The organism is Geodermatophilus sp. SYSU D01045 (assembly GCF_054050295.1).
In genome coordinates this window covers 57,353-108,434 of the sequence record NZ_JBJGZB010000017.1, presented here as the reverse complement: position 1 = coordinate 108,434, position 51,082 = coordinate 57,353, and the positions used below count along the sequence as shown (strand labels likewise).

Sequence of the window (51,082 nt, the reverse complement as noted above, 5' to 3'; positions counted from 1 at the left end):
CGCGGCGGGGGCCCCCGCCCGCGCCTGACCGGAACCCGCCGCCCCGCGGCACCCGGCCCCCCCGGCGGGGGGGCACGGGACCCTCGTCGCGTGCGGGGCCGGGAGCCGGTCAGCGCTGCGTGAAGTCGCTGTGCGTGCTGTCGGTCCACCAGGCGTACAGCGTCCCCAGCCCGGCCTGGCCGCCGTTCTGGATGGCCACGATGCCCTCGGCGGCCAGGTCGTCCTGCGTCCAGTACAGGATCGCGTTGTTGTCGCCGTCGACGAAGCAGCCGAGCCGGCCGGCATCCACCCCGTTGATCGTGTACTCGTCGTAGCCCTGCCCGGTGGCACAGTCCGGCTGTCCGGTGAAGGCGCTGACGCCCTCGCGCGTCATGTCCGCGAGGAAGACGGAGTCGACGGTCGCGGCGTCCTCGTACAGGTAGAACGACGACGCCTCGGGGCCGGGCTGGGTCGCGGCGGCGCCGCAGTTGACCGCGGCGACGTCGCCGTCCCCGGCCGGGTCCGCGGCCTCGCAGGCCGCCGGGTCGAAGTCGCCCGGGATGATCGCCAGCAGCTGGTCCTGGGCGTCCGTGGAGGTCCCGCCGCCGGTGCTGCCGCCGGAGGTGTTCCCGTCCGACGTGTTCCCCGTCGACGTGTTCGCGTCGGAGGTGTTCCCCGTCGAGGTGTCGGTGTCGTCGGCCCGGACGTCGTCGCCGCCGCTGAAGCCGCCGGCCAGGGCGATGACCCCGACCACGACCGCGATCAGCGCCACCGCGGCACCCACGATCAGCAGCGGCAGCTTGCTCGAGCCCCTCCCGCCGCCCGAGGCCGAGGAGCCGGCCGGCGGCGGGAACCCGGGCCCCGCCGGCGGCGGGAAGCCGGTGGGCGGGCCGGGGTTCGACGGCGGGCCGTAGCCGGTCGGCGGGCCCGGGTTCGACGGGGGGCCGTAGCCGGTGGGCGGGCCGGGGTCGGACGGCGGGCCGTACAGCGCCGCGGGCGCGCCCGGGTGCGACGGCGCCCCGTAGCCGCCGGCGGGACCGGGGTTCGAGAAGCCCACGGTCTGCGGGTGGACCGGCAGCGGGGCGACCGACGTCGGCGGCGCGGCCTCGGACCGCACCGTCACGCCGGCCGAGCTCAGCGCCGCCCGCGCGGCCGCGGCGAACTCGCCGCACGTCGCGTACCGCTCGTCGGGCTCCTTGGCCAGGCCCTTGAGGACGACGTCGTCCAGGCCGCGGGGCAGGCCCGGCCGCAGCGCGGACGGCGGCTGCGGGGTCGTGTTGAGGTGCGCGTACATGAGCGTGGCCAGCCCGTCGCCGGTGAACGGACGCCGGCCGGTGAGGCACTCGAACAGCACGCACGCGAGGGCGTAGACGTCGACGCGCTGGTCGATCGGCTTCTCGAGGAACCGCTCGGGCGCCATGTAGTCGAAGGAGCCGAGCGCGGCGCCGGTCTGGGTCAGCGCCGGACCCTGTGCGTCCGACGTCGACCGGGCGATGCCGAAGTCCACCAGGTAGACGAACTCGTCGTCGCCACTGCCGGTCAGCAGGACGTTGGAGGGCTTGACGTCGCGGTGCACCAGGCCGTCGGCGTGCGCGGCGTCGAGGGCCCGGGCGGTCTGGCTGACGACGCCGACCGCCCGCTCGGGGCTCATCGGCCCCTCCTCGGCCAGGACCGCGGCGACGTCGCGGCCGGGCACCAGGCGCATGTCCAGGAACAGCCGGCCCTCGATCTCGCCGTAGCGGTGGATCGGGACGATGTGCGGCTCGTTCAGCCGCGCCGCCAGGTGCGCCTCGCGGCGGAAGCGCTCGCGGTAGCCGCGGTCCGCGGCCAGGTGCTCGGAGAGCACCTTGAGCGCGACCGTGCGGTCGTGCTCGGTGTCGAAGGCGCGGTACACCTCTCCCATCCCGCCGCGGCCGAGCAGCGCCTCGATGCGGTAGGGGCCGAACTGTTGCAACTCCACCGGTGATCCTCCGTGTGCCGCAGCCCGGGGCGCTCGTCGGAGCCGGGGCCGGGTGCGGGTCGACGGCGGAGTCTAGGGACGGGTCCGCGACCCGACCAGCGTCTCGGCCGTGGCTCGTCGGCCGGAGGGACGGGGCGGACGCCGGGCGGCGGACCGTGACCGGCGCGTGACCCGGCCGCGGAACTGCCGCGCGCGAACCTGTGGTCGGGACGGCGGAGTCTCCCTATCTTCCTCTCGCTCTCGGGCCCCCAGCGCCCGTCCCCACGAACGGAAGAAGCAGATGAGTCAGCCCCCCGGCCAGTACGGCGCGCCGAGTCAGTACGCGCAGCCCGGTCAGTACGGCGCGCCCGGTCAGTACGGCGCCCCCGGCGGCTACGGCGCGCCGGGCGGCTTCGGCCCGGGCGGCGGCCCCGGCTTCGGCCCCGGCGGCTACGGGCAGCCGCCGCAGAAGAAGAGCGTCCTGCCCTGGGTGATCACCGGGCTGGTCGTGGTGCTGGCCGGCGTCGGCGTGCTCCTCTTCTTCCTCCTCCGCGGCGACGACACCCCCGCCCCGGCGGCGCAGGAGTCCTCGACGTCGGCGGACGCCTCCGACGACGGCGGTGAGGACGGCGACGAGGGCGCGGACGGCGGCTCCGACACCGGCTCCGACACCGGTGCGGACACCGGCTCGGGCATGGGCATGGACATGGGCGGCCCGGTCGGTGTGCCGCCGGGCGCCGGCACCCCCGGCAACGGCGGGGGCGGCAGCACCGGCACCCCGATGGGCAACGACACCGGCGGCGCCGACGCCGGCCAGATCCCCGGCTCCTCCGACCTCGCGCTCGCGTGGGTCCAGGCGGTGTACGACTTCGACTACGCCACCGCCTACGGCCTGTCCTGCGCCGAGCTGCAGGCCGCGGCCCAGCAGGGCTCGGCCGGCACCGAGTACGCCCCCGACGAGTACCTGACGCTGTACTTCTACAGCCAGGTCCTGGGCGGCCACACGATCGCCGAGGGCGGCCTGGTCAGCATCGAGTACGACGCGGCCAACGCCGTCGACGTCGCGACCTTCGAGCTGACCCTCGACGACGGCACCACCCAGAGCGTGCAGGTGTGGGTCGGCCAGGACCTCACGGTCTGCAACTTCGGCTGACGCACCCCTCCGACGGCCGGTCCCCGCAGCGTGCGGGGGCCGGCCGTCGGCGCCCGTGCCGCCGGTCGTGCGGCACGATGGGCCGGTGTTCGCGGTGACCCGGCTGCGCGTGCCCGAGACCGAGGCGGCCCGCCTCGCCGACGCCGTCGACGGGCTGCTCGCGGCGCTGACCGCCCGGCCCGGCTGCCGCGGCGGGGAGGCCGGCCGCTGCGCCGACGACCCGACGCTGTGGGCGCTGGTCACCCGCTGGGAGGGCGTGGGCGCCTACCGCCGCGCGCTGTCGGCCCCGGAGGTCAAGGTCGCCGGCGCGCCGGTGTGGGTGCACGCCCTCGACGAGCCGGGCGCCTACCTGCCCGCCGACGGGCCCGGCGCGCGCCCGGCCGCGCAGGTCCCGGGTGCGTAGCCTGCGCGGGACAGTCCACACCGGGCCGGGAGGGGCGCGATGAGCCAGCCGCCGCAGGACGACGGGACGCCGCCGCCCGACCGCACCCGCGAGGTGCGCCTCCCCCCGCCGCCCCCGCTGCCGCGCCCGGACCAGCCCACCGGGCCGGTGTCCGGCGGTCCGGTGCCCGGCGGTCACGACCAGCGCGACCCCACCCTGCGGCTGGGCGCCCCCGGCCAGCAGATCCCGCAGCAGCAGACCCCGCAGCAGCAGACCCCGCAGCAGCCCCCCTACGGACAGCCGCCGTACGCCCCGCCCCCGTACGGACCGCCGCCCCAGGGCCGGCCCCAGCCCGGCTACGGCCAGCCGCCCCCGTTCGGACAGCCGCCCGCCGGTGCGCCGGGGTACGGGCCGCCGGGCTACGGGCCGCCCGGCTACGGACCACCCGGGTACGGCGCCCCGCCGCCGCCGCCGCGGAGGAGCCGGGGCCCGCTGGTCGCCCTGCTCGCCACGCTCGCCGTCCTCCTGGTCGGTGGCGGTGTGCTCGCCGCGGTCCTGCTCTCCCGGGACGACGACGGCGACGGCCCGGCCACGACGGCGACGTCGGCGAGCACGTCGGCGTCCACCCCGTCCTCGTCCACCTCGTCCTCGTCGTCGCCCTCGTCCTCCTCGCCGGGGTCGTCGTCCGGTGAGGGCGGCTTCGGCGGCGGCGCCGGCACCCCGACCGGAGGCGGCGGCGGGGGAGCGGGCGGGGACCTCAACGTCCCCGGCAGCCCGGAGTTCGCCGCCTCGTGGGTGCAGTCGGTGGTCGACCGCGACGCGGCCGCGGCCTACGACGGCCTGTGCGCCGACGGGCAGGGCCAGTTCCCCGACGGGCAGGCGGTGCTCGCCGACTTCGACACCTTCCTCGGCGGCCGGATCACCGAGGGCTCGGCCACCGGCGCGACGGCGGCCGACGACGTCGACGAGGTCACCTTCGAGGTGACCCTCGACAGCGGCCAGCCGGCCACGTTCGTCGTCACCGTGGTGGACGAGGGCGGGCCGGCCGTCTGCGGCTACACCTCCCCGTAGGCAGGGCGGCCGCCGCGGCCGGGGGCCGCTCAGGCCGGGCGTCTACCGTGGGCGGGTCAACCGCCGACCGCCAGCCGGATGGAGCACCGAGCTCGTGAGCGCCAGCAGCACCACGCACGACCCCGCCCGCCTCGACAAGGTGGTCAACCTCTGCAAGCGCCGGGGGTTCGTCTTCCCGTCGGGGGAGATCTACGGCGGCACCCGCTCCGCCTGGGACTACGGGCCCCTGGGCGTCGAGCTCAAGGAGAACATCAAGCGGCAGTGGTGGCGCACCGTCGTGCAGAGCCGGGACGACATCGTCGGCCTGGACTCCTCGGTGATCCTGCCGCGGCAGACCTGGGTCGCCTCCGGTCACGTCGGCGTCTTCACCGACCCGCTGACCGAGTGCCAGAACTGCCACAAGCGCTTCCGGGCCGACCACCTCGAGGAGGCCTTCGAGGCGAAGAAGGGGCGGCTCCCGGAGAACGGCCTCACCGAGGTCACCTGCCCCAACTGCGGTGTCACCGGCCAGTGGACCGAGCCGCGCGACTTCAACATGATGCTCAAGACCTTCCTCGGCCCGGTCGAGGACGAGTCGGGGCTGCACTACCTGCGCCCGGAGACCGCGCAGGGCATCTTCGTCAACTTCGCCAACGTCATGGGCGCGGCGCGGAAGAAGCCGCCGTTCGGCATCGGCCAGATCGGCAAGTCCTTCCGCAACGAGATCACCCCGGGCAACTTCATCTTCCGCACCCGCGAGTTCGAGCAGATGGAGATGGAGTTCTTCGTCGAGCCGGGCAGCGACGAGGAGTGGCACCAGTACTGGATCGACGAGCGGACCCGCTGGTACACCGACCTGGGCATCTCCCCGGACAACCTGCGGCACTTCGAGCACCCGAAGGAGAAGCTGTCGCACTACTCGAAGCGCACCGTCGACATCGAGTACCGCTTCGGCTTCCAGGGCTCGGAGTGGGGCGAGCTCGAGGGCATCGCCAACCGCACCGACTTCGACCTGTCCACGCACACCGAGCACTCGGGCGTGGACCTGTCCTACTTCGACCAGGCCAGCAACACCCGCTGGACGCCGTACGTCATCGAGCCGGCGGCCGGCCTCACCCGCTCGCTGATGGCCTTCCTCGTCGAGGCCTACACCGAGGACGAGGCGCCCAACGCCAAGGGCGGCGTCGACACCCGCACGGTGCTGCGGCTGGACCCGCGGCTGGCGCCGGTCAAGGCCGCCGTCCTGCCGCTGTCGCGCAACGCCGACCTCTCGCCCAAGGCGCGTGACCTGGCCGCGACGCTGCGCCGGAACTGGAACGTCGACTTCGACGACGCCGGCGCCATCGGCCGCCGCTACCGCCGCCAGGACGAGATCGGCACGCCGTTCTGCCTCACCGTCGACTTCGACACCCTCGACGACGACGCCGTGACCGTGCGGGAGCGCGACTCGATGGGCCAGGAGCGCATCGGCCTGGACCGGGTGGAGTCCTACCTGGCCGCCCGGCTCCCCGGCTGCTGAGCGCACACGTCCGCGGAGGTGCCCGGGGCACCTCCGCGGACGGGCGCGACGGAGGTACGCGGGCCGGCGCCGGCCCGGGCGGCAGCGCGCCCCCGCGGGTGACCCCGGCCACCGGGCGCGGCCACCTACCCTGGACGGCGTGACGAGCACCCTGGCGCCGGCGGTCGCCCCGCTGCGGCTGGGGCCGCTCACCGTGGACCCCGCGGTGGTCCTCGCGCCGATGGCCGGCATCACCAACCCCGCGTTCCGCACGCTGTGCCGCGAGTTCGGGGCCGGCCTCTACGTCTGCGAGATGATCACCACGCGGGCGCTGGTCGAGCGCAACGAGAAGACGCTGCGGATGATCCGGGCCACGCCCGAGGAGGCCGCCGCCGGCTTCTCCGTGCAGCTCTACGGCGTGGACCCGGCCACCGTCGGGCGCGCGGTGGAGATGCTCGTCGACGAGGAGGTCGCCGGCACCCGACCGGCGCACGTCGACCTGAACTTCGGCTGCCCGGTGCCCAAGGTGACCCGCAAGGGCGGCGGGTCGGCGCTGCCGTGGCGGCGGGTGCTGTTCCGCGACATCGTGCGGGCCGCCGTCCGCGCCGCCCGCGACGTGCCGGTGACGGTCAAGACCCGCATCGGCATCGACGCCGGCCACGTCACCTACCTCGACGCCGGCCGGATCGCGCAGGACGAGGGCGCCGCGGCGATCACCCTGCACGGGCGCACCGCCGACCAGCTCTACAGCGGCACCGCGGACTGGGCTCCGATCGCCCGGCTGGTGGAGACCGTGGACATCCCGGTGCTCGGCAACGGCGACGTCTGGGAGGCCGACGACGCGCTGCGCCTGGTGCGCGAGACCGGGTGCGCCGGCGTCGTCATCGGCCGCGGCTGCCTGGGCCGGCCCTGGCTGTTCGGCGACCTCGCCGCCGCCTTCGCCGGGGAGTCCCGGCGGGCGCTGCCGACGCTGCGCGAGGTGGCCGCGGTCATGGTCCGGCACGCGCAGCTGCTGTCGGAGGCGCAGGGCGAGCTGCACGGCTGCACCGACTTCCGCAAGCACGTCGCCTGGTACCTCAAGGGCTTCGCGGTGGGCTCCGACGTCCGCCGCGCCCTGGCGATGGTCAGCTCGCTGGACGAGCTGGCCGGCCTGCTCGACCGGATCCCCGACCAGCCCTACCCGACGGCCGTCCTCGGCGGCCCGCGCGGCCGCACGAGCAGCCCCCGGCCGGTGGCGCTGCCCGAGGGCTGGCTCGACGACCGCGACGACCCGCGCCCGCCGGCCGGCGCGGAGCTGGAGACGAGCGGCGGATGAGCGGCCCGTACCTGTACGACGAGGGCCCCGAGGCGCTGCACACCGGCACCCCGCGGCGCCGCAACGGCCTGCTGCTGGCCGTCTTCGGCGGCACGGCGGCACTCGCCGTCGCCATGGTCGTGGCCCTGCCGCTGGTGAAGGGCACGGGGGAGGAGCAGGCCCGCGAGGCGGTCGGGGTCTTCCTGGCCGCGCTCGAGGCCGGCGACACCGGGACCGCCGGCGACCTGCTGTGCCAGGCCGAGCGCGACCGCGGCGACGTCGGCGACGTCCTCGCCGGGTACGAGCACCCCGGCGACGCGGAGGTGGTCGGCGTCGCGGAGGGCCGGCTCGGGGACCAGGACAGCCAGGAGGTCCGGGTCCGCCGGGACGACGGCACGGAGGCCACGCTCACCGTGGTGCTGGAGGACGGCCCGCGCGTCTGCGGCACCTCCGGCTGAGCGCGCGGGCGCCGCGAGCGGATCCCTTCTCGGAGTGCCACCGGGCTGTCACCATGTGCGCCGCCCGGCTGGAGGTCCACCGGGCCAGCCCGAGAGGAACCGCGTTGACGCAGCCGCCCCACCCGCCCGTCGCCCCCGCCGCGCCGTACGCCCAGCCCGGGCCCTACGCCCCCGCCGCGCCCTACGCGGCCGCCGGTGCCGTCCCCGCCGGTGCCGTGCCGGCCGGTGTCGCGCCCGCCGCCGCCCCGGCCCCGCAGCCGGCCGCGCCCACGCAGGTGGCCTTCCCCGGCCAGGTCCAGCTGCCGCCGCAGCCGCAGTTCGCGCCCACCCCGCAGCAGGCCGCGCAGGTGCAGCGCGGCGCGCTGGCCAGCGGCTTCCCGCGCTACGTCCCGCCGCCGCCGTCGCCGGTCAACCGCACCGGCCTCTACGTCGGCACCCTCGTCGTCGTGCTGACGCTCCTGTTCGCGGTCCTCGGCTTCGTCCTCGTCTCCTGACTCCCGCCGCCTGCCCCCGGCCGGCCCGGCCCCCTCTCCCGCCGGGCCGGCCGTCCGCTGCGTGAGGCCGCTCACCTCCGTGTCCCACGACGAGACACGGGCTGGCGTGTCCCCGTCCGGTGAGTGACGATCGCTGCCTGGCTCCGGGTGGACGTATGAGACGTCTACCCCCGACCGGGGACCCGGGGCCGCGCTCGCCGGAGCGGCCGACGGGGACCCCGCGACGCCGCACCGGCAGCGGACGGGCGGCCGGCGAGACGAGCGCGGAGGTGCACGGTGGGCAGCGTCACGAGCACGACCACCTGGGTCTACGACTTCAGCGAGGGCAACAAGGACCAGAAGGACCTGCTCGGCGGCAAGGGCGCGAACCTCGCCGAGATGACCAACCTCGGGCTGCCCGTGCCGCCCGGGTTCACCATCACCACCGACGCCTGCCGCCACTACCTCGAGCACGGCAGCACCCCGCCCGACCTCGCCGACCAGGTGACCGAGCACCTGACGGCGCTGGAGAAGGCGATGGGCAAGACCCTCGGCGACCCCGCGGACCCGCTCCTGGTCTCGGTCCGGTCGGGGGCCGCGGCCTCGATGCCCGGGATGATGGAGACCGTCCTCAACGTCGGCCTCAACGACGAGTCGGTGCAGGGGCTGGCCGCGCAGTCCGGCAGCGAGCGCTTCGCCTGGGACTCCTACCGCCGGCTGATCCAGATGTTCGGCAAGACGGTCCTCGACATCGACGGCGAGCACTTCGAGGACGCCCTCGACGAGGCCAAGCGCGAGCAGGGCACCGACCTGGACCTGGACCTCGACGCCGAGCACCTGCGCGACGTCGTCGGCCGGTTCAAGGCCATCGTCCGCGAGCACACCGGCCGGGACTTCCCGCAGGACCCGCGCGAGCAGATGGACCTGGCGATCAACGCCGTCTTCGACTCGTGGAACAGCCCGCGCGCGATCCTCTACCGCCGCCGCGAGCGCATCCCCGGCGACGCGGGGACGGCGGTCAACGTCTGCTCGATGGTGTTCGGCAACCTCGGCGCCGACTCGGGTACCGGCGTCGCCTTCACCCGCGACCCGGGCAGCGGCGCGCAGGGCGTGTACGGCGACTACCTGCAGAACGCACAGGGCGAGGACGTCGTCGCCGGCATCCGCAACACCGTGCCGCTGACCGAGCTCGAGCGCATCGACCGCGGCGCCTACGACGAGCTCATGCAGACGATGGCCCGCCTGGAGTCGCACTACCGCGACCTGTGCGACATCGAGTTCACCGTCGAGCGCGGCAAGCTGTGGATGCTGCAGACCCGGGTGGGCAAGCGCACCGCCGCGGCCGCGTTCGTCATCGCCACCCAGCTGGTGGACGAGGGCCTCATCGACATGGACGAGGCGGTCCGGCGGGTCACCGGCGACCAGCTCGCCCAGCTGATGTTCCCGCGGTTCGTCTCCGGGGGGGACGCCACCCGGCTGACCCAGGGCATGAACGCCTCGCCGGGTGCGGCGGTCGGCCAGGCGGTGTTCTCCTCCGAGACCGCCGTCCAGTGGGCCGACCGGGGGGAGAAGGTCGTCCTCGTCCGGCGCGAGACCAACCCCGACGACCTCGCCGGGATGATCGCCGCCGAGGGCGTGCTCACCAGCCGCGGCGGCAAGACCTCGCACGCGGCCGTCGTCGCCCGCGGGATGGGCAAGACGTGCGTGTGCGGCGCCGAGGAGCTGCAGGTCGACACCGCGAACCGGCGGTTCACCGCGCCCGGCGGCGTCACCGTCGAGGAGGGCGACCTCATCTCCATCGACGGCTCCACCGGCCGCGTGTGGCTCGGCGAGGTGCCGGTGGAGGACTCCGCCGTCGTCCGCTACTTCGAGGGCGAGATCGGCCCGGACTCGCCCGAGGCCGACGACCTCGTGCGCAGCGTGCACCGGATCCTCACCCACGCCGACGAGGTGCGGCGGCTGGACGTGCGGACCAACGCCGACACCCCCGAGGACTCCGCCCGCGCCCGCCGCTTCGGCGCCCGCGGCATCGGCCTGTGCCGGACCGAGCACATGTTCCTCGGCGACCGCCGGCAGCTGGTGGAGAAGCTGATCCTCGCCGAGACCGACGAGGACAAGCAGGCGGCGCTCGACGCGCTGGCGCCGCTGCAGAAGCACGACTTCGTCGAGATCTTCGAGGCGATGGACGGGCTGCCGGTGACCGTGCGGCTGCTCGACCCGCCGCTGCACGAGTTCCTGCCCGACCTCACCGACCTCTCGGTGCGGGTGGCCGTCGCCGAGGCGCAGGGGCACCCCGACGAGGCCAACCTGCGGCTGCTGGCCGCCGTCCGCCGGCTGCACGAGCAGAACCCGATGCTCGGGCTGCGCGGCGTCCGGCTGGGCCTGGTCGTGCCGGGGCTGTTCGCCATGCAGGTGCGGGCCCTCGCCGAGGCCGCGTGCGAGCGCAAGTCGGCCGGCGGGGACCCGCGGCCGGAGATCATGATCCCGCTGGTCGGCGCGGTGCAGGAGCTCGAGGCGATCCGCGAGGAGTCCGAGCAGGTGCTCGCCGCGGTGTTCGAGGAGTGCGGCGTCGACCTCGACGTCCTCATCGGCACGATGATCGAGGTCCCCCGGGCGGCGCTGACCGCGGAGGAGATCGCGCAGTCGGCCGAGTTCTTCTCCTTCGGCACCAACGACCTCACCCAGATGACCTGGGGCTTCTCCCGCGACGACGTCGAGGCGGCGTTCTTCCACGCCTACCTGGACAAGGGCATCTTCGGCGTCTCCCCGTTCGAGTCGCTGGACCGCCCCGGCGTGGGCCGGCTGGTGGAGGTCGGCGTGCAGGGCGGCCGCGCGGCGCGGCCGGACCTCAAGCTCGGCGTCTGCGGCGAGCACGGCGGCGACCCCGACTCGGTGCACTTCTTCCACGAGGTCGGCCTGGACTACGTGTCCTGCTCGCCGTTCCGGGTGCCGGTGGCCCGGCTGGAGGCCGGCCGGGCGGCGCTCGGCGGGGAGCGCGCCGGGTCCTGACGGCGGCGCGGCACGCCCGTCCCACCAACCACACCCGGCGCACGGCCCGTGTCATCCTCGACCGGTGACGCGGGTCGGGGCACTGGTGACACGGGTGTTCGGCGCCGTCGTGCTCGCCGCCCTGCTGCTGGTCGCCTCCACCGCCGCCGCCATCTGGTGGACCGCGCGGCAGGACGCGCGGCCGGCCTCGGACGCGATCGTCGTGCTGGGCTCGGCCCAGTACAACGGCGTCCCGTCGTCGATCTTCGAGGCCCGGCTCGAGCACGCGCTGTCGCTGTGGGAGGACGGCGTCGCGCCGGTCGTCGTCACCGTCGGCGGCAAGGCGGCCGGCGACCAGTTCACCGAGGCCGAGGCCGGGCGCGACTACCTGCTGGGCCAGGGCATCCCCGAGGAGTCGCTGCTCGCGGTGCCCGAGGGCGTGGACACGCTGGAGAGCATGCGGGCGGTCGGGACGGCGTTCGGCGAGCGCGGGTGGACCAGCGCCGTCGTGGTCACCGACCCCTGGCACGCCATGCGCGCCGAGCGGATGGCCGAGGACGCCGGCATCAGCGCCGAGAGCTCGCCGACCCGGCAGGGCCCCGCCGTGCAGACCCGCAACACCCAGTTCCGGTACATCCTCCGCGAGACCGCCGCCTACCTGCTCTACCGCGTGACCGGGGAGAGCGTCGCCGGCGCGCCGGGCATCGGCTGAGGAGAGCGCGTGCTGGAGCCGGGGAGGGTGGGGGAGCGCGGGACGGCGAAGGGCGAGGTGCCCGTCCTGCGCGACGGCGCCGTCGCCCGGCTCCGCGTCAGCGGCTGGAAGGAGGCCGCCACCGCCGTCGTCGGGGACCGTGAGTGGGTCCTCGGCCGGCGCAGGGGCGGGGTGCTCGCCGGCCGGTGGGCGGCCGAGCCCGCGGACGCCGCCCGCTTCACCGCCCGGCAGGTGTCGGTGTGGCGCGGCACCTGGCGGGTCGACGCCGACGGCACCGCGGTCGACGTCGTCCCGGCGTCGTGGTGGCGGGGCACCTACCGGTTCGCGGTGGGGGAGCGGGTGGTGGCCGGGAGCGGCTCCACCAGCGGCTGGTCACCCCGGCCGACGCTGACCGCGGACGACGACCTGCCGCTCGACGTCCAGGTCCTGCTGCTGTGGCTGGTCCTGGTGCTGCAGCGGCGCACCTACGGCGCGGCGGTCGCCGTCGCCGCCGGCGGCGCCGCGGCCGCGGGCAGCGGCTGAGCCCACAGCGGGCGAGGGCCACCACTCGCCGTCGTCGCGACGGGGGATGATCGGTGCGGGACGCGCACGGGCGTCCCGGCAGCAGCACGACGGAGGAGGCCCATGGCCGGCCGGGGACGCATCCGAGCGGCGGACATCGCGCTGGTGCGCGAGCGCAGCCGGATCGACGAGGTGGTCGGCGAGCACCTGCAGCTCAAGCGCGCCGGGGGCGGCAGCCTCAAGGGCCTGTGCCCGTTCCACGACGAGAAGTCGCCGTCGTTCCACGTCACGCCCTCGAGGAACCTCTACCACTGTTTCGGCTGCGGGGCCGGGGGCGACGTCATCAGCTTCGTCCAGCAGATCGACCACCTGAGCTTCACCGAGGCGGTCGAGCGGCTGGCCGCCCGCGCCAACATCGACCTGACCTACGAGGACGACGGCGGCCGGCCCACCGGGGCGCCGGACCGGGCGCAGGCCGGGCAGCGCGCCCGGCTGGTCGCCGCGAACACCGAGGCGGCCAACTTCTACGCCGAGCAGCTGCGCAGCCCCGAGGCGTCGCCCGCCCGGCAGTTCCTCGCCGACCGCGCCTTCGACCGGCAGGTCGCCGTCGACTTCGGCTGCGGGTACGCCCCCGGCGGGTGGGACGCGCTGACCCGGCACCTGCGCGCGAAGGGCTACAGCCAGCAGGAGCTGGTGACGGCGGGGCTGGCCAAGGAGTCCTCGCGCGGCACGCTCATCGACCGGTTCCACCGCCGCCTGGTCTGGCCCATCCGCGACATCACCGGCGACGTCATCGGCTTCGGCGCCCGCAAGCTCATGGACGACGACCCGGGCCCCAAGTACCTCAACACCCCCGAGACGCCGCTGTACAAGAAGAGCAGCGTCCTCTACGGCATCGAGCGGGCCAAGCGGGACATCGCGAAGAAGCACCAGGCCGTCGTCGTCGAGGGCTACACCGACGTCATGGCCTGCCACCTGGCCGGGGTGACGACGGCGGTGGCGTCCTGCGGCACCGCGTTCGGCCCCGAGCACATCGGCGTGCTGCGCCGGCTGCTCATGGACCAGGACGAGTTCCGCGGGGAGGTCGTCTACACCTTCGACGGCGACGCCGCGGGCCAGGCCGCCGCGCTCAAGACGTTCAAGGAGGACCAGCGCTTCGTCGCGCAGACGTTCGTGGCCGTCGAGCCCGACGGGCGCGACCCCTGCGAGCTGCGCCAGGCGCACGGCGACGCCGCCGTCCGGGACCTCGTGGCCCGGCGGACCCCGCTGATCGAGTTCGTCCTGCGGACGACGCTCGCCGAGTACGACCTGGACACCGTCGAGGGTCGGGTCGCCGCGCTGGACCGGACGGCGCCGCTGATCGCCCAGGTCAAGGACCACGCGCTGCGCCCGGCCTACGCCCGCCGGCTGGCCGGGCTGATCGGCGACACCGACGAGGGCGAGGTGCTCGAGCGGGTGCGCCGGATCACCGGCGGGGAGGTGGCGTCCTCGCGGTCGCGGCCGCGGGTCCCCAAGCGCACCCCGGACGACGCCGCGCTGGCCGTCGAGCGGGAGGCGGTGAAGGCCGCGCTGCAGGTGCCCGAGATCGCCGGGCCCTCGTTCGACGCGATCCCGCCCGAGGCCTACACCGACCCGGACTACGCCGCCGTCGCCGCGGCCGTGATCCAGGCCGGGGGCGCGGCGGCCGCGCAGGTCACCGGGCCGGAGTGGCTGGACCTGGTGGCGGCGCACTGCGAGCGCGAGACCGCCCGCGCCCAGCTCACCGCGCTCGCCGTCGAGCCGCTGCGGTCGGTGGGGGAGGGCGACGCCGGCTACGTCTCGGCGGTGCTGGCCCGGCTGCAGGAGATGGCCATCGTCCGGCAGGTCACCGCGCTCAAGGCCAGGCTGCAGCGGATGAACCCGGTCGAGGAGGGTGACGCCTACATGCGCGCCTTCTCCAAGCTCATGGCGCTGGAGCAGGAGGCCATCTCGCTGCGGCAGCGGGCGATCGGCGGGCTCACGTGAGCCTCGCCTCCGCCCTGCGCCGCCGGTTCACCCGCCCACCGGAGCCGGTGCGCGCCGTCGTGCAGGCCTCGGCCGACCCCGACGAGCGGGTGCTGGCCTGGGGCGCGCTGGTCCGCGGGCAGGGCTGGCTGGTGGCCACCAGCCGCGGGCTGCGCGTCGTCCCCGCGGACCTGCCGCTGGACGCGGCCGGCGACGTCGGCGTGCTGCGCTGGCACGAGGTCGGCTCGGCCCGCTGGGCGGCCACCAACGACGGCGGTGGCAGCTTCACCGTCAGCGCGCTGACCGAGGTGGAGCCCGGCGTGCAGGCGCGTGAGCCCGCGCAGCGGCACGCGCTGAGCGACGCCGGCGACCTGCCCACCGTGGTGCGCCGCCGGGTGGACCAGACGGTGGTGGCCAGCCGCCGCTCGCCGCTGCCGAACGGCGGCGGGGTGGTGCTGGTGGCGCGCCGGGTGCCCGGTCAGGCGGCGCGGGAGTGGACCGTGGTGTTCGACGACGACGCCGACCGCAGCGACCCGCAGGCGCGCGAGGTGGCCCGCCGCAAGCTCGAGGAGGCGCTGGCCGCGGAGCAGCCGGGCTGAGGTCGGCTGCTCCGCGGCCGGTGGTCTCAGCCGACCGGCGGCGGGTCGACCGGCAGCGCGGTCAGGTCGGGCGACTCGGTGGCCGTGGTCGGCGGCGTCGTCGTGGTGCCGGTGCTGCGCGGGGACGCGCCGTTGGAGCCGGTGTCCCGGCCCATCCTGGCCTTCACCGAGCTGACGACGTCGTCGGCGCGGGCCTGTGCCATGCCGGCCAGGCCCTGCAGCTGGGGGTTGTCCTTGGCGTCGGACCACAGCCCGCGGATCTGCTCGTAGCGCTCGCGGCCGGCCCGGGCGCCGAGCACGTATCCGGCGCCGAAGCCGAGGAGGAAGGAGAACTTGGCCACGGGGACCTCCGGGGTCGCGGGGCGGACAGGCTTCGTGATCACGCTACGGGGGGACGCGATCGTCCGCGATCCGGAGGGCCTGCGCAGGGCGCCGGAGGGCGTGAGGTACATTCGTGAGGCGCGCGGGTCGCACCCGCCCATCCCCCGTAGCTCAATTGGCAGAGCATGCGACTGTTAATCGCAGGGTTATTGGTTCGAGTCCAATCGGGGGAGCAACACCGCAGGTCAGCGGGCTGGCAGGCGACCCGAGCCCCGGCCGACGACCAACAAACCACTGGGCGGCGTTCCCCCGTCGGCTCGGCCGCGGGCAGCCCCACGTCGCCGTGCCCTAGGGGACCCGGGACCTCGTCACGTCGGGTCATACCGGTACCGCAGGACGCGGTCGAGGGCTGAACGATCCGAGCACCGCGAGCGCTGGTGTCCCTGAAGGCGGCTCCAGAGACACATGGCGTGCGGACGGGACGGCTCACAGTGTGGCTGTCCTGGACCGACGGCGTGTCCTGGTGGGATGTCTGGGCCGCTCCGGGCTACGCGGCAGGGCCGCGCTCGCGATGGTCCCCTGCGGCGACGAGGCGGTCACTGCTCTGCGCGAGCAACGGCGCCGGCCGCTCGATGCGACCTGTCCCTCACACAGGCGCCGGCGCGCTGCCGGGCGCCTCGGCCCGGACGAGCTGCGCGCGCAGCGCGGCCATCGGGAAGTAGGCGCGCAGCGCGGTGATGAACCCGCCCGCGATGTCGTAGGCCATGGCGTAGGGGAGCCGGACATCGCGGCCGCTGGCCGGCACGCCCTCCCACGTGTCGACCTGCCGACCGATGAAGACGGCCTCGAGCATCGCCGCACCCTCGCCGGTCAGGAGGCTGACCAACTCTGGGTGGGCGTCGAAGGACCGGGTGTGCATCGCGACGATGTGTTCGCGGACGGCCTCCCGACCTCGGATCTGCACGCCGGTCTCCATGGTCGTCCAAACGACGTCCGAGGCGAAGGACTGGGCGAAATCCCTGCCGTTCCGCAGTGCGTCAAGGTAGCGGTCCATGACCTCGCTGGTCTCGGTCATCGCAGGTCCCCCTCCGTGAGGCTGCTCCGACCACTGCCATGATCCTCAGGGCGGTGACGGCCGACTAGAGTCCCGCGGCCCTCCCGGCGGTTCAGGCGAGACGTCGGCCCCGGCCGATCTCGTGGGCCGTGTCCCTTGGTGGGCCGCTCAGGGGCACAGGGCGGTCGCTCGCTGCGAGCCCCTGGCAACTGCTCACGGCAGGCATACGGGCTTAGAAGTCGTTGCATTGGTTCGTCGGGAGGCGTCGGGCGCAGATGAGCGTGACTGCGAGCCGGGCCAGGGCGGTGATGCTGACGGCGATGCGGTCGTGACGCAGGGCCAGGCGTTTGTTGGACAGCAGCCAGCCGAGGGCGCGTTCTACGACCCAGCGGTGCCGGCCGAGTCGGGCTCTGGGGTCCCGGCCGATGCGGGCGGCGATGCCGCGGCGGCGCAGGTAGCGGCGCACGCGCGGGTTGTCGTAGCCCCTGTCGCCGTGCAGCTCGACCGGCCGCCGCCGTGGGTGGCCGCGGCCGCCGCGGTGGATCGCCGGCATGCCGTCGAGGATCGGTTCGACGAAGAGGCTGTCGTGCCGGTTCGCGGCCGAGACCAGCACGTTGAGCGGCAGCCCGGCGGCGTCGACGAGCAGGTGGCACTTGCTGCCGGCCTTGCCCCGGTCGGTGGGGTTGGGCCCGGTCAGCGCACCCCCCTTTTCGCCCGGACGCTGACCGAGTCCGGGCTGGCCCGCGACCAGTCCAGCCGATCCTGCTCACCGAGCCGGTCGAGCACCGCCTGGTGCAGCCGGTCGAAGACGCCGGCCTCGGCCCACTCGTGCATCCGGCGCCAGCAGGTCCAGCCCAAGCCATAGCCGAGCTCGGCAGGGAGCTCGGCCCAGCCGATGCCGGTGGTGAGCACGAACGCGATGCCCTCGAGCACGTCCCGATCGGAGGCCCGGGGCCGGCCGGTGCGGCCGTGCACCGCCGGCGGCCGGGGCGGGATCAGCGGCTCGCCCAGTGCCCACAGCTCGTCACTGATCAGCCGCGGCGGCGGGGAAGACGCCGGCAAGGACATGCGCCGCAGCCTGCGGCGGCCCGTCACGACGGAACAGGACCCGACGACCTACTCTCGCAACGTCCTCTAGACCTCGTGTCGGAATGATCCCCTTCTCAACCGCGAGCGCATCCCCGCGCTGACAGGGCAGTGTGCTGACGCCGACCGCGAGGACGTGCACCGGCTGTTGCCACTGACCAACCTACGCGTGCCGGGCATCCTCATCTGTTGCCCTGCAGGGCACTTCTCGCCGCCGCTCCGTCCACCCACGCCGGACGGGGCGCAAATCGTCGTGGGCCCGCACGTCTCACGTGGGACTGAACGTCTCCGCCGACCCGGGAGGAGCCGACGGTGGCTCCATCGCCCCTCCACCAGCGAGCAGGACGCGTCCGTCGGCGAGCAGGGCCGTCGCAGGAGACCTGCGGGCGACGCGCATGTCGTTGGTCCGGGTCCACGTGCCCGTCACTTCGTCGTAGAGCTCGGCGTAGGCCACTGCGCCCCAGTCGTCGCGTCCACCAGCGATGAGGATCCTGCCGTCGAGTAGCGGCACCAGGTCGAATCCGCTGTCTCGGCCGAAGACCAGGTTCCCGGTCGCTGTCCATGTCCCGGTGGCCACCCGGTACACCTCGGCGCTGCTCAGCACGCTGCTCGGTGCGCCCGATGGGCTGGAGCCGCCGGCGATCAGGACGTCACCGCTGGGCAGCCGTGCGATGCCGGGGCAGCACACGTCGTCGTCCGATCGTCCGTCGCTCATCGGACCGGTGGTCGTCCAGGAGCCCGTAGTGGGGTCGTACAGCTCGGCGCTGGTGAATCCGTCTTGCCCGGCGTCTCCGCCGACGGCGAGGACGCGGCCGTCGAGGAGCCGGATGGCGCTGTGCTTGGTGCGGGCTGTGGCCAGTGAGCCGGTCGTCGACCACTGACCGGTCGCCGGGTCGTAGAGCTCGGCGGAGGCGAGTGTGGCCAACCCGGTCGACGTGCTCGTGACACCGCCGGCGACGAGAACCCGGCCGTCGGCGAGCAGCACGGCTGTGTGCCCGTACCGGGCGGTGCCCATCGCGACGGTCGGCGTCCACTGACCGGTCGTAGGCGAGAAGAGTTCCGTGGTCGCCAACGGTGTGGACGATGCAGTGAACCCGCCGGTACGCAACACCCGGCCATCGGGAAGCAACGTGAGCCCGAAGTGGGACGCAACGGCGCCGATGGCCTCCACCGACGTCCAGGTGGACGTCACCGTGTCGTAGACCTCGCAGACCGACAGGTCCGAGCCGCTCGCGCCCGGGGCGACTCCGCCGACGACGAGCACCCGGCCGTCGTGCAGCCGCACGCTGGTCGCCTGTTCGCGATCGGTCGGCATGGGAGTCGTCAGTGCCCACCGGTTCCCGAGGGTTGGCGCCTGAGGCGTGACGGGAACGGAGGGCGACGACGACGGGCCGGCCCCGGCGCCGTTCACCGCGGTGACGGTGAAGGAATAGCTCTGGCCGTTGACCAGGCCGGTCACGTCGATCCGTCCGTCAGGTCCCGCCGGGCGGATCTGGCCGTCAGACCCGACGACGACGTGGCTGGTCACCTGGGCGGCACCGTCGTCGTCCGACCACGTGAGGCGAACGCTCGCAGGACTGGCGATCGCGCGCAGCCCTGTCGGCGCCGACGGCACCGCCAGCACGTTGGCAGCGGGGACGTCGGCGCTGGGGGTGTCAGCCGCTGGGACATCGACACAACTGCCCGAGGTGCCCGAGGTCATCGGTCCTCCATGCTGCTTGTTCGAGCGGCGGTGCCGCTGTGTGGATTGTCATCGCGACTGTCGGTCGCCCTGGACTGTGCGAGGCTCTGCTGCCGCGCCGGATCACTGCCCGTGGTCGCGAGGCGATCGCCAACGGCGACGCCGTCGCCCACCGACGACTCTTCGCCCCATGCGTCACGGCGGCATCACGTCAATGTCACGGGCTGGGTGCCCACCTGGGGGGTGCCCCCTGTCCGCCCCGCCGCGGCAGGCCGCACCCCCTTGCTGGTGACCGCGCCGGCTTGAGCTGCGCCAGTAGTTGTGCTGACGGCCCCGTGCCGCCCTCGTCCGCACGAGGCCGGGCTCGCGACGGCGCAGGGCAGGAGCCTCGCGCCTGCCAGGCAGGATGTGCAGCACTGTGCGGCTAGCTCACGACGACGGTTCCGGGGACCCGGGGCGTCGGGCGGCCGGATCCGGCCCGCCTCATGACCATCCGTGGTCACCGAACACGGTCTGGCCACCGGAGCAGGCGGGCGCTCACCGCTTCCCCGCTGCGCACCGCGCCTTCCATGTAGCCGTTCCATTCGGGCGCACACTCAGCGCCCGCCCAGTGAATGCGGCCCACCGGCGCGCGCCACGCCTCGCCGTAGGACGTCCAGAACCCGGTCGTGAAGTGGGCGCCGTAGCAGCCGCGGGTGAACTCCTCGGCCATCCAGTCACGCTCCACATACCGCGTGGGATGTGCGGCCTGGGGACCGAAGTAGCGCGCGAAGCAGCCCAGGACCTGTCGTCGTTCAGCCTCGGGCAATCGCGCGGTCAGCCGCGCCCCCCTGCCCTCGAGAAAACCCATGAGCACTCCGGGACGCCCGGCGGGCGGGGAGTTGTCAAAAGTGATCTTGAGGAGCAGTACCGCAGGTCAGGGCTCTGTGGTCGGGATGCTTCACTGAGTCAGCCTTGACGAGCCCCTGACCTCGCGGGTCAGGCGCACGGCGAGCACGTGAGGCCCCTCCCGCGCTGCCCCCGCCGGTCGCCGGCTGAGGAACACCCCCGGTTCCGCTCCTGCGGCTGGGGTGTGGTGACGCGGTGGTGACGCCCCTGCCGCTACACCTCGACCCATGCCGCTGACCTCTCGGGTGGGCGTTCTCAGACTGCGACGGGCGACGACCGACGTGGCCACCGCCGAGGACCCTCTGCCGGTCGAGCCGGCCTTCCCGGTCGGTGCGGGCGAGGGCGCGCTGGCGAGTTCGGTCCCGTCGCGTGGGTTCGTCGCGGCGGCGGGGACGCCGACCCACGCCGAGCCTGACGCGCTGGTGGATCAGGTGCCGGTGCTCTCGGGGGACAGACGCGTCCCCCTGCCGCTGGGGTCGGCGATGCACGCGGTAACAGCACGCCCCGAGGCGTCGGGTCACCGTGCTGGCGGCCGGCCACGAGTGCGGCAACCACGGCCGGGGTGATCGCATGTCGAAGTCGCGTAGAGGGATCGTGTGCATGGCCGCGGCGGTGCTGGTGGCCGTCGCCGGTTGCGGCGGTGGCGGGGACGACGGCGACCCGGGTGCCGCTCCGGCCACGACGACGTCATCCGCGCCGGCTCCGACGACCGCGCCGACACCGACCGATCCGGGATCACCTCCGTCCGAACCCACAGCCGACCCGGACACCCCCGGCCCGGACACCCCCGAGCCGGAGACACCGGGGGAGTCGCCGACCGGACCGGGTGCTCCGGCGCCGGACTCCCCGCAGCAGCCGACCGAGCCGGGCTCGTCGGCGCCTCCGGCTCCCCAGACGACCACACCGTCATCACCCCCGCCGTCGTCGCCGTCGCCTCCGCCGCCGCCTCCGCCTCCGCCTCCGCCGCCTCCGCCGGCTGAACCCCCACCTGAGCCGGCAGCGCCTCCGCCTCCCCCCGAGCAGACGGGTCCGGAGGCCCCGGAGTCGCCGGCGGAGGAGGAGCCAGAGGCCCGGACGGTCGGACTGCCGATCGGGGGCCAGCCGGAGGAGGACGGCACGGAGGAGGACGGCACGTCGGATCTCTGTGTGCCCGTGAGCTACCTGGGCACGCAACTCCCGCCCGGCGTCCAGATCCAGGCCGGCACTCCGGTCGTCACCGACGAGTCGTTCACCGTGAAGGAGGGCGGGTGCTCGAACACAGGAGGCCCGCTGTGCGAGGGGTTCGTCTTCACCCCCGAGAACACGGACCCGAACGATCGGGAGACGTGCCTCGTCGCCGTCCGCTACGACGCCCCAGTAGTTGACGAGCCGGCAGAGCCGGCAGAGCCGGCAGAGCCGGCAGAGCCGGCCCCGGAACTGGACTCGGCGCTCCTCCGGCTGAGCGGTCGCCTGCACTGTCCGGCGGACCTGGATCCACCCTGCACGGCACTCGCCCTCAGCATCGATGGGGACGACCAGGACATCAGGCTCGAGCCGCCCGAGCCGCCGGAATGACCACCCCGTCCCCTGATCCGGCCTCGTCCCTCGGCCGGCTCGGGCAGGTCGCGGGGTCGGTCGCGCAGGTCGTCGCGCCGCTCAGCGTCCTCACCGCGCTGCTCTTCTACTTCGGCTACGCCTCCTCACGGGCGCGGTACCTGTACTTCGGCGTCGACGTCGACACGATCGGGCTCAGCACGCAGGACTACGTGATGCGCAGCCCGGAGCCGCTGCTGACCCCGCTGCTGGTCCTGGCGCTCCTGGCCGTCCTCGTCGCGGTCGTCCACGAGCGGGTGCACCGTCGCGTGCAGGCCGCGCTCGCAGAAGCGAAGGACGCCGACCCGAAGGTGGCCGCGCGCGGGCAGGACCGCGTGGACCGGGGGAGTGGGAGAGCACGCGCCGCCGTCGTCACCGGAGACGCCGTCCTGCTCGTGGGCGTGCTGCTCCTCCTCGCCTTCCCGCTGTTCGGTGACTGGGCGTACTACACGCTCGTCACGCCGCTGCTCATGGCGGCCGGCACCGGACTCGCGCTCTACGGACGGCGGATCACGCGGATGTTGGAGCCGGGGAGGGCGCCGTCGGGGCTGGTGACCGTCGTCCTGTCCGTGCTCCTGGTGATCAGCGTCTTCTGGGCGACGGCGACCTTCGCGGAGTGGTCCGGACGGGGCGCGGCGCGTGAGGTGGCGCGGCACATGGACCGCCTCCCGGCCGTCATCCTCGACACCACCGAGCGGCTGCACCTGTCCTCCAGCGGCGTCCGCGAGACGGCGCTGGATCCGGGCGAGGGGCAGACGTTCCGCTACCGGTACCGGGACCTGCGGCTGCTGATCCAGGGCGAGGACCGGGTGTTCCTCGTCCCCGAGACGTGGGACGCGAGCAACTCCACGCTGATGGTGCCCCTGGACGACTCGGTGCGGCTGCAGTTCCGCTTCCTCAACGACCCGCCGTGAAGACGGACCACTCGGAGCAGCGGTGCCGTCGCGTCGGCGGGGAACGGCGCCCGGACCCCTCCCAGCTGCACGGCGAACGGTGACGCTCCGGTGACGGAGGAGACGGATGCTTCTCCACCGCCGACCGGTGCCGGAGGGTCGGCGACCGGTGGCTGACATCGGTCGGTGCTTCGAGGAGGTGGCACCCCGATGAGCTCCCCGCCGAGCGACGGTGCCGGTCCTGGACCGGAGGACCCGCAGGAGGCACCCGCGCAGGAGGCTCCGGCACAGGGCTCGCCGGCGGAGGCGGGCCCGCCGGGTGGGGACGCCCCGCGGCCGGGACCCGAGGACGGGGAGGGCCCGGCCCCGACGCACGGGTGGACGCCGTTCTCCGCGGAGCTGACCACTCGGGCATGGCGGGAAGAGGCCCTCGCGCGGGCCACCGAGGTCGAGACCCTGTCGAGATGGATCTGCCACCTCCCGCGGAACCGGCGGGGGGTGTGCGACGACGAGGCCGATCGTCACCTCGCCGTGGCGATCGAGGCCCACGTCCGGACCGTGCGGTCGGCCGCTCGGTCCGGTGGCCCCCTGATGCGCAACGGGGCCCGCCTCGGACGGGTCGCGAGCAACCTCTCTGCCGCGGAGGTCGACCTGCTGCGTCGCGCGCCCTCGGAGTACGTGTGCGGGGAGGTGCCGAGCCTGGAGGCCCACGTCCGGCGGCACCTCCCGGTGGACGACCCGCGCCGTGTCCGCATGGAGGCGATCGCCCGTGAGGTCACGGACCGCAGGGCCACGGGACGGGGCGACGGGGGAGGACTGGACCAGGAGGACCGCGAGACCGTGATCGCTGCCACGCGGGCCGCGAGCTCGGCCGCCGAGCGCGAGCAGCAGCGGATCCGGAGCTTCCGCACCATCGTCGCCGTGGCGACCCTCTTCCTGCTCGTCATCGCCGGTCTCGTCGCGCTGCTGGGAGCACTCCGCCCGACGCTGATCTCGCTGTGCTTCACCCCGCAGCCCTCCGGGCCCGACCAGGTGCCGCTCCTGGTCTGCCCCACCGGGCAGACCCCGCTCGGCGGCCGCGACGTCGACGACGTCATCCGGGACACCGTCAGCTCGTGGGACGTCCTGCTGATCGAGATCGTCGGCGTGGTGGCGGCCGGGGTCACGGGCGCCGTCGCCCTGCGCCGGCTCCGAGGGTCCTCGACGCCGTTCGGCGTGCCCGTGGCGCTGATCGCCCTCAAGCTCCCCACGGGGGCCCTGACGGCCTTCCTCGGCCTGCTCCTCATGCGGGGTGGGTTCGTCCCCGGGCTGACGGCGCTGGACACGACACCGCAGATCATCGCCTGGGCGGTCGTCTTCGGTGGCAGCCAGCAGCTGTTCACCGGGCTCGTCGACCGGCAGGCGCAGACCGTCCTGAACTCGGTCGGTGGCAAGACCTACGCGCCCACCGGCGGAGGGTGATCGCGCTGCGAACCGGCCCGGCCGGCCCGCTGGTCGCGTCGGCCGCCCCGGATCCCGGGAGGCCGTGACCACGCGCCCGGCACCGCGGCCGCCGCTGGTCCTCCGCCCGGGTCCTGGGGCTCACCCGCCTCCGGCCGGCGCGAGCGTGACCAGCAGGTCCGGGGCCAGCGCGGGACGGTCGATGAAGGGGTTGCGGTTGCCCTGGCGGTCGAAGACGGCGGCGTTGCGGTGCCGCTCCCAGTCGGTGACCGGCTCCTGCTCGTGCCAGGCCAGCAGCACCCGCCGCCGCGGCAGTGGCATCTCGCCGGGCTCGACCTCCCCGGGATAGCGGAGCAGGAAGTAGAAGACGGCCCGCGCGGCCGCGCCCTTGCCGTGCGCCGGCTCGAACCCGCCGGCCTCGCTCTTGCCGCACTCGTCCCGCACCGCCCGCGGCGGCGCGCTCGGCGTGGTGGGCTCGGGGAAGTCCGCGAACTCGGCGAACGGGGTGTTGCCGCGGAAGCTGTTGCAGCGGGCCTCGCAGGCGAACAGGTGGTGCAGGTCGCCGCGCATCGGCTCCCGCTTGGCGAACCAGCTCTGCGGGACCACGTGCTCGCAGTTGAACGGCAACGCCGCCTCCACCGCGGCCGCCACCTCCGCATGCGTCGTGGCGTCGGCCGGCGTGCCCAGTTCGGCGAGCCGCGTGGCCAGCTCCCGGGCGCGGGCCCCGGCGACGGCCAGATCGGCGCGGATCAGCGCCTCCGGCTCCCACTCGTGGCCGGTGTACAGGCTGCGCAGCATCCCGGAGGGCTGCAGGTCCACCCACGGGTACAGCTCCCGCGCCGGCTTGTACGCGGGCCGGCGCGCGTGCGAACGCGTCACCAGGTCGGCGTACTCCCCGAGCGCGACCCCGCCGTAGTAGGCGTCGGCGGCCGCGGCGTCGGCCTCGGCGTCGTAGTAGACCCGGTCGCGGGCTCCCGCGAGCTCGGCCAGGGAGGCCTCCACGTCGGCCGCCGTCAGTCCCGACACCTCGACGCCCGCGTCCGTGCTCACCCGACACCACCTACACCCGGCCCGTCACCGCGGTGTCACCGCGCACCCCGCGACCGGGGACGTGCCGGCCGGGTGGGACCCGGTCGTGGTGACGCCGCGGTGACGCCCCTGCCGCTACACCTCGACCATGACGCAGACCTCCCGCGTGGCCGTCCTCCGACCGCGACAGGCGATGGACGACGTGGCTGCTGACGACGCCCTGCCGGTGGAGCTGACCATCCAGCTCGGTACGGGCGAGGCCGCGCTGGCGGGCTCGGTGCCGTTGCACGAGTTCATCGCGACGGCGGGGACGCTGACCCACGCCGAGCGCGTCGTGCTGGTCGACCAGGCGCTGGTGCTGATGGAGGACAACTACGTCCACCTGCCCCTGAAGTCGGCGATGCACGCGGTGGACCCGGTGCAGCGGTTGCGCCTGCTGCGGGCGCGGCTGGGGCAGCAGACGGACGCCACGATGGATCCCGAACGGGTCTTCCACGCCGAGCTCTCGGAGGTCTTCCACTCGGTCCGCGACCTGCACACCAACTACCTGCTGCCGGCGCCCTTCGCCGGCCAGATCGCCTACCTGCCCTTCCAGGTCGAGCGGTGCGTCGACGGGACGCGGCGGCAGTACGTCGTCAGCAAGCTGGCGGCGGGGATCAGCGACCCGACCTTCCGGGTCGGCGTGGAGGTCCTCCACTGGAACGGCGTCCCGATCGAGCGGGCGGTGGCGGTCGCCGCCGACCGCTTCGCCGGCAGCAACCGCGCCGCGCGCCTGGCCCGCGGCATCGAGTCGCTGACCATCCGGCCGCTGAAGCTGCACCTGCCGCCGGACGAGGAGTGGGTCACCGTCACCTACCTCGACGCCGGCGGCGGGCGCCGCGAACTGCGGGTGCCGTGGCTGGTGGCCCCCAACGTCCCGCCGATGGCCGACGCCGACGCCGTCACCCCGGCCGCCGCGTCCCTGGGCCTGGACCTGCTCACCGACGAGGTCGGCCGCGCGCAGGCGCTGCTCTACGCCCCCCGGGCGGTCGAGCAGCAGTTCGGTGCCGAGGGCGTCGACCTGTCGACCGAGCCGGCCGCGCCCGGGAGCGACGTCCCGACGTCCATGCCGCTGGTCTTCAAGGCCCGCAGCGTCGTCACCGGCTCCGGGACCTTCGGCCACCTGCGCGTCTTCCGGTTCAACGTCCCGGACCCGGACGCCTTCGTCGCCGAGTTCGTGCGCCTGGTGGAGCTGCTGCCGCAGGAGGGGCTGATCCTGGACGTGCGCGGCAACGGCGGCGGGCACATCTTCGCCAGCGAGTTCACCCTGCAGACCCTCACCCCCCGGCGGATCGCCCCCGAGCCGGTGCAGTTCATCTGCACGCCGCTGAACCTCGCGATCACCCGCCAGCACGCGACCAACCCCATCGGCATCGACCTGGGGCCGTGGGTCCGTTCCATGGAGCAGGCGGTGCAGACCGGCTCGATCTTCTCCGCGGGGTTCCCGATCACGCCCGAGGCCGGTGCCAACGCGATCGGGCAGCGCTACTTCGGGCCGGTGGTCCTGGTCACCGACGCCCGCTGCTACTCGGCGACCGACATCTTCGCCGCGGGCTTCCAGGACCACGGGATCGGGCCGGTCCTCGGGGTGGACGACAACACCGGCGCCGGCGGGGCGAACGTGTGGACCCACGGACTGCTCAAGCAGTTGCTCGACCTGCCGGCGCCGAACCCGGAGAGCCCGTACGTCGCGCTGCCGAAGCAGGCGGACATGCGCGTGTCGATGCGCCGCACGCTGCGGGTCGGGGCACTGGCGGGGACGCCGGTGGAGGACCTGGGCATCACGCCGGACGAGCGGCACGAGATGACCCGCCGCGACGTGCTGGAGGGCAACCCCGACCTGATGGAGCACGCCGCGGAGATCCTCGCCGGCCTGCCCCGTCGCCGGCTGGACGTCGCAGCGTCCCTCGCCGGCGGCACGCTCACGCTCGAGGTCGACGTGGTCGGCGCGGACCGGCTCGACGTCCACGTCGACGACCGGCCGCGGGCCAGCACCGACGTGTCCGACGGGCACCGGACGCTCACGGTGGACGGCGTCCCCGGCGCACGGGTCGTGCGGGTCGAGGGGTTCGCCGCCGGATCCCTGGTCGCCGCCCGGACGCTGCGCGCCTGAGGGACGACGTCGCCGGTGACCACCGGATCGTGAGGGTGGACGTGGACCAGCTGCTCGTCGTGCTCGAGTCGTCGGAGCCGGACCTGACGCGCGCCGTCACGGGTCTCGCCGTCGAGCTGGAGGGACGCGCGACGGTGTTCGTGCCGGTACCCGCCGTCCGGCCCGAGGCGCGGACGGCGCCGGTCTCGCCTCCCGTCGCCGTCGTCGCGCTCGACGACCGCGGCGCGGGCGCCGACCTGGGGGAGTGGGTCGGCCGCTACCTCGACCGGACGCCCGCGGCGACCCTGACGTGCTCGGCGGGCGGGAGGTCCGTGCGGCTGGACGGCGCCACGCGGTCCTCCGCACGCGACGCCGTCACCGACCTGCTCGGCACCTGACCCACCGGGGGGCGACATGGAGCACCTGATCACCGCCGCGGCGGCCCACCCCGTGCCGCCCGGCCGCCGTGGTGTGCACCGGACCGTGTTCGGCGACCGCGTGCTGTGGTGGGGACCCGACGGGGCGCTGGGCGCGGCGGCACAGCGGGCGGCCGGGGAGCTGCGGCTGGTCACCCAGCTCGGCACCCTGTTCCTCGACGACCACCCGGACGTGCCGGTGGTGCTCGACGCCGGCCGCCACCTCGTCGTCGACGTGCCCGTGGCGTGGCCCGATCGGCCCGACCCCACCTGCGGCTACCGCGTACAGCCCCTGCCGGTCGACGCCGCGGTCGTCGCCCGGCCCGCGGCCCCCGCCGCACGGCGCGCCCCGCTGCCGTGGGTCGCCGACCTCGTGCAGCGCGTCCACCCGGGCGCCCTCGGGGCCGACATCCGGACGCTCGCGGCCCTCCCCACCCGGCACTCGACGAGCCCGGGCCTCGCCGAGGCGACCCGTTGGGCGCGGGCGCGTCTCGACGCCCTGGGCTACCGCACCGCCGTCGTCCCCGTGCCGCTGCCCGGCGGGAGCGACACCGTCTCGCTCGTCGCCGACCGCGACGGGACGGGCCCGGCACCGCGGCGGGCCGTGCTCGCCACCGCGCACCTCGACTCGGTCAACACCCGCGGCGGCCCCGCCGCGCCGGCGCCGGGAGCCGACGACAACGCGAGCGGCAGCGCCGGGGTCCTGGAGATCGCCCGCGTCCTGCACGACCACCCGGCGACCCACGACCTGCGGCTGGTCCTGTTCGGCGGCGAGGAGCAGGGCCTGCACGGCAGCACCGCCTACGTCGCCTCCCTCGACCCGGCCGAGCGGTCCCGCATCGCCGCCGTCGTCAACATGGACATGGTCGGCTGCCGCAACACCCCGGAGCCGGGGGTGCTCCTGGAGGGCGCCGCGCCGGCGCAGTCCCTGATCGACCGGCTGGCCGAGGCGGCCGCCGCCCACACCGGACTGACGGTGCAGACGTCGCTGGACCCGTTCGCCAGCGACCACGTGCCCTTCCTCAGGGCGGGCATCCCCGCCGTCCTCACCATCGAGGCCTCCGACCGGGCCAACGCCGCCGTGCACACCGCCGCCGACACCGACGACCGCATCGACGTCGGACTCGCCACCGAGATCGTGCGGATGAACGTCGCCGCGATCGCCACCGAGCTGGGCAACGAGGGAGGACCGGCCATGACCACGTCCACCGAACTCCAGGAGCTCGGGCTCCTCGAGTCGTCACCGGGGCCCCTGCCGCGGCAGCTGTCGGGCCGCTACGCGTTCAACGGCGGTGTCGCCGACCGTGCCGAGCCCGAGGACGACACGCAGCCGGTCCTCACCGACCTCGCGTTCGACCGCGAGGGCCGGCAGCAGCTGCGCAGGCCCCGGTTCACGCTGCACGTCGACGTCGACGGGACCGACCCGCTCGAGGTGGTCAGCGGGACCGTCCTCGTCAGCGCCGCGGCACCGGGCCCACCCGCCCACTTCATCGGCCGGGTCACCTCGCAGACCCCGGGCCTGCACCGCCACGACCTCGTGGTGACCGACCTCGTCCTGCCCTGGGGGGCGCTGGTCGTCGACCGCATCGAGATCGGTCTCCTCCGGCACCCGCCGGCGGCGCCCCCGGTGGCCGAGGTGGTCTTCGTGGCCGCCACCGGCACGAGGTTCGGCCCCTACCGGGCCCGGCAGGTGTCCCGGTGGTTCCGCGAGGTGGAGGTCGAGGTCGACGTCGAGGACGGCGCGGTCGCCGCGGAGCCCTACGACACCCACCTGCACCCCGACCGCCCCGCCGACCTGCCGCGGGAGGACCTCACGCTGGAGCGGGCCTTCGCCCGTGCCGGCATCCGCATCACCCGGTCGAACGGGTCGAACACCATCGACACGTCGACCGCGGGCGCCAACGGGCGGTGGAACTACCAGGAGCTCCACGACGCGATGGCCTCGCACTGGAGCGCGTACGCCGACGTGCCCCAGTGGAAGATGTGGGTCTTCCACGCCGAGCTCGCCGACAGCGACGGCCTCGGCGGCGTGATGTTCGACGGTGACATCAACGAGCCGGGCGGCGTCGACCGGCAGGGCACCGCGCTGTTCACCCGCAGCCCGCACTTCCACACCGAGGGCGGCGCCTATCCCCAGGCCAACCCGCCCGCGGCGCAGGCGGCGCGCCGGGAGCTGTTCTTCGACCTGGTGCACGAGACCGGGCACGCGTTCAACCTCGCACACTCGTTCCAGAAGCAGGCGGTGCTGGGTGAGCCGGGCAGCGGGCCCTGGCCGGCGCCCTCCTGGATGCCGCTCGTCGACGCCCCCCAGTCGCCGTCCTGGATGAACTACCCCGACCTGGCCAGCCCGGGCGGAGGGCTGAACGCCACCTGGTTCTACGACCGGTTCCGCTTCCGCTTCGACGACGGGGAGAACCTCTTCCTCCGCCACGCTCCCGCGCGGTTCGTGCAGATGGGCAACGAGGCGTGGTTCCACAACCACGGGCGGGCCGGGCGCGGGACGCTCGACACGCGGCTGGAGCTGGCCCTGCGCCTGCCGAGCAGTGCGGTCGAGTACGGCGAGGCCGTGTTCTGCGAGCTGCGGCTGCGCAACGTCGGCGACGAGCCGGTGCCGGCGCGCACCGACCTCGATCCCGCCGAGGGCACGGTGGAGCTGGCGGTCACGGGTCCGTCGGGCGAGCGGCGTCCCTTCCTGCCCTTCTACCGGGCCTGCACGCGGCCGCGGATGGAGGTCCTGGCCCCGCAGGAGTCCCGCTACGCGTCGGTGAACCTGACGATGGGGCAGTTCGGCTTCCCGTTCAAGGAGCCGGGCAGGTACCGGATCGAGGCCTGCTGGGTCAACCGGGACGGGTCGACGGCGCCGGCGGTCACCACCCTCACCGTGCGGCCGCCGCGCTCCGAGGAGCACCGTGCGGCGGCCGGGAGGCTGTTCACCGCCCCGGTGGGACGGGTCCTCGCGGTCGGGGGCACCCGCACGATCGACGACGTCGACGCGCTGCTCGGCGAGGTCGCCGACGACCTCGGCGTCCAGCACCCGGTGTCGCTCTACCTCAGGACCGTGCGGACCGTGCCGCTCGCCCGTCCCTTCAAGGTGCTCAGCGCCGACTCGGCCGCGGTCCGGGTGCTCGACCCCGAGCCCGACGAGGTCGAGCGGGGGCTCCGGCCGGTCGTGGAGCAGTTCGAGGCGGCGGCCGACGCCCTGGGCCACATCCAGTACGAGCGCGTCGCCGACGTCTACAGCGCCTGCGCCGTCGAGATGGGCAAGCGGGCCGACGCGCGCACGGCGCAGGACAACATGCTCAAGCTGTTCCAGGCGCGCCGGGTGGTCGAGCCGGTCCTCGCCAAGGTGGAGGCCCGGGTGCACGAGCTGACCTGATCGGTCCCACCGCGCGGGGGCGTCGACGGTGGGCCGGGCCGGCCGCGGGACGGCCCGGCGTGGTCCCGGGTCCAGGCGTCGACCTGCGCGTTGACGCGGGGGTGACGGCACGGTGATGCCCCGCCCCTACCGTCCGCGACCACGGACGGCCGCGCCGCAGACGCCATGGGGAGGCACCGTGACCGAACCCCCGCGCTGGGACGGCGTCCCGCAGTTCCCGGCGGAGTACGGCCCGGTCCGGGATCCCGCCGACGACGCCGACCGGTACGTGCCCGGCACCCCGGGGGCCCGCACGTGGCAGGTGCCGACGTCGCCGGAGCTGGTGATGGACTCGGTGGTCTCCAAGCCGCTGCGGGAGCTGATGGACGGCGGGGGCCCGATCGGCGTGATGATCGAGCTGCGCACCCGGTACGAGGGCGGCATCCCCGCGGCCCGCACCCGGGTCACCCAGCTCCTGGCCGAGCTGGCCGGCGTCCGCGAGGACCAGATCGCCCACAACGGCAGCTACCTCACGGTGACCCTCCCGGCGTCCGTGATCGAGGAGCTCGTCCGGTTCGACGCCGGCCCGGCGGACTCACCGGACGAGCCGGGCCGGGCGCCGCGCGGGGCGATCCACCGTCTCTGGCCCAACTTCCAGATCTCCGCCCTCATCTACCGCTCGGTCGTGACGACGAAGGCCCAGGCGGCACAGCGCTCGTTCCGGGCGACCGGCCGGGGCCTGGTCTGGGCCGTCCTCGACTCGGGCATCCAGGGCGACCACCCGCACTTCGCCCTGCACCGCAACCTCGAGGGGCTGCCGCACAAGTCCTTCGTGGACGCCGACGACAAGATGGCCCTCGTCGACGAGGCGGGCCACGGGACCCACGTCGCGGGGATCCTGGCCGGGGAGGTGGTGGCGCCCGAGGGCGGCTCCGTCACCGCCACCACCTGGTACCGCGACAGCGCCGGCAGCGTGCAGGTCGCCCCGCTCCGGCTGCCCTCGATCGCCGGCATGGCACCCGAGTGCCGGCTCCTGTCCTGCCAGGTGCTGCGGCCCGACGAGTCCGGCGACATCACCGGGCTGATCGCCGCCCTGCAGTACGTCAACACGCTCAACGACGGCGGCCGCGACCTCGTCGTCCACGGGGTGAACGTCTCCGTCGGCCACCCGTTCGACCCGACCTGGTTCGCCACCGGGCTCACGCCGGTGTGCCGGGAGGTCGACCGGCTGGTCCGGTCCGGGGTGGTCGTCGTGGTGGCGGCGGGGAACTCCGGCTACGGCTACGCGCGCGACCCCCGGAACAACGTGTTCCGCCTCGGGTTCGACATGACGATCAACGACCCGGGCAACGCCGCGCTCGCGATCACGGTCGGGTCCACGTCCTGCTCCCCGCACCAGAACGGCGTCTCCTACTTCTCCTCGAAGGGACCCACCGGGGACGGGCGGATGAAGCCGGACCTGATCGCCCCCGGGGAGCGGGTGGTCAGCGCGGCCGCGGGGAAGCTCGCCGTCCGGGCACGGGAGGCGCTGCCGGACTCGGCGTACATCGAGAACTCCGGCACCTCGATGGCGGCTCCGCACGTGTCCGGTGTCGCGGCCGGCTTCCTGTCGGTCCACCCCGAGTTCATCGGCCACCCCGAGCAGGTGCGCGCCGCGCTGATGGACACCGCCACCGACATCGGGCGGTCGAAGCACTTCCAGGGCGCCGGCCTGGTCGACGCCATGCGCGCCATCCAGTCCGTCTAGACCCGGACCGAGCGTCCCGAGGGGGATCCCGTGGAGTGGCCCTACGCACCGGTCGAGTTCACGAAGCAGGGCGCGGTGGCCCACGACGCCCAGGTCGACCGGGCGCTGCGGCTGGTCCGGTCCGGCCACCACCCCGCCACCGACGTGCTGCTGATCGCGCACGGCTGGAACAACGACGTCGCCGGCGCCGAGCGCCTGTTCACCGAGCTCGCCGACAACGTCGCCGACCTCGCCCGCACCCGCGCGCCGGACCGGCGGTGGGTGGTCGTCGGCCTGCTCTGGCCCTCCGTGCGGTGGGCCGACGACGACCGGGTCGCCGGCGGAGGACTGTCCGCCGCCGGCGAGCTGCCCGCGCTCCTCGACGCGATCACCGAGCGGGTCGAGGACCAGGCCGCCGCCGACGAGCTCCGGGAGCTGGCCGGCGCGCTGGACGCCTCGAGCGAGGCGCGGGACCGGTTCCTCGCCCGGCTGCGCGACCTGCTCCCGCCCGAGCCGGACGTCGGGGACGACGACCCCGTCCCCGACGCGCTGCGCGACGGCGACACCGAGGAGGTCTTCGCGCAGGCCGGTGCGGCCGAGCTGGACGTCGACGCGTCGGCCGAGCCGGCCGGCGCCCCGGGTGCGGGCACCGGCCTCCCGCCCGGGGTGCCCCCCGACTTCCTCACCGCGAGCGGGACCGCCGCCACCGGCCTGTCGCTGCGCGACCTCGGCCCCGTCCGGGTGGCCCGCCAACTGCTCAACCTCACCACCTACTACACGATGAAGGACCGTGCCGGCCGCGTCGGCTCGCGCGGTGTCGCGCCGCTGCTCACCCGGCTCTCCCGGCTGCCCGATCCGCCGCGCCTGCACCTCGCCGGGCACTCCTTCGGAGCCCGCGTCGTCACCGCGGCGGCAGCCGGCACCGAGGCGCCGATCGCCTCGGTGACCCTCCTGCAGGCCGCCTTCAGCCACCGCGGCTTCAGCGGGAGCACCACCCCCCGGGGCGCCTTCCGCGGGGTGCTCACCGGCCCGCAGCTGGTGGGGCCCGCCGTGGTCACCCACACGCACAACGACAGGGCGGTCCTGCTCGCCTACGCCATCGCCTCCCGGCTCGCCCGGCAGGCGAGCAGCGGGCTCGGCGACGCCGACGACCCCTACGGCGGCCTCGGCGCCAACGGCGCCGTGGCGACCGCCGAGGCCGACCGCCGCACCCTCGGCGACGACGGGACCCGGTACCGGTTCGCGCCACGGCGGATCACCAACCTGCTCGCCGACCGGCACGTGGCCGGCCACGGCGACGTCCGGAACCGGGCGGTCGCCAACGCACTGCTGGAGGCGATGCTCACCGCTCCGGTCGTGAGCCCCCGGACGGCCCCGGCCGAGGAGGCCACCTCCCCGGCGCCGGCACCTCAGGGTGGCGCGACCCCGTGACCGCCCCTCCGCCGACCACGCCCGTGCCGCGGAGCCCCGCCGAGGGGGGTGCGGACCCGATCTGGACCCCGCTCACCTTCCCCAGCGGCCTCACGATCAAGAACCGCGTGCTCCGCAGCAGCATCTCCGGCCGCATCGACGACTACGGCGGCACCGGGACCACGGCCCGCATCAACTGGGAGGAGCGGTTCGCCCGGGGCGGGGTCGGGGCGCTGGTCTCCGCGCACGTGCCCGTCCACGTGCGCGGCCGGGTCCTGCCGAACTACGCCTTCATCGACGACGACGACAAGATCCCCTTCTGGCGGGCGGTGGGGGAGCGCGTCCACCGGCACGGCTGCGCGTTCCTCCTGCAGCTGAGCCACGGCGGCCGCCAGCGGGACGTCGCCGGCGTGGAGAACGCCGTCCACCCCGCCCTGAGCTCCACGAGCCGGCCCGATCCGGTCCACGGCCTCCCGGCCCGGGCGATGACCGAGCGGGAGATCGGCGAGGTCGTGGCGATGTTCGGGCAGGGCGCCCGGCGGGCGCGCGAGGCCGGACTCGACGGCGTGGAGCTGCACGCCTGCAACGGCTACCTGTTCACCCAGTTCCTCAGCCCGGCGATCAACGACCGCACCGACCGGTACGGCGGCCCCCTGGAGAACCGCGCCCGCTTCCTCCTCGAGGTGATCGCGGCGATCCGCCGGGAGGCGGGGGCGGACTTCCACCTGCAGGTCAAGCTCAGCGCGGTCGACCACGCGGACGCGCTGTTCCCCTGGCACCGGAAGGGCACCACCCTGGCGGACTCGGTCCGGGTGCTGCGGTGGGCGGAGGAGGCCGGCGCGCACGCCGTCCACGTGTCCACCGGGAACTTCTTCCCCCACCCGCTCAACCCCGCGGGGGGCTTCACCCCCGGGGACCTCGTCGGGACCTACGACACCATGCTGTCCTCGGGCCGGAGCACGCTGCGCAACTACGCCCTGTGGCGCTTCCGGCCGACCCGCCCGCTCATGCGCCGCCTCTGGACCCGCACCGCGCCCGAGGACCCCGAGGGCCTGCTGCTGCCCGACGCCGCGGAGGTGCGCCGGCACCTGTCCATCCCGGTGATCGTCACCGGCGGGTTCCAGACCGCCTCGGTCGTGCGCGAGGCGATCCGGTCCGGCCGGTGCGACGCGGTCAGCATCGCGCGGCCGCTGATGGCCAACCCCGACCTGGTGCGGCAGTGGGCCGCCGGCGCGGACCGGCCCGAGCGGCCGTGCACCTACTGCAACCTCTGCCTCTTCCACGTCCTCGAGGACCCGCTGGGCTGCTACGACGTCCGCCGGTACGACGGCGACCACGACCGGATGATCGCCGAGGTCATGTCGATCTACCGCCCGGACGGGTGGTCGGCCGGTGCCGGACGACCGGCACCGGCCGGATCGGCCCGGACGTAGCCCCCGCCCCGCACCGGTCCTCCCGTTCCCCAGGAGATCCGATGAGCACCGACACCCCCGGTCCGGCCGGCACCCGCACGGCCGGCGCCGCCATCCCGCGCCCCCGCGCCGAGTCCGCCGGCGGACCGCCGGCCGCGCCCGCCCCCGCGGCACCCCGGCCGGTGCCCGGGGCCGGCCACCGGTGGACGCCGCTCTGGCGGGTCTACGACCGGCTGGCCCGGCTGGTCGACCACCGGGTGGGCTGGGACCGGCTGCCCCGCGGCCTCGGCCTGGCCGTGCTGGCCGGGCTCCGGAACACCCTGCGGCGGGAGAACCTGGCCGACCCCTCGACCCGGGTGCCGGTCGTCGACGCCCCGCCGGTTCCGCCGCGCACACCCCAGCACCTGGTCGCGCGCAGCGTCGACGGCTCGTACAACGACCTCGACCACCCCGAGATGGGCCGGGCCGGGGCCCGCTTCGGCCGCAACGTCCCGCTCGACAGCGTGCTGCCGGTGACCGACGACGAGCTGCTGCGGCCCAGCCCGCGGGAGGTCAGCCGCCGGCTGCTCACCCGTGAGGTGTTCCGGCCCGCGGAGACGGTGAACACCCTGGCCGCCGCCTGGTTGCAGTTCATGATCCGCGACTGGTTCAGCCACGGGCAGGCGGACACCTCGCGGCTGGTGGAGATCCCGCTCGAGCCCGGTGACGACTGGTGGGAGGACCCGATCCGGATCCCGCGGATCCACCCCGACCCCACCCGGCCCGCCGGGGCCGACGGGCCGGTGACCTCGGTCAACGAGGTGACCCACTGGTGGGACGGGTCCTCCCTGTACGGCACCACCCCGGAGGAGCAGCGGCGGGTGCGGACCGGCCGCGGCGGCACGCTGCACCTCACCGACGACGGGATGATCCCGCTGCCCGAGGACCCGGCGCTCGACCCGACCCGCGTCCCGGGGTGGTGGACCGGCCTGGGCATGTTCGCCACGCTGTTCGCCCGCGAGCACAACGCCGTCTGCGACCGGCTCGCGGCCGAGTACCCGGACTGGGACGACGAGGAGCTGTTCCAGCGGGCCCGGCTGGTGGTCGCGGCCCTGCTCGCCAAGATCCACACGGTGGAGTGGACGCCGGCCGTCATCAGCCACCCCACGGCGGCCTCCGCCCTGAGGATCAACTGGTTCGGCATCGCGGGGGAGCGGATCGCCCGGACGTTCGGGCGGCTGAGCGGGAGCGAGGTCGTCAGCGGGATCCCCGGCTCGGAGACCGCGCACTTCGGCGTGCCCTTCTCGCTCACCGAGGAGTTCACCAGCGTCTACCGCATGCACCCGCTGCTGCCGGACGAGTTCGACATCCGCGCGGCCGACGGCGACCGGCCCCTGGACGTGCTCCCGTTCCCGGCGCTCGCCGGCCCGCGTTCCCGCGAGGTCGCGGACCGGTTCGCCCTGGGCGACCTGTTCTACTCGTTCGGCACCTCGCACCCCGGGGCGATCGTGCTGCGGAACTTCCCGCGCTCCCTGCAGTCGTTCGAACGGCCCGACGGCAAGGTCGTCGACCTGGCCGCGACCGACGTCCTGCGCATCCGGGAGCTCGGGACGCCGCGCTACTGCGAGTTCCGCCGGCTGATGCACCTGGCGGCGCCCCGCAGCTTCGCCGATCTCACCGACGACGCCGATCTCGCCGCCGACCTGGCGGACCTGTACGGCGACGTCGAACGGGTCGACCTCATGGTGGGCCTGTTCGCCGAGAAGCGGCCGGCCGGGTTCGCCTTCAGCGACACGGCGTTCCGCGTCTTCATCCTGATGGCGTCGCGGCGGCTCAACAGCGACCGGTTCTTCACCCGCGACTTCCGTCCGGAGATCTACTCGCCGGCCGGGCTCGCCTGGGTCCGGGACAACGACATGCGCACCGTCCTGCTGAGGCACCTGCCCCAGCTGCGCCCGGCACTCCGTGGCGTGGACAACGCCTTCGCTCCCTGGGTGCGGACCGGCGCCTGATCCCCTCCCGGCAGCCCTCCCCTCACGCCCCCGGTGTCGCTCCGGCGGCGTGAGGGGAGGGCTGCCGTCCCGGAGCGGTCCGCTCCCACCGCCGGCCGGATCGCCGGGGACGGCGTCCTCACCGTTCACCCCCGCGGCACCATTGACTTCATCAGGTCGGGGGAGTGCACTCACGCATCGTCAGGGGAGAGCATCGACCTCCCCCCGGTCGGTGGCGTGAACTGGCCGTTCATCCCATGCGGTCTCACGCTGCGTGACCGACCAGTCGAAGGGTGGCCGTGACCGAGGAACGAAGCGCCGCACTCCTCGTGCGGGTCTGGCTCGAGGGCGCGACCGACGAGTTCCGGGCCCGGGTGACGGCGGTCGGTCTCGGTACGTCCGAAGAGGACCGGACGGTGGCGCTCGCCTCGTCGCCGCGTGAAGTCGTCGATGCGGTCGGTGAGTGGCTGCAGGATTTCCTCGGTGACGGAACGCGACCGATTGACAACTGAAGCCGTCAGCTCGGACCCTGGGCGCTCCGAGGCTCCTGCTCCTTCGCCCCTCCTCCGCAGAAGGTGCCCCTGGGGGTGACACGCCATGCCTGTGGTCGTGACTCCACGGATCTCCCTGCTCGACGGGTTCACCATCCACCTCGGGAACGGGCCCGGCCACGGAGGGGGTGACGACCTCCCGCGAGGGGTCCAACGCCTGGTGGCGCATGTCTGTCTGTCCGGTCGCCCACCGCGGGCCACCGTCGTCGGACACCTGTGGCCCGACGTCTCGGAAGCGCACGCGCACGGCAGCCTCCGCACGGCGCTGTGGCGCCTGCAGCGGGTGGCTCCCGGGCTGGTGCACGCGTCCGGTGACGTCCTCTCCCTCGCCGAGGGCGTCCGGGTCGACGTGCGGGAGCTGGGGGAGTGGGCTCGGCGGGTCCGGGACCCGACCTGCGCCCTGGCCGACGTCGCCGTCCCCGACGTCGGCCTGCGGGGCGAGCTGCTGCCCGGCTGGTACGACGACTGGGTCCTCCTCGAGCGCGAACGGCTGCGGCAGCTGCGCATGCACGCGCTGGAGGAGGCGGCCACCCGGCTGGCCGCGGCCGGGCAGTACGGCGATGCCCTGCAGGCCGCCTATGCCGCCGTGCGTGCCGAGCCGTTGCGGGAGAGCGCTCACCGCGTGGTGATCCGCGTGCACCTGACCGAGGGCAACGTCACCGAGGCGCTGCGGGCGTACGAGCAGTTCAGGGACGTCCTCGCCGGGGAGATGGGTGTCCAGCCGAGCGACAGGATGACGCGGCTGGTGGTGGGGCTGCGTCCGGCTGTCGGCTCGTCGCGGGCTGCCGGCGGTGCCGCGCCCGTGGCGCCGCGCTGACCGCTGCCACCCGGCCCCGTCCGCCACGGATCCGCCCGGCACCGCGTCGTCACCGCCCGGCCGTCCGACCCGACCGCACCGAGCAGGTCACCGGCGTCGGCAGCCGGGGAGCGACCGCGGGACCCGTCGGATCAGATGTCCCGGACGTGCAGGTGGAACGCCCGGTTCTGGGGGTTGCCCGCGGCGTTGAAGGTCCTGACCTTCAGGATCTCGGGGCTGCCCATGTCCCCGAGCTCGGCCGTGACGAACCCGGCGGTCTGGTCCGTGTCGTCCGCAGGGGCGAGAGTCGGCTGCCACAGCCAAGCGCTGATGTCCTCCGGGAACGTCACGTCGTACTCGCCGACCGCCACCCGGTCGGGGTCGATCCCCGGATCCGACCTGCGGGCCGATCCGCCGGACACGTTCACGACGATGGCGTAGCTCTTCACGGCTGCCTCCCCATCCCCTCCGCCGACCTCCGGGATCCTGATGACCTGCCCGACCCTGATGACGTCCGGGTCGGTGATCTGGGGGTTCACGGCAAGGATCTCGGCGACGGTGACGCCGAACTTCTTCGCGATCTTGTTCAGGGTGTCGCCTGCCACGACGGTGTAGTCGAAAGTGGCCACTTCGTCCTCCTGAGAGTGCCCTCTGCGATGAGGTCGGTGACGCTCGGGCGTCCACCCCGGTCCCTGGTGCGCTCACCCGGTCGGGAGCCGGGTGACTTCCTCGGTCGTCGACGTCCAGCCCCCGATCTCCCTGGGGGACCGCAGCGGACGTGCGGCGCGGTCCGCAGCCGGGATGCCGCAGGACCCGTGGGTCAGCCGGCCAGCATCCCGCTGACCAGGGCGCGCCAGGTGATCGGACCGACGATGCCGTCGACGACCACCTCGGGGTGGTCGAGGGACAGCGACTTCTGGAAGCTCCGGACGGCCTCGTCGGTCTCGGGCCCGAAGACGCCGTCGATCTGCAGGTCCTGGCTCGGGTCGTCCGTGCCGCTGCGGAACCGGAACTCCTCCTGCACCCCCCGGACGGCGTCGCCCCGGCTGCCCTTCCGTACCCCGATGACCAACGCCGACCAGGTACGGGGCCCCACGACGCCGTCGACGGAGGTCTTCCGTGTGACCTGGAGTGCTCGTACTGCGGCGTCGGTCCTCGGCCCGAAGACGCCGTCGACCTCGAGTCGGTGGCCGTGGGCGCGGAGGAGGTGCTGCACCGTCCGGACCGGGTGCTCCGGATGGCCCTTCTCCACCGACGGCCACGGGAGGACGGACTCGGCCACGTGATCCCCCTCCTCCAGGGAGGCTCGGCCGCTCAGAGCGAGTGGACCCGTGCGACGCCCGGAGCAGCCGTCTCCGTGCCTGCTCAGTGTCCGGCCACCACGTCACCGGACCGTCACCCCGGCATCACGGGAGCCGGAGCGCGTCCCGGGCGGGGCGTCGTGCCGCCCGCAGCCATCGGCCACCCTGCCCGGGCCGCCCGCCGTCCCGGCGCCGACGGGCCCGTCGGGACGCCACCGAACGGTCCGGCGGCAGTGGTCCCCTCCCGCGGCGCGAGATGCATTCCCCTGGTCGCCCGGACCTCCTACCGTGATCCGGAGCCAGTGGTCGTCACGTCGTGATGACGGAGGCGCACGATGACCATCGCCCCGGCGCCCATCGTCAGCCGCCCGAGCGGGATGCCCCCGGTGACGCGGGGTGCGCGGCTCTCGAACCTGCTGCGGACCACGGACCACAAGACCATCGGGTTGATGTACCTGGTGACGTCGTTCGCCTGGTTCATCGTCGGCGGCTTCATGGCCATGCTGATCCGCGGTGAGCTGGGCCAGCCCGGGCTGCAGTTCCTCTCGCCCGAGCAGTACAACCAGCTGTTCACCATGCACGGCACGATCATGCTGCTGTTCTTCGCGACGCCGCTGTTCTTCGCGTTCGGCAACCTGATCATGCCGCTGCAGATCGGCTCCCCCGACGTCGCCTTCCCGCGGCTGAACGCCTTCTCGTACTGGCTGTTCCTGTTCGGCAGCCTGATCGCGGTCGCGGGTTTCTTCACCCCCAACGGCGCCGCGGACTTCGGCTGGTACGCCTACACCCCGCTGTCCGACGCCGTCCACTCCCCGGGCGTGGGCGCGAACCTGTGGATCGCGGGCCTGGCGGTCAGCGGCCTCGGGACCATCCTGGGGGCGGTCAACTTCACCACGACGATCGCCTGCCTGCGGGCGCCGGGCATGACGATGTTCCGGATGCCGATCTTCACCTGGAACACGCTGGTCACCAGCGTGCTGGTGCTGTTCGCGTTCCCGATCCTCACCGCGGCCCTGATGGCGCTGCTGGCCGACCGCAACCTGGGCGCCGTCGTCTACACGGACGAGAACGGCGGGCCGATGCTGTGGCAGCACCTGTTCTGGTTCTTCGGCCACCCCGAGGTCTACATCATCGCGCTGCCGTTCTTCGGCATCATCACCGAGGTCATCCCGGTGTTCTCGCGGAAGCCGCTGTTCGGCTACAAGGGCATGGTCGGCGCGACGCTGCTCATCGGCGGGCTGTCGATCACCGTCTGGGCGCACCACATGTACGCCACCGGCGCGGTGCTGCTGCCGTTCTTCGCGTTCCTCACCTACCTGATCGCGGTGCCGACCGGGATCAAGTTCTTCAACTGGATCGGCACCATGTGGCGCGGCCAGCTGACGTTCGAGACGCCGATGCTGTGGTCGGTGGGCTTCCTGGTGACCTTCCTGCTCGGTGGGCTCACCGGTGTGCTGCTGGCCAGCCCGCCGCTGGACTGGCACGTCAACGACAGCTACTTCGTCGTCGCCCACTTCCACTACGTCGTGTTCGGCACCGTGGTGTTCGCGGCCAACGCCGGCATCGCCTTCTGGTTCCCAAAGCTGTGCGGCCGGATGCTCGACGAGCGCCTCGGGAAACTGCAGTTCTGGATGACCTTCATCGGCTTCCACGGCACGTTCCTGGTCCAGCACTGGCTGGGCACCGAGGGCATGCCGCGCCGGTACGTCGACTACCTGCCCACCGACGGGTTCACCGCGCTGAACACCGTCTCGACGATCTTCTCCTTCGTCCTCGGCGCCTCCATCGTGCCGTTCCTCTACAACGTGGTGATGTCGTGGAAGTACGGCCGGCTCGCGCTGCGCGACGACCCGTGGGGCCACGGCAACTCGCTGGAGTGGGCCACGTCCTCGCCGCCGCCGCGGCACAACTTCACCGCGATCCCGCGGATCCGGTCGGAGCGCCCGGCGTTCGAGGCGCACTACCCGCACCTGGTCGAGCGGCTGCACGCCGAGGCGCACGTCGGCAAGCGGCAGGAGCCCTACGGCGGTGTCAGCGAGCTGGTCAGCGGCACCGGCCCGCGTCAGGGTCCCAACGACCCCGACTTCACCTGACCCGCCGGCCCGGACGGCGCGCCGGTCCCGGGCCCGCCGGGCGGGCCGGTCAGTCGACGGCCCCGGGGACGACGGCGAACATCCGCTCGCGCACCGTTTCGCGCAGCCGGAGCGTCTGCTCGATCCGGAGGAACTGCTCCTCGGACGCCGGCAGCCCGAACACGTCGGAGAGGAAGCGGGGCAGGTCTGCCCGGTAGTCGTGCTGCGTCGCCCCGAAGGGCCCGGACGTCTGCGCGTTCTTCATGTCCACGAGGCTCTGGAAGAACGTCGTCACCGGCCGCCACCGCATCGCCGGGGGGACGCCGCGGGGACTGCCGTCGGCGACGGGCTCCGGGCGGGGCCGGGCGGGGCCCAGCCAGTCCGGCGGGTACCAGAGCAGGTCCGGGCCGAACCTGGTGACGCCGTCGTTGTCGTGGCTGAGCAGGACGAAGCGGGGCCGACTGCCGCGCTGCTCCACCAGGTCGGCGTACTGCGCGTGGTCGTTGACGACGGCCACGGCGTCGGGGTCGACGTCGAGGCGGTCGCCGCGGGTGACCTCGTGCATCCACCCGCTGCCGTACGGCGTGCCGATCCACAGCGCCCGGTCGATGCCCATCGCGTCGGGCCCGAGCGTGCCCCAGTGCAGGAACACGTCCTGGCTGGTGTGCGCGCCGAGGCTCTCGCCGAACACGACGACGCGCGGACGGGGACCGGGACGCTCGCGGAGACGCTGCAGGATCCGCAGCCACAGCAGCCGGTTCTGCTCCCGTGCCCGGGCGACCATGCCGAGGGACAGCGGCGACGGGCGGCGCGAGTACTGCAGGGCAACGGTGGCCACGTCGCCGAGCGCGAGGTACTGCAGCGCGGCCACGGCGACGTAGTTGACGTAGCCGGTGCCGGTCGGCGAGACCAGGACCAGCAGCGACCGGTCGAACGCGCCGGTCCGCTCCAGCTCCGCCATCGCGAGGTCCACCCGTGCCCGCGGGGTCGGCGCGTTGTCCAGCCCCACGTACACCTGGACGGGGGTGGCCCGGGCGGGCGCGCCCATGACGGTCGGGATCGACAGGTCCGGCACGCCGTCCGGACGGTCCGGGAGTGGCTCGGGGCGGACGGAGGCGAGCGCGTGCAGCCGGCCGTCGCGCCCCATGCCCTCCCACGCGACGAGGCTGCCGGGGCCGCCGCTCACCGTCGGCGGCACCCAGCGGTCGTCCGCGCCCGCCTCCAGCACCGGGACGTCGACCGAGGTCCTCGCCTCGATCCGCCGCATCGCCCGGTGCCAGACCACGGAGGCGGCGAGCGCCATGCCGGCCAGGAAACCCGCGTGGCCCGCCGGCCGCCAGACCTCCGGCGGCCCGGGCAGCACCGCGGCCAGCCGGTGGGCGACGAGGTCGACGAGGGCGTGCTCGCCGTAGGCGACGCCGGCGAAGGAGCCGACGACCCCCGTCGCGACGCCGAGGGACGACAGCGGCGGCGGGGCCTCCGCCCCGGCCGTGTCCGCGGCGTCCTCACCTGCGCGCAGCCGGTCGAGCACGTAGGCGAACGCCAGACCGAGGGGGACCGACAGCGGGACGGAGGCGAGGCGTCCGTGCAGCCGGAGGCGGTCGTCGAGCGCCTGCGCACCGATGCGGGCCCCACCCAGCAGCGCGCTGCCGAACCCCGTGGCACCGAGCCGCCAGGCCGCCTGGCGCAGGACGCCGCGGAGCGGGTCGCCGGCCCGCGGCGGGAGGGCCCGGAGCGCCGCCAGCCCGAGCGGCACGGCCGCGCAGTCGACCGCGATCGTCCCGGCGCCGCGCACCGACGAGGAGGGCGTCTCCCTGAGGAGCAGCCGGGCCGTGGCCTCCAGCGCGTCCTGCGTCCCGGCGGAGAGCAGGTAGTGCAGGCCCGTGGCCAGCCCGGTCACCAGTCCCTGGTCCGCCGCGCTGCGGGAGGAGAGGGAGGGGGCGAACGTCCCGGGCGCCATCGCCGCTGCCACGACCAGACCGACGTCGGGCGCGGTGCTCCTGGCCGTCGGGCCCCCGGTGCGCTGCCGTCCCGACCGTGACCGTCCCGTCCGGGCCCGTGCGCGTGTCATGCCCGCATGGTGGGGCGACGGGGCGGGCCGCGGTTCATCCTCCCGGTAGGAGCCGGGCGATCCGGGAGACTCCCGGAGTCCGTGCACCGACGAGTGGAGCGGGCATGACGGTGGAACCGACGACGAGGCCGTCGGGCGCCGGGACGGACGCCGGCACCGGCCGGCTGCGGCAGCCGCCGGGGGCCGACCCGGTGGCGGCGGAACGGGGGAGGCGACGCGGATGACCCCGTCCGCCGCCCGCCGCGCGCGGTACCGCAGGGTCTCCGGCGAGGTCGTGCTCGTGCTGGCGGCGGTGCGCGTGGCCGACCAGCGCCTGCACCCGCCGTGGTGGGTCCGCGCGCTGGAGGGGACCGGCCTCGTCGCCTGGGCCCGGCGGGAGGGGCTGACCTGGTCGCAGCTCGGGCTGGACCCGGGCCGCGTGCGGGCCGGAGCCCGGTGGGGACTCGGCGCGGGCGCCGTCGTCGCCGGCGCCTACGTGGTCGGCCTGGTGGTGCCGGCCGCCCGACCGGCGTTCCAGGACGTGCGCTACGACCTGGTCCTCCCGGAGGCGCTGGAGAAGGCGATCGTCGACATCCCGTTCGGCACGGTGACGCTCGAGGAGCTCGCCTTCCGGTCGGTCCTCTGGGGTGTGCTCGCGCGGCACCTGCGGCCGTGGCGGGTGCTGGCCACGACCTCGGCGCTGTTCGGGTCGTGGCACGTCCTCCCCTCGCTGGACCTGGGGGAGACCAACCGCGGCGTGTCCGGGGCGGTCGGCGGTGCGGGGAGAGCGGTCGTCGTGGCGGCGACCGTCGGGGTCACCGCGGTCGGCGGGCTGGTCTTCGGTGAGCTGCGCCGGCGCAGCGGCAGCGTGCTCGCCGGCGCGGTCGCGCACTGGGCCACGAACGCCCTCGGGGTGCTGGCCGGGCTGGTGGCCTGGCGCCTGGAGCGGCAGCGGGCGCCGTGGCGCCGCGGACCCCGTGCAGCCTCCGTGCAGGCAGTCGACCCCACCGTCGGCGCCTGACACACCCCACCCGCCGGCGCTCGGGTCGGCCGGCGGTGTACGACGATCACCCCGTCGACCGGCGGCCCCCACCACGCCGGTCGGGAGAGGGGACACCCGTGACCAGCACCCCGGTGCCGCTGTGGCAGGACGAGCCGTACCGCCCGCGGTCCCCGCTGGCGGGGGAGGTGCGGGCGGACGCGTGCGTCGTCGGCGCCGGCGTCGGCGGGCTGGCGACCGCCCGGCGGCTGCTCGACGCCGGCCTGTCGGTCGTCGTGCTCGACCGGAACGAGGTGGCGTCGGGCGCGAGCGGCCGCAACGGCGGCTTCTTCATCGCCGGTGCCGCGCCGATGTACCACGAGACCCGCCGGCTGTGGGGGCGCGAGCGGGCGACGGCGGTGCACGCCGCGACGCTGGCCGCCCAGCGGGAGGTGCTGGAGGTGGCCGAGGCGGTCGGTGCGCGCCCGCACTTCCGGGTCGACGGGCTGCTCCGGCTCGCCGTCGACGCGGCCGAGGCCGACGACGTCCGGGCCAACGCGGCCGCGCTCGCCGAGGACGGCTTCCCCGGACAGCTCGTGGCGGGCGACGACCTCCCCGGCCCGCTCGCCCGGCCGGAGCGGGCCGGACTGCTGTTCCCGCACGACGGGTCGGTGCACCCGGTCCGCTGGCTGCGGGCGCTCGCCGCCGCGCTGGAGGCGCGCGGGGCGCGCGTCTTCGAGCACTCGGCGGTGGTCGCGCCGCCGGCCGCCGAGGGGGACGGCGTCGTCGTGCGGACCGCGGCCGGGACGGTGCGCTGCGACCGGGCGGTCGTGGCCGTCGACGGCGACCTCGCGGCGCTGGTGCCCACGGCGGCGGCCGTGCGCCCGCGGCGGCTCAACATGCTGGCCACCGCGCCGCTCGCCGAGCGGGTCCTGCCGTTCCCGGTGTACGCGCGGTACGGCCACGAGTACGTGCACCAGACGGCGGACGGCCGGATCGCGCTGGGCGGGTTCTCCGACCTCGACGGGGACGCGAGCTGGACCGACCGCGCCGAGGTCTCCGCGCCGGTGCAGGCGCGGCTGGACCGCTGGCTGCGCGAGGAGCTGCGGGTGGACGCGCCGGTCACCCACCGGTGGGCCGGCGTCGTGGGCTTCGCCGAGGACCCCCTGCCCCGGTGCGGGCCGGTGCCCGGCACCGACGGTCGGGTGCTCGCGCTGGGCGGCTACAACGGCACCGGCCACGTGCAGGCGTGGGTCGCCTCCGGCGTGGTGGCGGACCTCGTCGTCACCGGCGCGAGCTCCTCCGCCGGGCTCTACGCCCCCGTCGACGCCTGAGCGCCGAGCAGCCGCCGGTGGACCACGGCGCCGGGGCTGAGGGCGAGCAGGGCGTCGGTGAGCGCGTCGGCCGCGGCGTGCGCCTCGTCGTCGGTCATCGGGTCCAGCACGTCCAGGACGAACAGCGCGCTGGTGGTGGCGGTCGTGATCCGGGTGCGGACGCCCTGGCGCCAGTTCCAGCGGCGGCAGGTGACCCCGGCGTCGTCGCGCCACACCACCTCGCCGGGTTCCGGGTGCTCGACGGCGGGCTCGCCGTCCGCGGTGGTGTCGAAGGGCTCGCTGCCGTCGGCGCGGACCAGCCGCGGCGGGCCGGCGTAGGCGGCGCGGTCCTCCCCGCCGAGCGGCAGCAGGTGGGCGACGGAGACGGCGTTGTAGACGTCGGTGATCCGGTCGATGCGCGGCAGCCCGTCCGGGTCGAGACGGCGCAGCAGCGCCTCGACGCTGGGCCGGGTGCGCTGCGGCTTGGCGCCGAAGGCCCGGTAGGCCTCCCGCCAGGCGGCCGGGTGCGGCAGCTCCTCGGGCCTGCGCCCGTCCAGTCGCGCCCGCGCGGTGGCCTCGGCGGCGGCGAGGACGCGCTCGCTGGCCGCGTCGCCGGGGCCGCCCTGCAGCCCGTCGGCGGTCAGCAGCAGCGCCCGGTAGTCCGGGCGCAGGGCGAGCACGGCGTCGTCGACGGCGGCCGCGGCCAGCCACTCCTGCGGGTCGGTCATCTGCGTCCTCCGGTCACGTCGGGCTGGAACACGGTCAGGGTGAAGCGGGCGGGGCCGGCCGCGTCGGCGGGGGCGGCGTAGCCGTGGGGGACGTCGCCGGCGAAGGCCGCGGAGTCCCCGGCGTCCAGCCGCTCGGTGCGGTCCCCGACGCGCAGGTCGACCGGGCCCTCGAGCACCAGCAGCAGCTCCCGGGTGCCGGCGCTGTGCGGCTCGCTGCCGTGCTCCTCGCCCGGGTGCAGGGTCCAGTCCCACAGCTCGACGACGTCGGGCGGCTCGGTGCCGGCGACCAGCAGTGCCCGCCCGCCGTGCGGGCCGCGCCACAGCACCGGTGCCTCCCCGGCCGTGGTGACGGTCAGGGCGCGGGGGCGCTCGACGTCGACGAGCACGGGCAGGCCGACGCCGAGCGCGTCGCTGATCCGCAGCAGGGTGGCGATGCTCGGGTTGCCCTCGCCGTGCTCGATGGTGATGACCATGCGGCGGCTGACGCCGGAGCGGTCGGCCAGCTCGTCGAGGGTCCAGCCGCGGGCGGTGCGGTGCTGCCGGACACGCCGGCCGATCAGCTCGTTGACCCCGGGCGCCTGCGCCATCCCGCTCCCTCCCCGTACGCTGCCTTCGATAGTGCAACATACTGCACCAGAGGAGGCGGTGTCCGTGGAGCTGCGGGCTGAGACCCGCCTGGCGGTCCTGGGGCGGGGGAGCGGGGCGCCCGGGCAGCCGCTGAACGTCCCGATCGTGCCGGCGTCGAACTTCCGCGCCGCCCCGGCCGGGACGGCGGGGCGGGAGTACTCCCGCGACGACGGCACGCCCGGCTGGGAGGCGTTCGAGTATCTGGTCGGCGACCTCGAGGGCGGCGCCGCGGTGGCCTTCTCCTCCGGGATGGCGGCGATCGCCGCGGTGCTCGAACTGCTGCCCGTGGGGGCGCGGGTGGTGGTGCCCCGGGACAGCTACACCGGCCTGCGCGCCCTGCTCGCGGACGGCGTCGCGGCCGGCGGGCGCTGGGCGGTGCGCACGGTGGACACGTCGGACGCCGGCGCGCTCGCCGCCGCGGCCGGCGACGCGGACCTGGTCTGGCTGGAGACGCCGAGCAACCCGCTGCTCCAGGTCGTCGACGTCGCCGCGGCCGCCGCCGCGAGCGGCGCGCTCGTCGCCGTGGACAACACCTTCGCCACCCCGCTGCTGCAGAACCCGCTGCGGCTCGGCGCCGACTTCGCCGTCCACAGCGCGACCAAGGCGATCGGCGGCCACTCCGACCTGCTGCTCGGCGTGGTGGTGTGCCGCCGCCCGGAGGACCGGGCGCGGTTGGCCCGCCGGCGCGAGGTCGCCGGGGCCACGCCGGGCGCGCTGGAGGCGTTCCTCGCGCTGCGCGGCGCCCGCACCCTCGCCGTGCGGCTGCGCCAGGCGCAGGAGTCGGCGGGGGAGCTCGCCCGCCGGCTGGCCGCGCACCCCGCGGTGGCGCGGGTGCGCTACCCGGGCCTGCCCGGCGACCCGCACGCCGCCCTGGCCGCCCGGCAGATGCGCGGGCCCGGCTCGGTGCTCGCCTTCGAGGTCGCCGACGCCGCCACCGCGGACGCGGTGTGCGCGCACGTCCGGGTCGTCGCGTCCGCCACCAGCCTCGGGGGCGTCGAGTCGACGGTCGAGCGGCGGGCGAAGCTGCCCGGGCAGGAGCACGTGCCGGCCGGGCTGGTGCGCCTCAGCGTCGGGATCGAGCACGTCGAGGACCTGTGGGCCGACCTCGCCGCCGCGCTGGAGGCCACCGCCTGGTACCGGGTACCGCCCGGGGAGGTGGGTACCGGCGGGACGGGTCCAGACCGTGACCCGGCACCACGACCCGGCCGCAGGTCCCCGACGGACCCGGCCGAGGAGTGGAGGGATCCCGTGGCCGACAGTCTCCCGCCGGTGGTCGAGCGCATCCACGAGGAGGTGCTCCGCCGCAACCCTGCGGAGCCGGAGTTCCACCAGGCGGTCCGCGAGGTGCTCGAGTCGCTCGCCGTGGTGCTCAGCCGGCACGGCGAGTACACCGAGATGAAGACCGTCGAGCGGATCTGCGAGCCCGAACGGCAGGTCATCTTCCGGGTGCCCTGGCAGGACGACTCGGGCGAGGTGCAGATCAACCGGGGATTCCGCGTCGAGTTCAACTCGGCGCTGGGTCCCTACAAGGGCGGGCTGCGCTTCCACCCGTCGGTCAACCTCGGGATCGTCAAGTTCCTGGGGTTCGAGCAGGTGTTCAAGAACGCGCTCACCGGCATGCCCATCGGCGGCGGCAAGGGCGGCTCCGACTTCGACCCCAAGGGCCGGTCGGACGCCGAGGTCATGCGCTTCTGCCAGTCGTTCATGACGGAGCTCTACCGGCACCTCGGCGAGTACACCGACGTGCCCGCCGGCGACATCGGCGTGGGCTCCCGGGAGATCGGCTACCTGTTCGGCCAGTACAAACGGATCACCAACCGCTACGAGTCCGGGGTCATCACCGGCAAGGGCCTGGGCTGGGGCGGCGCGCTGGTCCGCACCGAGGCCACCGGCTACGGGGCGGCCTTCTTCGCCGAGGCGATGATGGAGACGGCCGGGGAGTCGTTCGACGGCCGGCGCGTCACCGTCAGCGGTTCGGGCAACGTCGCCGTCTACGCGATCGAGAAGGTCCACCAGCTCGGGGGCACCGTGGTCGCCTGCTCGGACTCCAGCGGCCACGTCGTCGACGAGAAGGGCATCGACCTCGAGGTCCTCAAGCAGGTGAAGGAGGTCGAGCGGGCCCGGATCGGCGAGTACGCCGAGCGGGTCGGCTCGGCGTCGTTCGTGGCCGGCGGCAGCGTCTGGGACGTGCCCTGCGACGTCGCGATCCCCAGCGCGACGCAGAACGAGCTCGACGGCGACGCCGCCGCGGTCCTCGCCCGCGCCGGCTGCCGCTACGTCGTCGAGGGGGCCAACATGCCGGCCACGCCCGACGCGGTCCGGGTGTTCCGCGAGGCCGGGGTCGCGTTCGCGCCCGGCAAGGCCGCCAACGCCGGGGGCGTGGCCACCTCCGCGCTGGAGATGCAGCAGAACGCCTCCCGCGACCGCTGGACCTTCGAGCACACCGAGGCCCGGCTGGAGGAGATCATGCGCGGCATCCACGAGCGGTGCCACGCCACCGCCGAGGAGTACGGCTCCCCGGGTGACCTGGTCCTCGGCGCGAACGTGGCCGGCTTCCTGCAGGTGGCCGAGGCCGTCCACGCGCACGGCCTGGTCTGAGGCGGGGCGAGGGTGACGGCCCGGTCTCCGTTGCCCCCGGGCGAGCGCCGGGTCTAGCGTCCGCGGACGTCAGCACGGGGGACCCGTCCCACCCCTCGGGAGCCTGCCATGCTGGACGACAGCCGCGTCGCGGCGAACATCCCGGCGAGCGACATCGACCGGGCGCGCACCTTCTACGCCGACAAGCTGGGCCTCACCCCGGTCCGCGAGCTCATGGGCGAGGTCCTGGAGTACGAGACCGCCGGGGGTACCCGCTTCGGCGTCTACCGGACCGACTACGCCGGGCAGGCCGGGCACACCATCGCCCAGTTCCACGTCGACGACGTCGAGGCCCAGGTGAAGGAGCTCAAGTCCCGCGGCGTCGCCTTCGAGGTGTACGAGGACATGCCCGGCGTCGAGTGGAGCGGGGAGATCGCCTCGATCCCCGGCATGGGCCGCGCCGCCTGGTTCACGGACAGCGAGGGCAACGTCCTGTGCATCGACCAGGAGGACGGCCGCGCCTGACGCGGGTCACCCGGCAGGACCCCGGGCCGCTCCACCGGGCCCGCGTCCACCGGCCCGGCCCCGGACGCGGCACGGCCCGCCTCCCCGGCAGGGGAGGCGGGCCGTGAGGGGGTCGTGCGTCAGCGCGGGTCGCCGGCCAGCTCCGGCTCGCGCCCGGGCTCCGGGTGCCG

42 protein-coding genes and 1 tRNA gene (1 of these 43 only partly in view) are annotated in these 51,082 nt (G+C 74.6%); 30 read left to right on the top strand and 13 right to left on the bottom strand.

The window, feature by feature from the left end; translation table 11 throughout:
- Positions 1-109 precede the first annotated feature (109 nt).
- Positions 110-1,939: a serine/threonine-protein kinase gene (locus tag ACI798_RS15760; RefSeq protein ID WP_457048353.1), complete on the bottom strand. Its 1,830-nt coding sequence runs from the start codon at positions 1,937-1,939 to the stop codon at positions 110-112.
- Positions 1,940-2,219: 280 nt separating this feature from the next.
- On the opposite strand from ACI798_RS15760, the gene ACI798_RS15755 reads away from it, so the two are divergent.
- The 12 genes from ACI798_RS15755 to ACI798_RS15700 all read left to right on the top strand — a co-directional run bounded on the left by ACI798_RS15755 (position 2,220) and on the right by ACI798_RS15700 (position 15,009).
- On the top strand, positions 2,220-3,071 hold the full coding sequence (locus ACI798_RS15755; RefSeq protein ID WP_456941640.1) for a hypothetical protein: 852 nt from the start codon (positions 2,220-2,222) through the stop codon (positions 3,069-3,071).
- Positions 3,072-3,156: 85 nt separating this feature from the next.
- Positions 3,157-3,474 carry an antibiotic biosynthesis monooxygenase family protein gene (locus ACI798_RS15750; RefSeq protein ID WP_456941641.1) on the top strand — a complete coding sequence of 106 codons (318 nt, stop codon included), beginning with the start codon at positions 3,157-3,159 and terminating at the stop codon, positions 3,472-3,474.
- 39 nt (positions 3,475-3,513) lie between these two features.
- Entirely contained in the window at positions 3,514-4,524 is a 1,011-nt protein-coding gene (locus ACI798_RS15745) for a hypothetical protein (RefSeq protein WP_456941642.1), read from the top strand.
- A 94-nt stretch (positions 4,525-4,618) separates the two neighbouring features.
- Positions 4,619-6,022 carry a glycine--tRNA ligase gene (locus tag ACI798_RS15740; RefSeq protein WP_457048352.1) on the top strand — a complete coding sequence of 468 codons (1,404 nt, stop codon included), beginning with the start codon at positions 4,619-4,621 and terminating at the stop codon, positions 6,020-6,022.
- Positions 6,023-6,161: 139 nt separating this feature from the next.
- The gene (gene dusB, locus ACI798_RS15735) at positions 6,162-7,316 is read left to right on the top strand and encodes a tRNA dihydrouridine synthase DusB (protein WP_456941644.1); all 1,155 of its coding nucleotides are present in this window, start codon (positions 6,162-6,164) and stop codon (positions 7,314-7,316) included.
- Positions 7,313-7,753, top strand: coding sequence for a hypothetical protein (locus tag ACI798_RS15730; protein ID WP_456941645.1), 441 nt, complete (start codon positions 7,313-7,315; stop codon positions 7,751-7,753). The genes dusB and ACI798_RS15730 overlap by 4 nt, the downstream gene beginning before the upstream one ends.
- Positions 7,754-7,857: 104 nt before the next feature.
- The gene (locus tag ACI798_RS15725; protein ID WP_456941646.1) at positions 7,858-8,247 is read left to right on the top strand and encodes a hypothetical protein; all 390 of its coding nucleotides are present in this window, start codon (positions 7,858-7,860) and stop codon (positions 8,245-8,247) included.
- Between the two features lie 276 nt (positions 8,248-8,523).
- Entirely contained in the window at positions 8,524-11,235 is a 2,712-nt protein-coding gene (gene ppdK, locus ACI798_RS15720; RefSeq protein ID WP_457048351.1) for a pyruvate, phosphate dikinase, read from the top strand.
- 64 nt (positions 11,236-11,299) lie between these two features.
- Complete coding sequence (locus tag ACI798_RS15715; RefSeq protein WP_456941648.1) at positions 11,300-11,926, top strand: YdcF family protein; 627 nt, start codon at positions 11,300-11,302, stop codon at positions 11,924-11,926.
- 9 nt (positions 11,927-11,935) lie between these two features.
- Entirely contained in the window at positions 11,936-12,448 is a 513-nt protein-coding gene (locus ACI798_RS15710; RefSeq protein WP_457048350.1) for a hypothetical protein, read from the top strand.
- Between the two features lie 102 nt (positions 12,449-12,550).
- The gene (dnaG, locus tag ACI798_RS15705; protein ID WP_457048349.1) at positions 12,551-14,431 is read left to right on the top strand and encodes a DNA primase; all 1,881 of its coding nucleotides are present in this window, start codon (positions 12,551-12,553) and stop codon (positions 14,429-14,431) included.
- Positions 14,428-15,009, top strand: a complete 582-nt coding sequence (locus ACI798_RS15700) for a hypothetical protein (RefSeq protein ID WP_457048348.1) — start codon at positions 14,428-14,430, stop codon at positions 15,007-15,009. Before dnaG ends, ACI798_RS15700 begins: the two co-directional genes overlap by 4 nt.
- A 26-nt stretch (positions 15,010-15,035) precedes the next feature.
- On the opposite strand, the gene ACI798_RS15695 is transcribed toward ACI798_RS15700, so the two are convergent.
- Positions 15,036-15,350 (bottom strand): hypothetical protein, encoded by a 315-nt coding sequence (locus ACI798_RS15695; RefSeq protein WP_456941652.1) that lies wholly within the window; start codon positions 15,348-15,350, stop codon positions 15,036-15,038.
- A gap of 140 nt (positions 15,351-15,490) precedes the next feature.
- On the opposite strand from ACI798_RS15695, the gene ACI798_RS15690 reads away from it, so the two are divergent.
- Positions 15,491-15,563, top strand: a tRNA-Asn gene (locus ACI798_RS15690).
- Positions 15,564-15,976: 413 nt separating this feature from the next.
- On the opposite strand, the gene ACI798_RS15685 is transcribed toward ACI798_RS15690, so the two are convergent.
- From ACI798_RS15685 to ACI798_RS15670, 4 genes are all read right to left on the bottom strand, one after another.
- A complete protein-coding gene (locus ACI798_RS15685; RefSeq protein WP_457048347.1) occupies positions 15,977-16,405 on the bottom strand; it encodes a nuclear transport factor 2 family protein in 429 nt (142 codons plus the stop codon).
- 211 nt (positions 16,406-16,616) lie between these two features.
- Positions 16,617-17,452 (bottom strand): IS5 family transposase gene (locus ACI798_RS15680; protein ID WP_457048346.1). Its coding sequence is split into 2 segments (ribosomal slippage): positions 16,617-17,093 and positions 17,096-17,452, totalling 834 coding nucleotides; the frame shifts between segments, so codons are not numbered across the junction.
- Between the two features lie 286 nt (positions 17,453-17,738).
- Entirely contained in the window at positions 17,739-19,172 is a 1,434-nt protein-coding gene (locus ACI798_RS15675; RefSeq protein WP_457048345.1) for a kelch repeat-containing protein, read from the bottom strand.
- A 478-nt stretch (positions 19,173-19,650) separates the two neighbouring features.
- The gene (locus ACI798_RS15670) at positions 19,651-20,046 is read right to left on the bottom strand and encodes a flavin monoamine oxidase family protein (protein ID WP_457048354.1); all 396 of its coding nucleotides are present in this window, start codon (positions 20,044-20,046) and stop codon (positions 19,651-19,653) included.
- 1,145 nt (positions 20,047-21,191) lie between these two features.
- Between ACI798_RS15670 and ACI798_RS15665 the strand changes: the two genes are divergently transcribed.
- The 3 genes from ACI798_RS15665 to ACI798_RS15655 all read left to right on the top strand — a co-directional run bounded on the left by ACI798_RS15665 (position 21,192) and on the right by ACI798_RS15655 (position 23,965).
- Positions 21,192-21,593, top strand: a complete 402-nt coding sequence (locus ACI798_RS15665) for a hypothetical protein (protein WP_457048344.1) — start codon at positions 21,192-21,194, stop codon at positions 21,591-21,593.
- Positions 21,590-22,525: a hypothetical protein gene (locus ACI798_RS15660; protein WP_457048343.1), complete on the top strand. Its 936-nt coding sequence runs from the start codon at positions 21,590-21,592 to the stop codon at positions 22,523-22,525. Before ACI798_RS15665 ends, ACI798_RS15660 begins: the two co-directional genes overlap by 4 nt.
- A gap of 819 nt (positions 22,526-23,344) precedes the next feature.
- Complete coding sequence (locus ACI798_RS15655) at positions 23,345-23,965, top strand: hypothetical protein (protein WP_456941658.1); 621 nt, start codon at positions 23,345-23,347, stop codon at positions 23,963-23,965.
- 120 nt (positions 23,966-24,085) lie between these two features.
- On the opposite strand, the gene ACI798_RS15650 is transcribed toward ACI798_RS15655, so the two are convergent.
- Positions 24,086-24,994, bottom strand: a complete 909-nt coding sequence (locus ACI798_RS15650) for an endonuclease I family protein (protein ID WP_457048342.1) — start codon at positions 24,992-24,994, stop codon at positions 24,086-24,088.
- Positions 24,995-25,121: 127 nt separating this feature from the next.
- On the opposite strand from ACI798_RS15650, the gene ACI798_RS15645 reads away from it, so the two are divergent.
- The 9 genes from ACI798_RS15645 (at position 25,122) to ACI798_RS15605 (ending at position 38,761) form a co-directional block, all read left to right on the top strand.
- The gene (locus ACI798_RS15645; protein WP_457048341.1) at positions 25,122-27,125 is read left to right on the top strand and encodes a S41 family peptidase; all 2,004 of its coding nucleotides are present in this window, start codon (positions 25,122-25,124) and stop codon (positions 27,123-27,125) included.
- A 29-nt stretch (positions 27,126-27,154) separates the two neighbouring features.
- The gene (locus tag ACI798_RS15640) at positions 27,155-27,502 is read left to right on the top strand and encodes a hypothetical protein (protein ID WP_457048340.1); all 348 of its coding nucleotides are present in this window, start codon (positions 27,155-27,157) and stop codon (positions 27,500-27,502) included.
- A gap of 16 nt (positions 27,503-27,518) precedes the next feature.
- Entirely contained in the window at positions 27,519-30,896 is a 3,378-nt protein-coding gene (locus ACI798_RS15635; protein ID WP_457048339.1) for a M28 family metallopeptidase, read from the top strand.
- 178 nt (positions 30,897-31,074) lie between these two features.
- Complete coding sequence (locus tag ACI798_RS15630) at positions 31,075-32,622, top strand: S8 family peptidase (protein WP_456941663.1); 1,548 nt, start codon at positions 31,075-31,077, stop codon at positions 32,620-32,622.
- Between the two features lie 30 nt (positions 32,623-32,652).
- A complete protein-coding gene (locus ACI798_RS15625; RefSeq protein ID WP_457048338.1) occupies positions 32,653-34,032 on the top strand; it encodes a hypothetical protein in 1,380 nt (459 codons plus the stop codon).
- Positions 34,029-35,444 carry an oxidoreductase gene (locus ACI798_RS15620; RefSeq protein WP_457048337.1) on the top strand — a complete coding sequence of 472 codons (1,416 nt, stop codon included), beginning with the start codon at positions 34,029-34,031 and terminating at the stop codon, positions 35,442-35,444. The genes ACI798_RS15625 and ACI798_RS15620 overlap by 4 nt, the downstream gene beginning before the upstream one ends.
- 41 nt (positions 35,445-35,485) lie before the next feature.
- Complete coding sequence (locus ACI798_RS15615; protein WP_457048336.1) at positions 35,486-37,414, top strand: peroxidase family protein; 1,929 nt, start codon at positions 35,486-35,488, stop codon at positions 37,412-37,414.
- A 278-nt stretch (positions 37,415-37,692) separates the two neighbouring features.
- The gene (locus tag ACI798_RS15610) at positions 37,693-37,905 is read left to right on the top strand and encodes a hypothetical protein (protein WP_457048335.1); all 213 of its coding nucleotides are present in this window, start codon (positions 37,693-37,695) and stop codon (positions 37,903-37,905) included.
- Positions 37,906-38,104: 199 nt separating this feature from the next.
- A complete protein-coding gene (locus ACI798_RS15605; RefSeq protein ID WP_456941668.1) occupies positions 38,105-38,761 on the top strand; it encodes an AfsR/SARP family transcriptional regulator in 657 nt (218 codons plus the stop codon).
- 131 nt (positions 38,762-38,892) lie between these two features.
- Here the strand turns inward: ACI798_RS15605 and ACI798_RS15600 are convergent, their stop codons facing one another.
- A complete protein-coding gene (locus tag ACI798_RS15600) occupies positions 38,893-39,369 on the bottom strand; it encodes a LysM peptidoglycan-binding domain-containing protein (RefSeq protein ID WP_456941669.1) in 477 nt (158 codons plus the stop codon).
- Positions 39,370-39,560: 191 nt separating this feature from the next.
- A complete protein-coding gene (locus ACI798_RS15595) occupies positions 39,561-40,022 on the bottom strand; it encodes a peptidoglycan-binding domain-containing protein (RefSeq protein ID WP_457048334.1) in 462 nt (153 codons plus the stop codon).
- Positions 40,023-40,376: 354 nt separating this feature from the next.
- Here ACI798_RS15595 and ctaD point away from each other — a divergent pair, with 354 nt between their 5' ends.
- On the top strand, positions 40,377-42,134 hold the full coding sequence (ctaD, locus tag ACI798_RS15590; protein WP_457048333.1) for an aa3-type cytochrome oxidase subunit I: 1,758 nt from the start codon (positions 40,377-40,379) through the stop codon (positions 42,132-42,134).
- 49 nt (positions 42,135-42,183) lie between these two features.
- Here the strand turns inward: ctaD and ACI798_RS15585 are convergent, their stop codons facing one another.
- Positions 42,184-44,085: an alpha/beta-hydrolase family protein gene (locus ACI798_RS15585; RefSeq protein ID WP_457048332.1), complete on the bottom strand. Its 1,902-nt coding sequence runs from the start codon at positions 44,083-44,085 to the stop codon at positions 42,184-42,186.
- A gap of 319 nt (positions 44,086-44,404) precedes the next feature.
- On the opposite strand from ACI798_RS15585, the gene ACI798_RS15580 reads away from it, so the two are divergent.
- Both ACI798_RS15580 and ACI798_RS15575 read left to right on the top strand, forming a co-directional pair.
- Positions 44,405-45,184, top strand: a complete 780-nt coding sequence (locus ACI798_RS15580) for a CPBP family intramembrane glutamic endopeptidase (protein WP_457048331.1) — start codon at positions 44,405-44,407, stop codon at positions 45,182-45,184.
- Between the two features lie 98 nt (positions 45,185-45,282).
- Entirely contained in the window at positions 45,283-46,476 is a 1,194-nt protein-coding gene (locus tag ACI798_RS15575) for an NAD(P)/FAD-dependent oxidoreductase (protein WP_456941674.1), read from the top strand.
- On the opposite strand, the gene ACI798_RS15570 is transcribed toward ACI798_RS15575, so the two are convergent.
- Positions 46,455-47,183, bottom strand: a complete 729-nt coding sequence (locus tag ACI798_RS15570; protein WP_457048330.1) for a B3/B4 domain-containing protein — start codon at positions 47,181-47,183, stop codon at positions 46,455-46,457. The two genes, ACI798_RS15575 and ACI798_RS15570, sit on opposite strands and share 22 nt — an antisense overlap.
- Positions 47,180-47,770: a helix-turn-helix domain-containing protein gene (locus ACI798_RS15565; protein WP_457048329.1), complete on the bottom strand. Its 591-nt coding sequence runs from the start codon at positions 47,768-47,770 to the stop codon at positions 47,180-47,182. The genes ACI798_RS15570 and ACI798_RS15565 overlap by 4 nt, the downstream gene beginning before the upstream one ends.
- 64 nt (positions 47,771-47,834) lie before the next feature.
- On the opposite strand from ACI798_RS15565, the gene gdhA reads away from it, so the two are divergent.
- Both gdhA and ACI798_RS15555 read left to right on the top strand, forming a co-directional pair.
- Complete coding sequence (gene gdhA, locus ACI798_RS15560; protein ID WP_457048328.1) at positions 47,835-50,408, top strand: NADP-specific glutamate dehydrogenase; 2,574 nt, start codon at positions 47,835-47,837, stop codon at positions 50,406-50,408.
- A gap of 108 nt (positions 50,409-50,516) precedes the next feature.
- Positions 50,517-50,912 carry a VOC family protein gene (locus tag ACI798_RS15555; RefSeq protein ID WP_456941679.1) on the top strand — a complete coding sequence of 132 codons (396 nt, stop codon included), beginning with the start codon at positions 50,517-50,519 and terminating at the stop codon, positions 50,910-50,912.
- Positions 50,913-51,031: 119 nt separating this feature from the next.
- Here ACI798_RS15555 and ACI798_RS15550 read toward each other — a convergent pair whose 3' ends face one another.
- A protein-coding gene (locus tag ACI798_RS15550; protein ID WP_457048327.1) for an MMPL family transporter crosses the window boundary here: on the bottom strand, positions 51,032-51,082 show its 3' end. It continues 2,133 nt past the right edge of the window; only the last 51 of its 2,184 coding nucleotides appear in the window; its start codon lies beyond the right edge, outside the window; it ends in the stop codon at positions 51,032-51,034.

Bases quoted from the DNA above. Each gene is read 5' to 3' on its own strand.
- ACI798_RS15730 (WP_456941645.1), top strand. From the start codon at position 7,313: ATGAGCGGCCCGTACCTGTACGACGAGGGCCCCGAGGCGCTGCACACC.
- ACI798_RS15755 (WP_456941640.1), top strand. From the start codon at position 2,220: ATGAGTCAGCCCCCCGGCCAGTACGGCGCGCCGAGTCAGTACGCGCAG.
- ACI798_RS15675 (WP_457048345.1), bottom strand. From the start codon at position 19,172: ATGACCTCGGGCACCTCGGGCAGTTGTGTCGATGTCCCAGCGGCTGAC.
- ACI798_RS15580 (WP_457048331.1), top strand. From the start codon at position 44,405: ATGACCCCGTCCGCCGCCCGCCGCGCGCGGTACCGCAGGGTCTCCGGC.
- dnaG (WP_457048349.1), top strand. From the start codon at position 12,551: ATGGCCGGCCGGGGACGCATCCGAGCGGCGGACATCGCGCTGGTGCGC.
- ACI798_RS15745 (WP_456941642.1), top strand. From the start codon at position 3,514: ATGAGCCAGCCGCCGCAGGACGACGGGACGCCGCCGCCCGACCGCACC.
- ACI798_RS15645 (WP_457048341.1), top strand. From the start codon at position 25,122: ATGACGCAGACCTCCCGCGTGGCCGTCCTCCGACCGCGACAGGCGATG.
- ACI798_RS15685 (WP_457048347.1), bottom strand. From the start codon at position 16,405: ATGACCGAGACCAGCGAGGTCATGGACCGCTACCTTGACGCACTGCGG.
- ACI798_RS15635 (WP_457048339.1), top strand. From the start codon at position 27,519: ATGGAGCACCTGATCACCGCCGCGGCGGCCCACCCCGTGCCGCCCGGC.
- ACI798_RS15570 (WP_457048330.1), bottom strand. From the start codon at position 47,183: ATGACCGACCCGCAGGAGTGGCTGGCCGCGGCCGCCGTCGACGACGCC.
- ACI798_RS15555 (WP_456941679.1), top strand. From the start codon at position 50,517: ATGCTGGACGACAGCCGCGTCGCGGCGAACATCCCGGCGAGCGACATC.
- ctaD (WP_457048333.1), top strand. From the start codon at position 40,377: ATGACCATCGCCCCGGCGCCCATCGTCAGCCGCCCGAGCGGGATGCCC.
- ACI798_RS15660 (WP_457048343.1), top strand. From the start codon at position 21,590: ATGACCACCCCGTCCCCTGATCCGGCCTCGTCCCTCGGCCGGCTCGGG.
- ACI798_RS15565 (WP_457048329.1), bottom strand. From the start codon at position 47,770: ATGGCGCAGGCGCCCGGGGTCAACGAGCTGATCGGCCGGCGTGTCCGG.
- ACI798_RS15615 (WP_457048336.1), top strand. From the start codon at position 35,486: ATGAGCACCGACACCCCCGGTCCGGCCGGCACCCGCACGGCCGGCGCC.